The organism is Streptomyces sp. NPDC012888, from assembly GCF_042900645.1.
Classification (GTDB): domain Bacteria; phylum Actinomycetota; class Actinomycetes; order Streptomycetales; family Streptomycetaceae; genus Streptomyces.
The window spans coordinates 142,811-200,481 of the sequence record NZ_JBIBBM010000014.1 but is presented as its reverse complement, the minus strand read 5'-3'; the positions used below and the strand labels follow the sequence as shown (position 1 = coordinate 200,481).

The 57,671-nt window shown below is 76.6% G+C and carries 42 protein-coding genes (2 of these 42 running past the window's edge); 20 read left to right on the top strand and 22 right to left on the bottom strand.

All coding sequences use genetic code 11. The features are described from left to right. The 5 genes from ACFY61_RS24050 to ACFY61_RS24030 all read right to left on the bottom strand — a co-directional run. Nucleotides 1-1,061, bottom strand: partial view of a hypothetical protein gene (locus ACFY61_RS24050; protein ID WP_389474903.1) — the 5' portion only. 268 nt of this gene lie to the left of the window's left edge; only the first 1,061 of its 1,329 coding nucleotides appear in the window; its start codon is at nucleotides 1,059-1,061; its stop codon lies off the left edge, out of view. Nucleotides 1,062-1,127: 66 nt separating this feature from the next. Then, entirely contained in the window at nucleotides 1,128-2,153 is a 1,026-nt protein-coding gene (locus ACFY61_RS24045; protein WP_389474953.1) for a TolB family protein, read from the bottom strand. Between the two features lie 5 nt (nucleotides 2,154-2,158). Beyond that, nucleotides 2,159-3,487 (bottom strand): MFS transporter, encoded by a 1,329-nt coding sequence (locus ACFY61_RS24040; protein ID WP_389474901.1) that lies wholly within the window; start codon nucleotides 3,485-3,487, stop codon nucleotides 2,159-2,161. 22 nt (nucleotides 3,488-3,509) lie between these two features. Next, on the bottom strand, nucleotides 3,510-4,715 hold the full coding sequence (locus tag ACFY61_RS24035; RefSeq protein ID WP_389474899.1) for a putative Ig domain-containing protein: 1,206 nt from the start codon (nucleotides 4,713-4,715) through the stop codon (nucleotides 3,510-3,512). 508 nt (nucleotides 4,716-5,223) lie between these two features. Further along, nucleotides 5,224-6,117 (bottom strand): LysR family transcriptional regulator, encoded by an 894-nt coding sequence (locus tag ACFY61_RS24030; protein WP_389474897.1) that lies wholly within the window; start codon nucleotides 6,115-6,117, stop codon nucleotides 5,224-5,226. Nucleotides 6,118-6,601: 484 nt separating this feature from the next. Here ACFY61_RS24030 and ACFY61_RS24025 point away from each other — a divergent pair, with 484 nt between their 5' ends. From ACFY61_RS24025 to ACFY61_RS23990, 8 genes are read left to right on the top strand one after another with little or no spacing between them, the layout of a single operon-like run. After that, on the top strand, nucleotides 6,602-13,801 hold the full coding sequence (locus ACFY61_RS24025) for an SDR family NAD(P)-dependent oxidoreductase (protein ID WP_389474895.1): 7,200 nt from the start codon (nucleotides 6,602-6,604) through the stop codon (nucleotides 13,799-13,801). Continuing rightward, complete coding sequence (locus ACFY61_RS24020) at nucleotides 13,794-18,767, top strand: beta-ketoacyl synthase N-terminal-like domain-containing protein (RefSeq protein WP_389474893.1); 4,974 nt, start codon at nucleotides 13,794-13,796, stop codon at nucleotides 18,765-18,767. Before ACFY61_RS24025 ends, ACFY61_RS24020 begins: the two co-directional genes overlap by 8 nt. Beyond that, the gene (locus tag ACFY61_RS24015) at nucleotides 18,760-19,122 is read left to right on the top strand and encodes an acyl carrier protein (protein WP_389474891.1); all 363 of its coding nucleotides are present in this window, start codon (nucleotides 18,760-18,762) and stop codon (nucleotides 19,120-19,122) included. Before ACFY61_RS24020 ends, ACFY61_RS24015 begins: the two co-directional genes overlap by 8 nt. 11 nt (nucleotides 19,123-19,133) lie before the next feature. Continuing rightward, nucleotides 19,134-19,958, top strand: coding sequence for an alpha/beta fold hydrolase (locus ACFY61_RS24010; protein WP_389474889.1), 825 nt, complete (start codon nucleotides 19,134-19,136; stop codon nucleotides 19,956-19,958). Next, nucleotides 19,955-21,193, top strand: coding sequence for a glycosyltransferase (locus tag ACFY61_RS24005; RefSeq protein WP_389474887.1), 1,239 nt, complete (start codon nucleotides 19,955-19,957; stop codon nucleotides 21,191-21,193). The genes ACFY61_RS24010 and ACFY61_RS24005 overlap by 4 nt, the downstream gene beginning before the upstream one ends. Further along, the gene (locus ACFY61_RS24000; RefSeq protein WP_389474885.1) at nucleotides 21,190-23,157 is read left to right on the top strand and encodes a class I SAM-dependent methyltransferase; all 1,968 of its coding nucleotides are present in this window, start codon (nucleotides 21,190-21,192) and stop codon (nucleotides 23,155-23,157) included. Before ACFY61_RS24005 ends, ACFY61_RS24000 begins: the two co-directional genes overlap by 4 nt. Then, on the top strand, nucleotides 23,154-24,095 hold the full coding sequence (locus ACFY61_RS23995; RefSeq protein WP_389474883.1) for a galactokinase: 942 nt from the start codon (nucleotides 23,154-23,156) through the stop codon (nucleotides 24,093-24,095). The genes ACFY61_RS24000 and ACFY61_RS23995 overlap by 4 nt, the downstream gene beginning before the upstream one ends. 51 nt (nucleotides 24,096-24,146) lie before the next feature. Beyond that, on the top strand, nucleotides 24,147-25,334 hold the full coding sequence (locus ACFY61_RS23990) for an alkaline phosphatase family protein (RefSeq protein WP_389474881.1): 1,188 nt from the start codon (nucleotides 24,147-24,149) through the stop codon (nucleotides 25,332-25,334). 53 nt (nucleotides 25,335-25,387) lie between these two features. On the opposite strand, the gene ACFY61_RS23985 is transcribed toward ACFY61_RS23990, so the two are convergent. From ACFY61_RS23985 to ACFY61_RS23960, 6 genes are all read right to left on the bottom strand, one after another. Next, nucleotides 25,388-25,960, bottom strand: coding sequence for a GNAT family N-acetyltransferase (locus ACFY61_RS23985; protein WP_389474879.1), 573 nt, complete (start codon nucleotides 25,958-25,960; stop codon nucleotides 25,388-25,390). A gap of 12 nt (nucleotides 25,961-25,972) precedes the next feature. After that, nucleotides 25,973-26,509: a gluconokinase gene (locus ACFY61_RS23980; protein ID WP_389474877.1), complete on the bottom strand. Its 537-nt coding sequence runs from the start codon at nucleotides 26,507-26,509 to the stop codon at nucleotides 25,973-25,975. A 14-nt stretch (nucleotides 26,510-26,523) separates the two neighbouring features. Next, nucleotides 26,524-27,237 (bottom strand): DNA alkylation repair protein, encoded by a 714-nt coding sequence (locus ACFY61_RS23975; RefSeq protein ID WP_389474875.1) that lies wholly within the window; start codon nucleotides 27,235-27,237, stop codon nucleotides 26,524-26,526. Beyond that, the gene (locus ACFY61_RS23970; RefSeq protein ID WP_389474874.1) at nucleotides 27,230-27,418 is read right to left on the bottom strand and encodes a hypothetical protein; all 189 of its coding nucleotides are present in this window, start codon (nucleotides 27,416-27,418) and stop codon (nucleotides 27,230-27,232) included. Before ACFY61_RS23970 ends, ACFY61_RS23975 begins: the two co-directional genes overlap by 8 nt. A 69-nt stretch (nucleotides 27,419-27,487) precedes the next feature. Beyond that, nucleotides 27,488-27,700 carry a ferredoxin gene (locus ACFY61_RS23965; RefSeq protein ID WP_389474873.1) on the bottom strand — a complete coding sequence of 71 codons (213 nt, stop codon included), beginning with the start codon at nucleotides 27,698-27,700 and terminating at the stop codon, nucleotides 27,488-27,490. A gap of 5 nt (nucleotides 27,701-27,705) precedes the next feature. Next, nucleotides 27,706-28,875, bottom strand: coding sequence for a cytochrome P450 (locus ACFY61_RS23960; protein ID WP_389474872.1), 1,170 nt, complete (start codon nucleotides 28,873-28,875; stop codon nucleotides 27,706-27,708). Between the two features lie 226 nt (nucleotides 28,876-29,101). Between ACFY61_RS23960 and ACFY61_RS23955 the strand changes: the two genes are divergently transcribed. The 6 genes from ACFY61_RS23955 (at nucleotide 29,102) to ACFY61_RS23930 (ending at nucleotide 35,553) form a co-directional block, all read left to right on the top strand. Beyond that, nucleotides 29,102-30,931, top strand: coding sequence for a serine hydrolase (locus ACFY61_RS23955; protein WP_389474871.1), 1,830 nt, complete (start codon nucleotides 29,102-29,104; stop codon nucleotides 30,929-30,931). 111 nt (nucleotides 30,932-31,042) lie between these two features. After that, nucleotides 31,043-31,504 carry a hypothetical protein gene (locus tag ACFY61_RS23950; protein ID WP_389474870.1) on the top strand — a complete coding sequence of 154 codons (462 nt, stop codon included), beginning with the start codon at nucleotides 31,043-31,045 and terminating at the stop codon, nucleotides 31,502-31,504. Nucleotides 31,505-32,259: 755 nt separating this feature from the next. Next, nucleotides 32,260-32,958, top strand: coding sequence for a HemK2/MTQ2 family protein methyltransferase (locus ACFY61_RS23945; RefSeq protein ID WP_389474869.1), 699 nt, complete (start codon nucleotides 32,260-32,262; stop codon nucleotides 32,956-32,958). Then, nucleotides 32,942-33,319 (top strand): CDGSH iron-sulfur domain-containing protein, encoded by a 378-nt coding sequence (locus tag ACFY61_RS23940; protein WP_389474868.1) that lies wholly within the window; start codon nucleotides 32,942-32,944, stop codon nucleotides 33,317-33,319. Before ACFY61_RS23945 ends, ACFY61_RS23940 begins: the two co-directional genes overlap by 17 nt. Continuing rightward, nucleotides 33,316-34,428, top strand: a complete 1,113-nt coding sequence (locus ACFY61_RS23935; protein ID WP_389474867.1) for an iron-containing redox enzyme family protein — start codon at nucleotides 33,316-33,318, stop codon at nucleotides 34,426-34,428. The genes ACFY61_RS23940 and ACFY61_RS23935 overlap by 4 nt, the downstream gene beginning before the upstream one ends. A 3-nt stretch (nucleotides 34,429-34,431) precedes the next feature. Next, nucleotides 34,432-35,553, top strand: a complete 1,122-nt coding sequence (locus ACFY61_RS23930) for a glutamate--cysteine ligase (RefSeq protein ID WP_389474866.1) — start codon at nucleotides 34,432-34,434, stop codon at nucleotides 35,551-35,553. A gap of 144 nt (nucleotides 35,554-35,697) precedes the next feature. Here ACFY61_RS23930 and ACFY61_RS23925 read toward each other — a convergent pair whose 3' ends face one another. Together ACFY61_RS23925 and ACFY61_RS23920 are read right to left on the bottom strand one after the other, a co-directional pair. Beyond that, nucleotides 35,698-36,402 (bottom strand): 2OG-Fe dioxygenase family protein, encoded by a 705-nt coding sequence (locus ACFY61_RS23925; RefSeq protein ID WP_389474865.1) that lies wholly within the window; start codon nucleotides 36,400-36,402, stop codon nucleotides 35,698-35,700. A 52-nt stretch (nucleotides 36,403-36,454) separates the two neighbouring features. Beyond that, nucleotides 36,455-36,907, bottom strand: coding sequence for a DUF6098 family protein (locus tag ACFY61_RS23920; RefSeq protein WP_389474951.1), 453 nt, complete (start codon nucleotides 36,905-36,907; stop codon nucleotides 36,455-36,457). A gap of 253 nt (nucleotides 36,908-37,160) precedes the next feature. Here ACFY61_RS23920 and ACFY61_RS23915 point away from each other — a divergent pair, with 253 nt between their 5' ends. Continuing rightward, nucleotides 37,161-38,261: a glutamate--cysteine ligase gene (locus ACFY61_RS23915; protein ID WP_389474864.1), complete on the top strand. Its 1,101-nt coding sequence runs from the start codon at nucleotides 37,161-37,163 to the stop codon at nucleotides 38,259-38,261. A gap of 39 nt (nucleotides 38,262-38,300) precedes the next feature. Here the strand turns inward: ACFY61_RS23915 and ACFY61_RS23910 are convergent, their stop codons facing one another. Next, the gene (locus ACFY61_RS23910; protein ID WP_389474863.1) at nucleotides 38,301-39,836 is read right to left on the bottom strand and encodes an amino acid permease; all 1,536 of its coding nucleotides are present in this window, start codon (nucleotides 39,834-39,836) and stop codon (nucleotides 38,301-38,303) included. A 579-nt stretch (nucleotides 39,837-40,415) separates the two neighbouring features. Between ACFY61_RS23910 and ACFY61_RS23905 the strand changes: the two genes are divergently transcribed. Together ACFY61_RS23905 and ACFY61_RS23900 are read left to right on the top strand one after the other, a co-directional pair. Further along, complete coding sequence (locus ACFY61_RS23905) at nucleotides 40,416-41,207, top strand: crotonase/enoyl-CoA hydratase family protein (RefSeq protein ID WP_389474862.1); 792 nt, start codon at nucleotides 40,416-40,418, stop codon at nucleotides 41,205-41,207. A 145-nt stretch (nucleotides 41,208-41,352) separates the two neighbouring features. After that, nucleotides 41,353-41,796, top strand: coding sequence for a hypothetical protein (locus ACFY61_RS23900; RefSeq protein ID WP_389474861.1), 444 nt, complete (start codon nucleotides 41,353-41,355; stop codon nucleotides 41,794-41,796). An 80-nt stretch (nucleotides 41,797-41,876) separates the two neighbouring features. Here the strand turns inward: ACFY61_RS23900 and ACFY61_RS23895 are convergent, their stop codons facing one another. Further along, nucleotides 41,877-42,623, bottom strand: coding sequence for a ricin-type beta-trefoil lectin domain protein (locus ACFY61_RS23895; RefSeq protein WP_389474860.1), 747 nt, complete (start codon nucleotides 42,621-42,623; stop codon nucleotides 41,877-41,879). A gap of 245 nt (nucleotides 42,624-42,868) precedes the next feature. On the opposite strand from ACFY61_RS23895, the gene ACFY61_RS23890 reads away from it, so the two are divergent. Next, nucleotides 42,869-44,710, top strand: coding sequence for a hypothetical protein (locus ACFY61_RS23890; protein ID WP_389474859.1), 1,842 nt, complete (start codon nucleotides 42,869-42,871; stop codon nucleotides 44,708-44,710). A gap of 72 nt (nucleotides 44,711-44,782) precedes the next feature. Here ACFY61_RS23890 and ACFY61_RS23885 read toward each other — a convergent pair whose 3' ends face one another. From ACFY61_RS23885 to ACFY61_RS23870, 4 genes are all read right to left on the bottom strand, one after another. Beyond that, complete coding sequence (locus ACFY61_RS23885) at nucleotides 44,783-47,152, bottom strand: S9 family peptidase (protein WP_389474858.1); 2,370 nt, start codon at nucleotides 47,150-47,152, stop codon at nucleotides 44,783-44,785. Nucleotides 47,153-47,196: 44 nt separating this feature from the next. After that, entirely contained in the window at nucleotides 47,197-48,978 is a 1,782-nt protein-coding gene (locus tag ACFY61_RS23880; protein WP_389474857.1) for an N-acetylglutaminylglutamine amidotransferase, read from the bottom strand. Nucleotides 48,979-49,356: 378 nt separating this feature from the next. After that, the gene (locus ACFY61_RS23875) at nucleotides 49,357-49,701 is read right to left on the bottom strand and encodes a DUF1360 domain-containing protein (RefSeq protein WP_389474856.1); all 345 of its coding nucleotides are present in this window, start codon (nucleotides 49,699-49,701) and stop codon (nucleotides 49,357-49,359) included. A gap of 254 nt (nucleotides 49,702-49,955) precedes the next feature. Continuing rightward, nucleotides 49,956-50,396, bottom strand: a complete 441-nt coding sequence (locus ACFY61_RS23870; RefSeq protein ID WP_389474855.1) for a hypothetical protein — start codon at nucleotides 50,394-50,396, stop codon at nucleotides 49,956-49,958. 171 nt (nucleotides 50,397-50,567) lie between these two features. Between ACFY61_RS23870 and ctaD the strand changes: the two genes are divergently transcribed. Both ctaD and ACFY61_RS23860 read left to right on the top strand, forming a co-directional pair. Next, the gene (gene ctaD / locus ACFY61_RS23865) at nucleotides 50,568-52,304 is read left to right on the top strand and encodes a cytochrome c oxidase subunit I (protein WP_389474854.1); all 1,737 of its coding nucleotides are present in this window, start codon (nucleotides 50,568-50,570) and stop codon (nucleotides 52,302-52,304) included. Between the two features lie 9 nt (nucleotides 52,305-52,313). Then, the gene (locus tag ACFY61_RS23860) at nucleotides 52,314-52,646 is read left to right on the top strand and encodes a hypothetical protein (protein WP_389474853.1); all 333 of its coding nucleotides are present in this window, start codon (nucleotides 52,314-52,316) and stop codon (nucleotides 52,644-52,646) included. Nucleotides 52,647-53,497: 851 nt separating this feature from the next. Here ACFY61_RS23860 and ACFY61_RS23855 read toward each other — a convergent pair. From ACFY61_RS23855 to ACFY61_RS23845, 3 genes are all read right to left on the bottom strand, one after another. Next, nucleotides 53,498-54,958: an aminotransferase class I/II-fold pyridoxal phosphate-dependent enzyme gene (locus ACFY61_RS23855; RefSeq protein WP_389474852.1), complete on the bottom strand. Its 1,461-nt coding sequence runs from the start codon at nucleotides 54,956-54,958 to the stop codon at nucleotides 53,498-53,500. A 660-nt stretch (nucleotides 54,959-55,618) separates the two neighbouring features. Beyond that, nucleotides 55,619-57,532: a hypothetical protein gene (locus tag ACFY61_RS23850; protein WP_389474851.1), complete on the bottom strand. Its 1,914-nt coding sequence runs from the start codon at nucleotides 57,530-57,532 to the stop codon at nucleotides 55,619-55,621. Beyond that, nucleotides 57,529-57,671, bottom strand: the end of a protein-coding gene (locus ACFY61_RS23845) for a DUF5682 family protein (protein ID WP_389474850.1). The gene runs 4,231 nt beyond the window's last position; the window shows 143 of its 4,374 coding nt (coding positions 4,232-4,374); the start codon falls outside the window, past its right edge — the gene reads right to left on this strand; the stop codon is at nucleotides 57,529-57,531. The genes ACFY61_RS23850 and ACFY61_RS23845 overlap by 4 nt, the downstream gene beginning before the upstream one ends.

Here is a 57,671-nt window from a genome sequence, read left to right as displayed (position 1 = left end):
AGCGAGAGCGCGCGGCACTCCTCCACCAGCGCGGCCGCCTCGTCGGTGCGCTCCAGGCGGCGCAGCACCTCGGCGAGTTCGGCCGTGGCGTTGACCAGCCGGGTGGTCGCGCCGGTCCGGGCGAGGACCGTACGGGCCTGCCGGAGGTGGGCCTCCGCCTCCGCGAGGCGGCCCCGGCTGGCGGACAGGTAGCCCTGGGCGAAGCGGCACATGCCCACCTCGGTGGGCAGGCCCAGGTGTTCGTAGAGCGCGGTGGCCCGGACGATGGCCTGCTCCCCCTCCTCGTACCGGCCCTGCGCGGTCAGCACCCGGTTGAGGTGGTAGTAGCCCTGCGCCAGGACCTGGGGGTCGGTGACCTCGGGCGCCAGCTGGAGGGCGACGTCCGCGGCGGCGCCGGCCCGGGCGAGGTTTCCGCGCTCGACGTGCGCGAATCCGGTGGCGGCCTGGAGGGCGAACTCGGCCGCCGGTTCCACGCCGGCTCCGGCCCGCCGCAGCTGCTCCCAGGCGTAGGCGAGGGCGTCGACGACGGAGCCGCCGGCGAACAGGGACCACATGCGGCCCATCACGGCGGGCAGCCGGACCGACAGCGGTTGCCCGGCCAGCAGGGCGTCGGCCTCGGCGAACAGCTCCCCGGCCGCGGCGGCGTCGCCCCGGTGGCGGGCGACGAGCCCGAGCCCGCAGCGGCCGGCGGCCCGGAGCAGCGGGTCGTGGTGCCGCTGGGCCTCGGCCGCCACCGCCGCGTAGGCGGCCGCGGCCTCGTCGGGCTCGCCCCGCGAGAGCGTCGTGCGGGCGGCCGTGAGCTGCTTCTGCAGGGCGCGGCGGCGGCCCGGCTCGTAGCCGAAGCAGAGGTCCTCGAAGTCGGCGCCGAGCCGGGCCGCGAAGTGGGCGGTGGCGGCTGCCGACGGGGTGCGTTTGCCGCCCTCGATGGACGAGACGTAGGCCCGGGTGAACCTCTCCCCGGCGAGCTCCGTCTGCGTCAGCCCCTGGCGTACGCGCAGCAGCTGCATCTGGGCTCCGATCCCGGCGACGTCGGCACCGGGCGGGAACGCGGTCTCGGACATGGCGGCCACTGTATGACAGCGGCGCGGGCCGGCCGCCCCCTCCCCTCGTGGGCGGCCGTGACGGCGTCAGCCCAGGTAGGCGGGGGCGAGGGCGGAGCCGAGCAGGCGGGCCGGGGTTCCGCTTCCGTCGGCCGGTACGGAGTGGAGGTCGGCGCCGAAGTCGCCGGGGAGGGCGTAGAGGACGGTGTCCCGGTCCGTCCACACCACCTGGTCGTCGACGCTGCGGGTCTCGGCGAGCGGGGTTTCGGCGCCGGTGCGGAGGTCGAGGGCGTGCAGCCGCCAGGGGGCTTCGGCGGGCAGGCCGGGCAGCCGCTTCTTGTAGACGAGCCGGGTGCCGTCCGGGGAGAGGGAGGGGCATTCGGCGTTCTCGCGGAGGGTGGTGACGGTGCGGGCGGCGAGGTCGCCGCGGACCAGGTGGGTCCTCCCGGCGGTGCGGAGCGTCGCGTAGAAGGTGCGGTCGTCGGCGGCGAAGGTGACGCCCCAGAAGTTGACGTCCGCGGCCCGGTAGGGGTGTCCGTCGCGGGTGATGGCGAAGTCCTCCAGGGAGGCCTCCAGTCGGCCGGTGCGGGTGTCGAGTACGGAGGTGCGGGTGGAGAAGTCGGTGCCCGCGTAGCTGTCCCCGCCGACGAACACCGTCCAGGCGGCCAGTCTGCCGCTCGGCGAGACCCGTGCGCGGGTGGGGATGCCGGCCAGCGGGTGGCTGGCGGTGGGGGCGAGGCGGGCGTCGAGGACCACGGCGTGCTGGGCGTCGAGCGGGCCGGCCGCGGTGCGCAGGCAGATCCCGGTTCCGCCGGCCGCGTGGAAGCGGGCGCAGCGCACGCCGGAGACGGTACGGGGGCCGTTCGGGTCGGCGGCGGACACGCTCGCCAGGGCGTCCCGGTGGGGGCCCCAGGCCATGTTCCTGAAGACGATCCGCCGGCCGCCCGCGGGTGCCTCCAGGCTCACTTCGCCGGGGGCGGCCGGCGGGCCGCCGGCCCGGGCGCGGTCCTTCTCCGCCTCGCGGTCGGCGGCCCGCTGTACTGCGGTTCCGGCGATCCCGGCGAGTACGAGCACGGCGGTCAGCAGGACGAGCAGGCGGGCGCGCGGGGTCAGCGGGGTCATCGGTGGACGGGGCCCTTCGGGGTCGGCGCCGGCCGGCGTGGTGCGGGCCCGGCGGGGCGGAGGCGTACGCAGAGCACGGCGGCCGCGGCGAGGGCGACGGCCGCGCCGGCGAGGGCGGGTCCCTCGCCCCACGCGGTCCAGGCGGCGCCGAAGGCGAGGGAGCAGCAGAGGCGGGCGACGGCCTGGCCGGTCTGCACGAGGGCGAGTCCGCCGCCGCGCAGTTCCTCGGGCACCACCTCGGCGGCGGCGGCCATGAGCACGCCGTCGGTGGCGGCGTAGAAGGCGCCGTGGAGCAGGAGCACCAGCCAGGGCAGGGCCGGGCCGTGCCAGGGGCCGAGCAGCAGTCCGTAGGCGCACAGCAGGGCGGCGTGCCCGCCGAGGAAGACCGTCCAGCGGCCGGCCCGGTCGGCGAGCCGGCCCAGGGGCAGGGCGAGCAGCAGGAAGGCGGCGGCGGTGCCGAGCGGCAGCAGCGGGAACCAGCGGTCGGCCAGGCCGGTGGTGCGTTGCAGGACGAGGAAGAGGAAGGCGTCGCTGACGGTGCACAGGCCGAGGAGGGTGGCACCGGCGGTGATGCGGCGCAGCGGGCGGTGGCGCGCCAGGGCGGCGAGGGTGCGCGGTGCCGGCCGCGCGCGAGCGGGTCCCGCCGGGGCGGCGGGGGCTGGTCGGGCGGGTTGCTGCGGCGCGGGCCGGGCCGGTACGAACAGGAGCAGGAGGAGCACGCCCAGCGCGGCCGTGCAGGCGCTGACGGCGAACACCGCGTCGTAGCCGTCGGCGACCACGGCGAGGATCAGGAAGGCGGCGAGCGGGCCGAGGAGGGCTCCGGCGGTGTCCATGGCGCGGTGGACGCCGAACGCGCGGCCCTGGGCGGCAGTGGGCACGGACAGGGAGATCAGGGCGTCGCGCGGGGCGGTGCGCAGGCCCTTCCCGGTGCGGTCGAGGGCCAGTACGGCGCCGAGGGCGGCCACCGAACCGGCCAGCGGCAGCAGGGGTTTGGCGAGGGCAGAGAGCCCGTAGCCGACGGCGGCGACGGCCTTGTGGCGGCCTCCGCGGTCGCCGAGGTGGCCGCCGACAAGCCGGACCAGGGCACTGGCGCCGTTCTGGATGCCGTCGAGCAGGCCGAAACCGAGGGGTGAGAGCCCGAGTCCGGCGACGAGGTACAGCGGCAGCACGGCGGTGACCATCTCCGCGGAGACGTCGGTGACCAGGGAGACCGTGCCGAGGGCGAGGACGGTGGGGGCGAGGGCGGCCCGCCGCCCCGGGCCGGGCGCGGGGGGTGCCGGGGTGCCGGGGGGTGCGGGGGTGCCTCGGTTGTCCGCCAGGTACATGTCGGGTGTCCAGCTCCGGGGGTCAGAACCAGGTGAGGGTGAGGGGGAAGGTGGCGCTCGCGCTCGCTCCGGTGGAGTCGGTGGCGGTGGCGGTGATCTGGACCGTTCCGACGGCCCAGGGTTTGCCGGTGACGCGTCCGGTGGCGGGGTCGAGGGTCAGGCCCCAGGGCAGTCCGGTGGCGGTGTAACGGACGGGAGGTTTGCCGCCGGTGGCGGTGATCTGGACGGTGCAGCTCTGGCTGAACTTGCAGGTGGCGCCGGCGGGGACGACGACCTTCAGGTCGCCCGACGGCGGCGGCTCGGTGCCGTCGCAGCCCGGCGCGGCCTCCGGGGGCAGCGGGATCCGCCACACCTGGCTGTCGTTCTCGGACCCGGCCAGGAGGGTGGCGCAGTCGGCGTAGGTGACGGTCTCGCCCTGGGGCTGCTTCGGCAGCGGCACCTCGGCGAGCTTGGCGCCGGAGGTGGCGTACACGTGGGCGGTGTCGGTGCCGAGCGGGCCGCCGCTGCGGATGACGTAGGACTTCCCGGTGGGCGAGTACGCGCCGTCGGTGGCGTAGACGGGACCGGCGGCCACCGCGGTCAGCGTGTTGACCTGCCCGGTCACCGGCGGCAGCGGCGCCTGGTAGAGGCGGCCGGCGGCACCGATCAGCTTGCTCGCGACGTACAGCCGGCCGGTGACGGGGTCGGCGAGGAGGGATTCGGCGTCGTGCCGCCCGTCGGCATAGGCGAACCGGTAGGTGGTGGGGGTGACGGCGGCGTCGGCGAGGGTGTCCGGCTCGGGGAAGCCGTGGACCTGGATCTCGGAGCGGGAGCTGAGGTTGTCGCCGATGTCGCCGACGAGGACGGCCGGGCGGCCGGCGGCGTCGCGGCCGACGGCGAGTGCCTCCCAGTCGGTGTTGGCGGTGCCGGAGAGGGTGAAGGCGGCCAGCAGCCGGCCGGTGGTTCCGGAGCAGTCCACGGCGAGGACCTGGTTGGTGTTGCCGCTGTCGTTGAGGGCGTAGATCACGCCCGGGTGCCGGGTGCTGGCGGCCAGCCCGCTGAACTCGGCCAGCCCGGCGGGCAGGGTGCAGGCGCGCTCCGGCGCGAGAGCGGCGGCCCTTGCCCCCGGTCCGGCCGGGGCGGGCAGCGCGGCGGGCGCCGCGGCCAGGGTCAGCGCGAGGGCCGCGGTGGCCGCGGTGGCCGCGGTGGCCGCGGCGCCGGCGCGCGAGGGGGTGAGGAGTGGGGGCATGCGCACAATGTGACGGCGGCGCCGGCAAGGTCCAAGCGGTGGGGCCGCGCCGGCCCGGCATGGAGCCATGCCGAGCCGGCATACCCCGGCCGTGGCCCCGCCGGCAATCCAGCCCCGCCGGCGATTGAGGCGACCCTTCAGCCCCGCCGGCGATTGAGGCGCGGCGCACGAGGCGGAGCCCCGAGCGCTCGGCCGGAGCACCAGCCGCGCAGCCGCGGCTCCGCCCGGCCCCGCTCAAACGCCGCTCGGGCTGGATCGCCCGACCAGAGTGCCGCCCCGCGAGCCGGCTCCGGGGGCAAAACCAGCCCCGCCGGCGATTGAGGCGCGGCGCACGGGACGGAGCCCCGAGCGCTCGGGCGAAGCACCGGCCGCGCAGCCGCGGCTCCGCCCGGGCCCGCTCAAGCGCCGCTCGGGCTGGACGGCCCGACCGGCCGGTACACCCCGGCCGGGGCACCGCCGGCCGCCCCTGGCCCCGGCCGGGGCACCGCCGCGCCAGGGGCCGTACGGTTCAGCGACTGGGCTCGCGCACGGGCGAGTTGTGCCGTACGTGCGAGAGGAAGGCCCGCGCGGCGCGGCTCAGTGGGCGGCGCGCGTGGACCACCCCGACCGGGCGCAGCAGCGGCGGGGTGAAGGACCGGACCTCGGCCCGGCGGCCGAAGACCCGCAGCACCACGTCCCGGTACCAGAGCAGGGAGCCCCGGCCGCCGGTGACGCCCGTGACCCAGGCCAGCCGCTCGTCGGTCTCCAGGGCGGACACCGGTCTGACCCCGAGGCAGCTGAACATGGCCTCCAGTTCGGTGCGGCGTCCGGTGCCCGGGGTGGGCAGGACCATGTTCAGCCCGTCGAGGCTGCGGAAGGTCACCGGGTCGGGCAGCCGGGTGCCGGGCGGGGAGATCAGCACGACCTCGCGCTCCTGGATGTGGTGCACCGTCAGTTCGTTGTCCACCGGCAGGTCGACCAGCGCCAACTCCGCTCGAGATTCGGCGAGTTCCCGTAAGACGGCCTCGCGGCTGCCCTGCTGGCCGAGTCGCACCTCGATCCCCGGGTGCCGTTCGCCGAACCCCTCGACGAGCTCGGAGGCCAGGTCCAGGGCGAGGGTGGGCGTGGTCACCAGGTGCAGGGCGGCCCGGGAGTCGCCGGTGTGGCAGACCCCGATGTCCTCGATGGCCTCCACCGTGTCCAGCACGGTCCGGGCGAGCCGGACCACCCGGACGCCCTCGGCGGTGAGGTTCACGCCCCGGCCGGTGCGGGCCAGCAGCTCCACGCCGAGATCGCGTTCCATGGCCTGCACCGCCCGGGACAGGGCGGACTGGGCGACGAAGACCGACGCGGCCGCCCCGCTGATGGAACGGCAGTCCGCGACGGCGACGAGGTAACGAAGCTGCGCGAGTGTGAGGGTCATGACCGGACGGTAACCCCGCGCGGGTGCGACCGTAAGGCCCGCCCACCAGCCAACTGATGAACAGTCAGCGAAGTCATACCGGGTCGTCCGGAACCCATACCGGCCCGGCATGAATGGCGGCCCTCCGCCCCGCCCGCCGGCCAGGGGCGGGCGCACCGTGCCACGGGCAACGGCGCAGGCCGGAGCGGGCGGAGCCCGGCCGCGGCTGCGGATCCGGTGGCTCCGGCGGTGCCGTCAGCGGCCGGGCGGACCGTGCCGGACGTGCGTTGACACCGCGAGGCGCGGCCCGCACGATCTGCCCCCGGTCCGGAACGCGCCGCCACGCCTCCCGAGACCGCGACCGGCGGCCGCCCGCCGGCCGGCCCCGCGGCCGTCCGGGCGGGGACCCCCGCCGCGCCCCGGCCGCGCCCCGCCACGGCCGTACGGGGCGCCGGGTACCGCCTGCCGCACCCCACCACACGACGCACCCACCGAAGGAGCGCCCGTGACCCCCCAGCCGGACCAGTCCCCCGCCGCCCGCGACCTCGTCGTCGCCGTCGGCCCCTTCGAGGAACCGCACCCGGGCATCGTCGCCGCCGCCGAACGGGCCGGCTCGCTCGGCCTGCTGGACCTGGGCCGCGACCCCGCGGCGGCGCGGCGCGCCCTGTCCCGGCTGGCCGGGCTGGGACGCCCGTACGGGGTGCGGGTGCCGGCCGGCTGCCCGGTCGGTCCGGCCGGGCTGCCGCCGGAGGTGGACACGGTGCTGCTGGCCGACCCGGCCGCGCACCGGGACGCCCGCGCCTGGGCCGCGGACGGCGCCCGCCGGGTCTGGGCCGAGGTGGTCGACGCCGGGGAGGCCGCGGCCGCCGTCGCCGCGGGCGCCTCCGCGCTGGTCGCCAAGGGCCACGAGGCGGGCGGCCGGGTCGGCGGCACGACCACCTTCGTGCTGTTGCAGCAGCTGCTCGCCGGGCCCGCCGGCGGCGTCCCGGTGCTGGCGTACGGCGGGATCGGCCCGCACAGCGCGGCCGCCGCCGTCGCCGGCGGCGCGGCGGGCGTGCTGCTCGACGCCCAACTGGCCCTGACCACCGAGGGCGAGGAGGTGCTGCCGCGCGACGTGGCCGCCGCGCTGCGGGCGATGGACGGCAGCGAGACGGTGGTCGCCGACGGCCACCGCGTCTTCGACCGGCCGGACCTGGACCCGGACCGCCTCCGGCCGGGCATCGCCCACCGGCTCGGCGGCCGCGGCCTGCGCGCCCAGCCCCTGCCAGTGGGCCAGGACGGGGCGTTCGCCGCCCGGCTCGCCGCCCGGCACCGCACGACCGGGGCCGTGCTGCGGGCCGTACGCCGCTCCGTGGCCGAGCACCTGGACACCGCGGTGCGGGCGGGGGTTCTGCGCCCCCGCGACGGGGACCGGCACCTGCCGGTCGCCCAGGGCCCGATGACCCGGGTCAGCGACCGGGCCGCCTTCGCGGCCGCCGTCGCGGACTCCGGCGGCGTGCCCTACCTGGCGCTCGCCCTGACGAGCGGCGCCGGGGTCCGCCGGCTGCTGGCCGAGACCGCCCGGCTGCTCGGGGACCGGCCCTGGGGAGTGGGGCTGCTCGGGTTCGCGCCGCCCGCACTGCGCGCGGAGCAGCTCGCCGCGGTCGCCGGGGCGAGGCCGCCGTACGCGGTGATCGCCGGCGGGCACCCGGGCCAGGCGGCGCAGCTGGAGGCGGCCGGCACCCGCGCGTACCTGCACGTGCCCTCCCCGGGGCTGCTGGAGCGCTATCTCGCCGAAGGCGCACGGCGGTTCGTGTTCGAGGGGATGGAGTGCGGCGGGCACATCGGGCCGCGCGCCTCCTTCCCGCTCTGGGAGGAGCAGGTCGAACGGCTGCTGGCCCACGAGGACGCCGCCGGGCTGGACGTGCTCCTCGCCGGCGGCATCCACGACGCCCGGTCCGCGGCCATGGCCGCCGCGGCCGCCGCCCCGCTGGCCGGGCGCGGCGCCAGGATCGGCGTCCTCATGGGCACCGCCTACCTGTTCACCGAGGAGGCCGTGTCCGCCGGTGCCGTGCTCCCCGGCTTCCAGCGGGCGGCACTGGACTGCACCCGCACGGTGACGTTGCGCACCGCCCCCGGCCACGTCACCCGCTGTGCCGAGTCCCCGTACGCCTCGGCGTTCGCCGCCACCCGCCGGGCCCTGGAGGACGGCGGCGCCGACCCCCGCGAGGTGTGGGAGGAGCTGGAGCGGCTGAACCTCGGGCGGCTGCGGATCGCCGCCAAGGGCCTGCGCCACACCGCGAGCGGCCCGCCCGTGCCCGTAGCCGAGGACCAACAGGCGCGGGACGGGCTGTTCATGCTGGGCCAGGCCGCGGCCCTGCGGGACGCCCCGACCACCGTCGCCGCGTTGCACCGCGAGGTCACGGAAGGGGCGGCCGACCTGCTGGAACGGCGGGCCCGCGCACTGCGGCCCGCCCCCGCCGGGCCGGCCGCCGCCCCCGGACCGCTGGACGTCGCCGTCGTCGGGATGGCCTGCGCCTACCCGGGCGCCCCTGACCTGGCCGCGTTCTGGGCCCAGGTGCTCGCCGGCACGGACGCGGTCACCGAGGTCCCCGCCGAACGCTGGGACCCGGCCCTCCACTTCGACGCCGACCCGGCCCGGGCCGGGGAGCGCACCCCGTCGCGGTGGGGCGGCTTCCTGCCGGCCGTGCCCTTCGACGCCCTCGCCCACGGCATCCCGCCGGCCTCGCTGCCCGGCGTCGAACCGGTACAGCTGCTGGCGCTGGAGATCGCCTCCCGGGCCCTGTCGGACGCCGGTTACGGCCCGGGCCGCGCCTTCGACCGCTCGCGGACCTCGGTCGTCTTCGGCGCGGAGGCCGGCACCGAACTCGCCGGCGCCTACGGCTTCCGCGCCCTGTACCCGGGTTTCCTCGGCGAGCTCCCGCCCGCGCTGGACGCCCAGTTGCCCCGGCTGACCGAGGACTCCTTTCCCGGCGTCCTCGCCAACGTCATCGCGGGCCGGATCGCCAACCGGCTGGACCTGGGCGGGGCCAACTGCACGGTCGACGCGGCCTGCGCCTCCTCGCTGGCCGCGCTCGACCTCGCCTGCCGGCAACTCCGGGACGGTGACAGCGACATGGTGCTGTGCGGGGGTGCGGACCTGCACAACGGCATCAACGACTACCTGCTGTTCGCCTCCGTGCGGGCCCTGTCCCCCACCGGCCGCTGCCGGCCCTTCGACGCCGCCGCCGACGGGATCGCGCTGGGAGAGGGGGTCGCCGCCGTGGTGCTGAAGCGGCTGGAGGACGCCGAACGCGACGGAGACCGGGTGTACGCCGTGGTGAAGGCGGTCGGCGCGGCCAGCGACGGCCGTTCCCTCGGGCTGACCGCACCCCGGCCAGAGGGACAGCGCAGGGCCCTGGAGCGGGCGTACGCCAGGGCCGGTGTCGCCCCGGCCCAGGTGGGGCTGGTCGAGGCGCACGGAACCGGCACGGTGGTCGGGGACAGCACCGAACTGACCGTCCTGACCGAGCTGTTCGGCGAGGCGGGCCGGCCCGGATCCTGCGGGCTGGGCTCGGTGAAGTCGCAGATCGGGCACACCAAGTGCGCGGCCGGGCTGGCCGGGCTCATCAAGGCGGCCCGGGCGGTGCACTCCGGCGTGCGGCCGCCGACGCTGCACCTGGACCGGCCCAACCCGGCCTGGAAGGCGGAGAGCAGCCCGTTCTTCTTCGACTCCGAGGCCCGGCCATGGGCGGCGCCGGTGGAGCGGCGCGTCGCGGGGGTCAGCGCGTTCGGGTTCGGCGGCACCAACTACCACGCGGTGCTCGCCGGCCATCGGGGTGGCACCGAGCCCGCGCACGGGCTGGAGCTGTGGCCCGCCGAACTGTTCTGCTTCGCCGGCGCCGACCGGGAAGCGGCGTCGCGGGCCATGGCGCGGCTGGCGGCCCGCCTGGAGGAGAACGACGCGGTCGGCCGGCCCTGGGCGTTGCGGGACCTGGCGGCCGAGGTGGCCGAGGACGCCGCGATCGCCGCGGCGGGACCGGCTGGTGCGGCGGGTGCCGCGGGTGCGGCCGGGTCGGCGGGTACGGCGGGACCGGCGGGTGCGGCCCGGCCGGCAGATGGGGCCGGGCCGGCGGGTGCGGCAGCCGCCGCCGGCCCGGCACCCGTGCAGGTGGCGGTCGTCGCGGCGGACCTCGACGACCTGGCCGGCAAGCTGGAGCGGGCCCGCGCCTTCACGCCGGGCGAGGGCGTGCACGTACGGGCGGCGGGAGCGGACCCCGGCCAGGTGGCCTTCCTCTTCCCCGGCCAGGGCAGCCAGCGCCCGGGCATGCTGGGCGACCTGTTCATCGCCTTCCCCCGGCTGCGGGAGCTGCTCGACGGGGCTCCCGCGCCGGTGACGGCCGCGATGTTCCCGCCGGCGGCGTTCACTCCCGAGGAGCGGGCGGCCCGGCGGGCGGCCGTGACCGACACCCGGGTGGCACAGCCCGCGCTGGGACTGGCCGGGGCGGCGGCCCACCGGCTGCTGACCTCCCTGGGGGTCCGGCCGGACTGCACGGCCGGGCACTCCTACGGCGAGCTGACCGCGCTGTGGGCGGCCGGGGCCTTCGACACCGCGACCCTGCTGCGGCTCAGCGGCGTCCGCGCGGAGGCGATCCTCGCCGCGGCCGGCGACGACCCCGGAGCGATGGCCGCGGTCACCGCCGAACGCGACCGGGTGGAGGTGGTGGCGCGGCGCACCGGATGCGTGGTGGCCAACCACAACGCACCCCGGCAGTGCGTGCTGTCCGGTCCGGCCGCCGCCGTCGGGGCGGCGCTCGCGGCACTGCACGCGGAGGGGGTGTCCGCCGAACGGATCGAGGTGGCCTGCGCCTTCCACAGCGGGGTGGTCGCCGGGGCTGCCGGCCGCCTCGCCGAAGAGCTGGCCGGGACGGCGGTGGCGGGGTGCGCCGTCCCGGTCTGGTCCAACACCACCGCCCACCGCTACGGCGCCGACCCGGCGGAGACCAGGGAGCTGCTGGCCCGTCAGGTCGCCGAACCGGTGCGGTTCGTGGAACAGGTCGAGGCCATGTACGCGGCGGGCGTACGGACGTTCGTGGAGGCCGGGCCGGGCCGGGTGCTGACGGGCCTGGTCGGCCGGATCCTCGGTGACCGCCCGCACACCGCCGTGGCCTGTGACGTGCCGGGCGAGCCGGGACTGCGGCGACTGCTGACGGCCCTGGCGGAACTCGCCGTGGCCGGGGTGCCGGTGGACGTGGACCCCCTGTTCCGGGGGCGGGCCCGCGCGCTGCCGCGGCGGGCGCCCCGCCGGCCGGGATGGCTGGTCGACGGCCACCTGGTGCGCACCGCCGACGGCGTACCGGTGGCGGGCGGGCTGCGGCCCGTACGGCGGGTGGCGGTGCCCGCCGCCGGGGAGGCCGCCGGCTCCGGCGGCGGGGCGCGGGAGGAGGCGCTGCTGGAGTACCTGCGCGGGGCGCGGGAGCTGGTGGCGGCCCAACGGGACGTACTGCTGGGCTATCTGGGTACCGCTACGGCCCCGGCGTCCGGTGCCGGGCCCGAGGAGGCCGTGCGGGAGACCCCCGCCGTGGTGCCTCTGGAGCCGGTGGTGCCCGGCGCGTCGGGCCGGGATCCGGCGGCGGCGGTCGTGCCGGCGGCGGTGTCCGGTGCGCCCGGGGACGGGGGTCCGGACGGCCCCGGGCCGGGTCCGCTGGACGCCGCCCGACTCCTGGACGCGGTACTGGAGATCGTCCACACGCGCACCGGGTACCCCCGGGACATGCTGGATCCGGATCTGGACCTGGAGGCGGACCTCTCGGTGGACTCCATCAAGCGCGTGGAGATCATCGGCGCGCTGGCCGACCGGGTCGGCCTGCCGCAGGGCGACGGCGGGGACGCGGAGTCGGCGGTGGAGGAACTCTCCCGGATCAAGACCATCCGCGGGGTGGTCGAGTGGATCACGAGCCGCGCGCCCCGGAACCCGTCCGCCGCCGGGGTCACGGCGGCGTCAGGAGCCCTCGCGGCCGCCGGGACCACGGCGGCGTCAGGAACCCCCGCCGCGACCGGCATCCCCGCCGCGACCGGAACCCCCGCGGCGACCGCCGGGCCCCCCGAGGTGCTCACGGCCGCCCCCGCCCCGCCGCCCCTGCCGCTGCGGCGGTACGTGGTGGAGATCGCCCCGGCCGGCCCGACCGCCGCCGCCGACCCGGAACGCGCCCTGGACCAGGGCCTGTTCGGTGTGGTCGAGGACGGCCTCGGGGTGGCCGCCGCCCTCGGGGCGCTGCTGGAGCGGCACGGCGCCCGGGTCCGGACGCTCCGCCCCGAGCACCTGTCGGCCGCCGGCCCGGACCCCGTGGACGGGCCCGTCGGATCCGACGGATCCGACGGATCCGACGGATCCGACGGACCAGGCGGACCAGGCGGACCGGGCGGACTCGGCCGACTCGGCGCTCTCGACGGCCTCGACGGGCTGATCGACCTCTCCGCGCTGCGGACCGCGCCCGGCCCGGTGCTCCCGGGCACCTTCCCCGGGCTGCGCCGGGTCCTGGTCGCCGGGGCCCGCCGGCTGCTCCTCGTCACGGGTTCCGGAGGGTCCTTCGGCCGGGACACCGGCGGGAGTCCCGACCCGCTGCCCGGGGCCGGCCTGTACGGCTTCGCCCGGAGCGCGGCCCTGGAGTACCCGGGGAGCGTGGTGCGGGCCGTCGACACCGACCCCAAGGAACGCCCGGAGCGGATCGCCGCACACCTCCTGGCCGAGCTGTGCACCGCCGGCGGCCCCGCCGTCGTGGGCTACCGGGACGGTGTGCGCCGGGAACCTCGTGCGGTCGAGGCGCCGCTGCCGGCCGACGCGCCGGCCCGGATCCTGGAGCCCGGGGCGGTGGTCCTGCTGACGGGCGGGGCCCGCGGGATCACCGCCCGGGCAGCCCTGGTCCTGGCCCGGGCCACGGGCTGCCACATCGAACTGGTCGGCCGCACCCCGGAGCCGGCCGGGGAGGAGGACCCGGCGCTCGCCCACGCGGAGGACCGGGTGGCGCTGCGGGCCGCGCTGATCTCCCGCGGACTGCGCACCCCCGCCGAGATCGAGGCCGCCGCCTCCCGGGTACTGGCCGACCGCGAGGTGCGCGCGAGCCTGGCGGCGCTGGCGGGGGCGGCCGCGTCGGTCCGCTACCACTGCGCGGACGTCACCCGGGAGGAGTCCGTACGGAAGGTGGTCGCGGACGTGCGGGCCCGGCACGGCCGTCTCGACGGGATCGTGCACGGCGCCGGGATCCTGCGGGACGGGCTGCTCGCCGACAAGGACCCGGAGGCCTTCGCCGAGGTGTTCGCCACCAAGGTGGACGGCGCCCGGCACCTGGCCGCCGCGGCCGCCGAACACGGCGCGGGCCCAGCCCCCGGGTTCCTCGCCCTGTTCGGGAGCGTCGCCGGTGTCCACGGCAACCGCGGCCAGGCCGACTACGCCGCCGCCAACGACGCGCTGGACACCCTGGCCCACGCCTGGGCCGCGACGGGCTTCCCCGGCCGGGTCCTCGCCCTGGACTGGGGCCCGTGGGCCGCCGAGGCCGGCGGGATGGTCACCCCCGAGCTGGAACGCGCCTACGCCCGGCGCGGCATCCCGCTGATCCACCCCGAGGCCGGCACCGCCGCCTTCCTCGCCGAACTCGAACACGGCCGGGACACCCAGGTGCTGCTGCTGGCCCCCGGCGGCGAGGAGGGGGTCCGGGCCGATGGCTGAGCTCCGGAACGGGCCGCGCCCCACGGACGCGGCGATCGTGGGCATGGGCGCCGTGTTCCCGGGTGCCCCGGACCTCGCCGCGTACCGGCGGAACCTGCTGGCCGGTGCCGACGCCATCGGCGAGGTGCCGCCCGGCCGCTGGGAGCCGGAGGTGTACTACGACCCGGGGGGCGCGGCCGGACCCGCGCGCAGCGACCGGTTCTACTGCCGGCGCGGCGGGTTCGTGGACGGGGCCGCCGGCTTCGACCCGACCCGGTTCGGGATCATGCCGAGCGCCGTGGAGGGGGCCGAACCCGACCAGCTCCTCGCCCTGCACGCCACCGCCGAGGCGGTGGGCGACGCCGGCGGAGCGGACCGGCTGCCGGCGGACCGGTCCCGGATCGGGGTGGTCCTGGGCCGCGGCGGGTTCATGGGGGTGGCCACCGCCCGCCTCGACCAGCGGGTGCGTACGGCCCACCAACTCGCCCTCACGCTGCGGGAGATCGCGCCCGAACTGCCCGCGGAGCGGATCGCCGCGGTCCGGGAGGCGTTCCAGGGCGCCCTGGGGCCCGAACGCCCGGACGCCTCGATCGGGCTGGTGCCCAGCTTCACCGCCGCCCGGATCGCCAACCGGCTCGACTTCCACGGGCCCGCCTACACCCTCGACGCGGCCTGCGCCTCCTCGCTGCTCGCCGTCGACCAGGCGGTGGCCCTGCTGGGGTCGGGGCGCTGCGACCTGGTCGTCGCCGGGGCCGTGCACCACTGCCACATCGCCACGCTGTGGAGCGTGTTCACCCAGCTGCGGGCGCTCAGCCCGAGCGAACGGATCCGCCCCTTCGACCGGCGTGCCGACGGGACCCTGCTGTCGGAGGGGACGGGCGTGGTGCTGCTGAAACGCCTGGCGGACGCCGAACGGGACGGCGACCGCGTCTACGCGGTGGTCCGGGGGGTCGGCGTGGCCGGCGACGGCCGGGCCGCGAGCCTGATGAGTCCGCTGGTCGACGGTCAGGTGCGGGCGCTGGAATCGGCCTGGCGGGACGCCGGCCTGGACCCGCGGCAGCCCGGCGCGCTGGGGCTGCTGGAGGCGCACGGCACCGGCACGCCGGTCGGTGACGCGGTCGAACTCGCCACCCTGGGCCGCGTGTTCGGCCCGGACGCGGGCTCCTCGGGGCGGGTGGCGCTGGGCTCGGTGAAGTCCATGGTGGGGCACACCATGCAGGCGTCCGGGATGGCCGGGCTGATCAAGGCGGCGCTCGCCGTGCACGAGGGGGTGCTGCCACCGACCCTGCACCTGGAGGAACCGCACGCGGACTTCGCCCGTACCCGCATGCGGCCCGTGACGGAGACCGAGCCGTGGGAGCGGGGGCCGGGGGGCGGGCCGCGCCGGGCCGGGGTCAACGCCTTCGGCTTCGGCGGGATCAACGCGCACGTGGTCCTGGAGGAGGCACCCGCGGCCCGGGCCCCGGCCGCGGCCGGGGCCGGGGCCGGGGCCGCGGCCGGGGCCGGGGCCGGGGCCGCGGCCGGGGCCGGGGCCGCGGCCGGGGCCGGGGCCGCGGCCGGGGCCGGGGCCGGGGCCGGGGCCGCGGCCGGGGCCGGGGCCGGGGCCGCGGCCGGGGCCGGGGCCGGGGCCGGGGCCGGCGTACCGGTCCGGCCGGTCCGGCGGCCGGCACCCGCGCCCGCGGCCCGCACGGCCCCGGGGCGCGCGGAAGGCCCCGTCCGCGGCGGCACCGCACCCCGGCCGGAGACGGTGCTGCTGCTCGCCGGGAACAGCCCGGAGGAGCTCGCCCGGCGGCTGGAACGGTCGCCGGCGGACGGCCCGTACGACGGCACCGATCCGGTCGGCGGCCGGCCGGACGGCGGCGGCCCGGAAGGTCCCTGCCGGCTGGCCCTGGCCGGACCCACCCCTCAGCGGCGCGCGCTGGCCCTGCGGGTCCTGGAGCGCGGCCGGGCCTGGCGCGGGCGGGGCGACGTCTGGTTCACCCCGCGCCCGTTGCTCGGCCCGTACGCCGAGCGGCCCGGCGGCGGCCGGGTGGCGCTGCTCTTCCCCGGCCTGGAACCGGAGTTCGCCCCGGACACCGGCGACGTCGCGGAGCGGCTGGGACTTCCCCGGCCCGTGCTCGGCGGCAGCGGCGAGCTGATCGGGCGCGCCCTCGACGCGATCGCCGCCGGCCGGTTCTTCGCCCGCGCGCTGCCGCTGATCGGCGTCGAGGCCGACGTGCTGGCGGGGCACAGCCTCGGCGAGTGGGCGGCGATGGTCGTGGCCGGGATGTACCCGCAGGAGGCCGTCGACACCTTCCTCGGGTCGCTGCGGCCCGGCGCGCTGCGGGTCCCCGACCTGGTGTACGCGGCGGTGGGCTGCGGGGCCGGGCGGGCGGCCGCCGCCCTCCACGGCCTGGACCGGGTGGTGGTCAGTCACGACAACTGCCCGCACCAGTCGGTGGTGTGCGGGGCGCCGGAGCAGGTCGCGGCCGTGCTGGACCGGCTCCGCGCGGAGGGGGTCCTCGGGCAGGAACTGCCGTTCCGGTCCGGGTTCCACACCCCGATGTGGGAGCCGTACCTGGGGCAGGTGCGGGCCGCGTTCGAGCGGCTGCCGCTGCGCGCGCCCCGGCTGCCGGTGTGGTCCGCCACCACCGGCCGCCCCTACCCCGCGGACCCGGGCGAGGTCCGCGAGCTGGTCGTCCGCCACCTCCTGGAGCCGGTGGACTTCCGGGGCCTGGTGCTGCGGCTGTACGAGGAGGCCGGCGTACGGGCCTTCGTCTCGGCGGGTCCGGGCAGCCTGGCCGGGTTCGTGGAGGACACCCTGCGCGGCCGTGACCACGTGGCGGTGAGCGCCTCCGCGCCGCGGCTCGGCGGACTGGCCGGCCTGCGCCGGCTGGCGGCGGCCCTGTGGGCCGAGGGGCTCTCGCCGTCCTGGCCGCTCCTGCTGGACGCGCCCACCCCGGCCTCCGCCCCCACGCCGGCCTCCACGCCCGCCCCGGCCTCCGCCCCCACGCCGGCCTCCACGCCCGCCCCGGCTGCCGCGCCCACGCCCGCCCCGGCGCCCGGACCCGCGACAGCCCCGGCCCCGGCCCCTGCCCCCGCCCCGCCGGCGCCCCGTACGGGCGGCCCTGCCCTCCTCGACCTGGGGTCGCCGCTGGTGCGGCTCGGGGCGGCGGCACGGCAGCTGGGCGTACCGGCGTCGGGCGGCGCCGCGAAACCGCCGGGCGAGTCCGCGGTGACGGCCGGCGGAGGGGCACCGCCCCGCGTGCTGACGGCGCTGGACGCCGTCCTGGCCGAGACGCGCGCCGCCACGGCCGCCGTCACCGGTGCCTGGACCCGCGCCCCCGCCCCGGGACCGGCCGCCCCCGGACCGGCTCGCCCCGGCCCGCGGGACCCCGCCGGGGCCCGCCCGTACGAGGAGACGCGCGTCCTGTCGACCGGCACCGTGCCGTACGTCCTCGACCACTGCGTGTACCTCCAGTCCGAGGACTGGCCGCACGACTCCGACCGGTTCCCCGTGGTGCCCATGACCACCATGCTGGAGCTGGCCGCCGGGGCCGCCCTGCGGACCCTCCCGCCCGGGGCCTCCGCGGTCGTCACGGGCTACTCGGAGGTCCGGGCGCTGCGCTGGCTGCCCGTCGCACCCGCCGCCGAGGTCCGGATCACCGCGCACCCCGCCGGCGACGGCCGGGTACGGGTGCGCGTCGGGGACTGCGCGAGCGTCACCGTGCTGCTGGAGGCCCGGCACCCGGCGCCGCCCCCGGGCCGCGGTCCGGTGCCGCTGACGGCGGAGCGGCCGGCGCCCGTCAGCGCCGCGGCGCTGTACCGCGACCGGTGGATGTTCCACGGCCCCCGGTTCGCGGGCGTGCACGAGGTGACCGCCGTCGCCGAGGACGGCATCCGCGGGGTCCTGCGCGCGCTGCCCTCCCCGGGGGCGCTGCTCGACGCGGCAGGTCAGCTCCTGGGGCACTGGATGCAGCTGCGGCTCGACCGCGACCGGCTGGTGTTCCCGGCCGCCCTGGAACGGATCACCCTGTACGGTCCGCCGCCGCCCGACGGGACGCTGCTGGCCGCGACCGCCCGGATCCGTGAGGTCCGCGCCGGGTCCGTCCGCGGGGACGTCGAACTGCGGACCCCCGACGGCGCGCCGTGGGCCCGCCTGGAGGACTGGACGTACCGCAGGTTCGCGGCCGACGAGCGGGTGTGGCCGATGAAGTTCACCCCGGAGGTGTGCGGGATCGGCGAACCGCAGCCCGGCGGCTGGTGCGCGGCCGCCCGGCGGTGGACCGATCCCGCCTCCCAGGAGCTGGTGATGCGCCGTTACCTGGGTGCGCCGGAGCGGGCCGCGTACGAGCGGCTGGGTCCGCGGGCCCGCTCCGGCTGGCTGCTCGGGCGGATCGCCGCCAAGGACGCGCTGCGCCGGCTGCTGTGGGACGGAGGGGCGGGGCCGGTGTTCCCCGCCGAGGTGACCGTCGGGAACGACGCGTCGGGCCGGCCGGTGCCCGGCGGCCTGGCCGCCGGCCTGCGGCTCTCCCTGGCGCACAAGGAGCTCCTGGCGGTGGCCGTCGCCCACACGGGCGCGGACGTCGGCATCGACGTGGAGGTGGTGACCGGGGACCCCGGCGCGCTCCGCCGGATCGCCCTCACCCCGGACGAGGTCCTGCTCGCCGAGGAGCTCGCGGCCCGGGACGGGACCGGCCTGCCCGCGGCGCTGACCGGCCTGTGGTCGGCGAAGGAGGCCGCCGCCAAGGCGGAGGGCACGGGCCTGGCGGGCCGCCCCCGCCAGTGGGCCGTGACCCGCGGGCCCGGCGGCGGGCTGTACGTCACCTCCCCCGCCGGGCGCCGGCACCTCGTCCGGACCGCCGTCCACGAGGTGGCGCCCCGCCCCGCTGCCGCGCCGGTGCCCCACGTGGTCGCCTGCACGGCCGTGCCCGCCGTTCCCCTCGCACGTACCGCCCCGACCGATCCACCCGCCCTCACGACCACCACGGAGACCAGCCATGGCTGACGAAGCGGCACAGGAAACGGCGTCCGGCGCGGCGTCCGCAGGCGAGGCGGCCGCGCTCGCCGAGATCACCCGCATGCTCGTCGGGATCGTCGGCGACGAGTTCCTCCTCGCCGACGAGGTGACGATGAAGACGACCTTCAACGAGGACCTGGCCCTGGAGAGCATCGAGTTCGTCGCCCTCGCCGACCTCCTGCACCGGCGGTACGGCCGCGAGGTGGACCTCATGGGCTTCCTCGCCGAGAAGGACATGGAGGAGATCCTCGCCATGTCCGTGGGCGACCTGGTGCGGCACATCGACCGGGTCACCCGGACCGCCCTCGCCGCGCGCGGCGCCAGCCCCGCCTCCGCGGCCTGACGGCGCCCGCGATGGCCGAGGTCCTCGTCGACTCGCTGCGCTTCCACGTCCAGCGGCTGCCCGTCCCCGACACGGGCGGGGAGCCCCCCGGACCGGCCGTGGTCTTCCTCCACGGGCTGGTCGTCGACAACCTGTCCAGCTTCTACTGCCCGCTCGCGGTCCCCGCCGCCCGGGCCGGCCACGAGGTCGTCCTGCACGACCTGCGCGGCCACGGCATGAGCGAGCGCCCGCGGACCGGGTACGACAGCCGGACCGCCGTGGCCGACCTCGTGGGGCTGCTCCGCGCCCTGGGCCTCGCGGGGCGGCCGGTGCACCTGGTCGGCAACAGCTACGGCGCCACGCTCGCCCTGCACACGGCTCTGGCCAGGCCCGGCCTGGTCGCCGGACTGACCCTGCTGGAACCACCGTCGAGCGGACCGTGGGTGGAGAACATGGTGGACACGCTGTCGGTGGCCGCGCTCAGTCTGGAGGACAGCCCGGTGCCCGCCGAGCTGTCCTCCCTGCGGCTGCGGAAGGCGGCCCGGCTGACCGCCATCGCCGACTCGCTGCTCAACCACACCTCCCTGATCGACGACATCGCCTCGGGCCGTGCCTTCGGCCCGGCGGACTACGCGCGGCTGCGCTGCCCGGTGCTGGTCGTGTGCGGGGAGCACTCGGAACTCGTGCCGGGCGCCCGGGAGCTGGCCCGGTACGCGCCCGAGTGCACCCTGCGGATCCTGCCCGGCCTCGGCCACGACGTGCTCAAGGAGAGCAGCGGGGTGCTGCGGGAGTCGGTGCTCGCCCACCTGGCGGCAGTGGCCGGCCGCACCGCCCGTGAGGGGGTGCCGGTCCGGTGAGGTTCCTGTTCGCGGTACCGCCGCTGGCGGGACACGTCAACCCGACCCTCGCCGTGGCCGCCGAACTGGCCGCCCGGGGGCACGACACCGCATGGACCGGGCCGCCCGAGGTGCTCGCCGGTCTGCTGCCCGCGCACGCCCGGCTGTTCCCCTCCGGTTCGGCGGCGGAAGCGGCGGAAGCGGCGGAAGCGGCCGCGCGGGCGGCCGGGCCCGGCCCGTCCCCGGTCGCGGGCGGCTACGAGGCGCTGCACGGCCGCTGGCGGGACCTGCGGGGCGTCGCGGCCCTGCGGTTCCTGTGGAGCCAGGCGCTGCTGCCGCTGGCCCGGGCCATGGTTCCGGGGGTGGAGCGGGCCGTACGGGCCTACCGGCCCGACGTCGTGGTCGCCGACCAGCAGGCGCTGGCGGGGCCGCTGGCGGCCCGGCGGCTCGGCGTGCCCTGGGTCACCTCCGCCACCACCTCCGCCGAGTTCACCCGGCCGTTCGCCGACTTCCCGAAGGTCGGCGAGTGGGTGGCGGACCAGGTCGCCGCCCTGGTCGCGGAGTACGGGCCGCCGGACCAGGTTCCGGGTGGCCGGGGCTTCGACCCGCGGTTCTCCGACCGGCTGGTGCTCGTGTTCTCCACCCCCCAACTCGTGGGCGCCGACGAGGAGTTCCCGGCGCACTTCGCGTTCGTCGGGCCGGCCCTGGGGTCCCGGCCGCCGGGCGGCGAGTTCCCCTGGTCCCGGCTGGACCCGGACCGCCGGCGGGTGCTGGTCTCCCTGGGCACCCTCAACCAGGAGGCGGGCAGCAGGTTCTACGCCCGGGTCCTGGAGGCCGCCGACCGGCTCGCGGACGACGTCCAGCTGGTGCTGGCCGCGCCGGCCGCGCTGACCGGACCGGTCCCGGAGCACGTCGTGCTCCGGGACACCGTGCCCCAGCTCGACCTGCTGCCGCACCTCGACGCCGTCGTCAGTCACGGCGGCCACAACACGGTCTGCGAGGCGCTCGCCCACGGGCTGCCGCTGGTCGTCGCCCCGATCCGGGACGACCAGCCCATCGTCGCCCGGCAGGTGGCCGCAGCCGGTGCCGGGGTGCGGCTGCGGTTCGGCCGGGTCCGCGCCGAGGACCTGACCGGGGCGCTCGCCTCGGTGCTCGACGATCCCCGGTACCGCCGCGCGGCTCGGCGGATCCAGACCTCCTTCGCCGCGGCGGGTGGTGCCGCCGCCGCGGCCGACCGGTTGGAGAAGCTGACATGACCCCCGTCCCGCACGGCCGCTGGGTGTCCGGCGCCGCGTTCCTCGCCCTGGCCGCCGGTACGGCACGGGCCCGCCGCAGGCTGCACGCGCTGGCGGTGCTGCCCGCCCCGCCGGCCGGCGGGCCCGCGGAGGACTCCGGCCGGTACCGGCTGGTCGCCGCCGAGGGGGTGCTCGCCGGCCCGGACGTGCTGCGGGCCGCCCGCGCCCACGCGGAACGCGAGGGCCTGGAGGTGCTGGAGCTGCTGCCGGAGGACCTCGACGCGGAGCGGGCGCTGGGGCTGCTGCGCCTGCTGGACCCCGCGGCCTACCGCCGGGACCGGCTGGCCTGCGGGAGGGGGGCGGGAACGGCGTTGCTGGCCACCGCCGAGGTCCTGGCCCGGGCCGGGATCGACCCCGACGGCCGCCGCGGGGCCCCGGAACTCCTGGGACTGACCCGCCGTCTGAAGGAGTACGCCGCCGGCACCACCGACCTGGCCGTCGCCCCCGGCCTGCGCGCGCCCGCGCCCGGCCCCGGCGCGGACGGCGGGCTGGAGGAGCTGTACGCCCAGGGCCTGCCGCCGGGCCCGCTGGCCGCCGCCCGGCTGGCCGGCCTGGCGCTGCTGGCGGCCGGCGCGGTCCGGCACGGCCGCTGGGGCCTGGCCGCCGCCGCGCTGTACTGGGCGCAGCCCTGGCTGGTGCTCGGCCCCGGCGGGCCGCTGCGGCCGGCCGGACTGGGCCGGGCGACGGCCGCCCGGCCCGTGCGCTCCCTGCACGGGGCGCTGCGTACGGCCGTGGCGGCGCGCGCCGTGGCCGCGGCGCGGCGTTCGGCCGGACCGGACGCCGTCCGCGCGGCCTGGTACGCGGCGGAACTCGCCGCCGGCACCGACCGGTTCTTCGAGCCGCGCCGGGCCGACTGCCCCTGGTGCGGGGCGGGCGGCCTGCGCGTACGGGTACGGGTGCCGGACCTGCTCCAGGGCAAGCCCGGCCGGTTCGTCCTGGAGGAGTGCGAGGCCTGTGGGCACGTCTTCCAGAACCCCCGGCTGACCCCGGCCGGCCTGGACTTCTACTACCGCGACTTCTACGACGGGCGCGGCGGCGAGGGGGCCGGGGCGGTGTTCGGGCGGCTCGGCGGGCACTACCGGGCCCGCGCCGCGATGCTCGCCCCCCACGCCACGCCGTCCTCCTGGCTGGACGTCGGCACGGGCCACGGCCACTTCTGCGCGGCCGCCCGCGACGTGTGGCCGGAGACCCGGTTCGACGGGCTCGACATGGGCGACGGGGTGGAGGAGGCGGAGCGGCGGGGCTGGGTGCGGGCCGGCTACCGGGGGCAGTTCCCGGAGCTGGCTGCGAAGCTGGCCGGACAGTACGACGCGGTCAGCATGTACCACTACCTGGAGCACACACGTGATCCGCGCGCCGAGCTCAGGGCGGCCGCCGAGGTGCTGGTGCCGGGCGGTCACCTGCTGGTGGAACTGCCCGACCCGCAGTCGCGGACGGCACGGCTGCTGGGCCCGCACTGGCTGCCGTGGTTCCAGCCCCAGCACCAGCACCTGGTCCCGGCCGCCAACCTGCGGGAGGCGCTGGCCGAGTGCGGCTTCACGGTGCTGGCGGAGGAGCACGGCCCGGCCCACCAGCACAACGACTTCGTGGGGGCGCTCGTCCTGACCGTCAACCGGCTCGCCCCCGACCCCGACAGCCCGTGGGCCGCCGCGACGGGCCCGGCCGTACGCGCGGTCCGGCAGGCGGTACGGGCCGCGGCGCTGCCCTGCTTCCCGGTGGCGGCGGCCCTGGACGTGCTGCGCACCGCGGCGGCCCGCGCCACCGACGGCGGCAACGCCTACCGTCTTCTGGCCCGCAGGGAACCGGACGGCCCGGACCGGCCGCACCGGACCGCACGGCCGGACGCACGGGACCTGCCGTCCCGGCGGCCACGGAGGCCACGGAGGCCACGGCAGCCCCGGAAGGACGGAGGGCCCCGGCCGTGACACCCCTGCCCGCCACCACCGGCCCGTCCCCCCACCCGGCACCACTGCCCCTCCCCGACCCGTCCGCACTGGCCCGGCGGGCCACCGCCGATCCGCTGTTCCGGCTGGTGGCGTACGCCCTGGAGACCGCCCACGGCCGCCCTCCGGCCGCGGTCTGGAGCGCCCCGCACGCCTTCCACCTGGGCTCCCCCGGCCTGGTGGCGGCGGCCGGCTGGCCGGTGGCGGCGGCGGCCGCCCCCCGCGCGGACGGACTGGTGCGGCTCAGCTCCCTGGCCCACCCCGCGCAGAGCTGCACCCTGCCGCTGGCCGGGGCCCGGCCGGCGGACGTGCCCCCGTGGGCGGAACGGCCGTACGCCGTGCTGCGGGCCCTGGCCGGCGCCGGACACGGGCGTTCCGGCACCGACCTGCACGTGCACGGCACGCTCACCGCGTCCTCCGGCCTCTCCCTGACCGAGCCCGCCGACTGCGCCGTGGCGCTCGCGGTGGCCGACGCGCACGCCGCCGGCGGGGAGCCGCCGTCCCGGGAGCGCCTCGCCGAGGTCCTGCGTACGGTGGCGCCGCCCGGCGACGAGGCGCTGCGCAGCGCGGTGCTGTACGCCTGGCCGGGGAGCGCGCTGCTGCTCGGCGGCGGCCGCCCCCGCCACGTCCCGTTCGACCCGGCCGCCACCGGCACGCGGCTGGTGCTGATGGCCGCCCGCGGCGGCCCGCTGGACCGGGCCGCCCACCTGCGGGCGGCCGTGGACTGCGCCCGGCGGGCGGGGGCGCTCAGCGCGTGGCCGCCGGGCGAACGGACCCCGCACAGCGTGCTGATGCTGCTGCCGCGGGAACGCGGGACCGCCGTACGCGCCGCGGTCGCCGGGGAGTTCCACGCCCGGCGGCGGCCCGTACCGCGGTTCCTGAACGTCGCCGTGGCCGGCGCGGCCCGGCGCGAGAACTGAACCCGTACCGGAACAGGAAGGAACACCGGCCATGCAGAAGGGAAGACAGCCATGAGTTCCCCCCGCTCCAGGCGGACGAGGACGGTCGGCGGGATCCTCGCCGCCCTCGGCCTGATCACCGCCGCCACCCTGACCGCCTCCGAGGCGTCACAAGCCCTGCCCTCCGCCGCCGCGTCCTCCACCGCCGCGGCCCTGCCCGCCTACGACCACGTCGTCGTCGTGGTCTTCGAGAACAAGCAGTACGGGGAGATCATCGGCAGCGCCAACGCCCCGTACGTCAACCAGCTCGCGGCCGGCGGCGCCAGCCTGACCGGCATGAAGGCGCTCACCCACCCCAGCCAGCCCAACTACTTCAACCTGTTCTCCGGCTCCACGCAGGGGATCACCGGCGACGGCTGCTACGCCCCGCAGTCCATGACCGCGCCCAACCTCGGCCAGGAACTGATCGCCGCGGGCAAGACCTTCGCCACCTACAACGAGGACCTCCCCTCCGAGGGCTCCACGGTGTGCACCAGCGGCCAGTACGCGCAGAAGCACAACCCGTGGTTCGCGTTCAAGAACCTGCCGCTGAACACCGGCAAGACCTGGGCGCAGTTCCCGAAGAACGACTTCGGCGCGCTGCCGCACCTGTCGTTCGTGGTCCCGAACCAGTGCAACGACATGCACTCCTGCCCGGTGAGCACCGGCGACACCTGGCTGAAGAACAACCTGGACGCCTACGCGCAGTGGGCGAAGGCCAACCGGAGCCTGCTGGTGGTGACCTGGGACGAGGACAACTTCCTCGGCTCCAACCAGATCGCCACGGTGTTCTACGGCGCGGACGTCAAGCCGGGCCGGTACGCCACCGCCTACAACCACTACAACCTGCTGCGCACCATGGAGGACCTGTTCGGCACCGGGCACGCCGGGAACGCCGCGACCGCCGTCCCGATCTCGGAGGTGTTCGGGTCCGGCGGTGAGGAGCCGCCGCCGTCGGGCGACCTGAAGGTCGTCGTCCCCGCCGGCGCCACCTGCAAGTTCAACCAGAGCTGCACCGTCCAGATCACCGCCACCGGCGGCAAACCTCCCGTCCGTTACACCGCCACCGGACTGCCCTGGGGCCTGACCCTCGACCCCGCCACCGGACGCGTCACCGGCAAACCCTGGGCCGTCGGAACGGTCCAGATCACCGCCACCGCCACCGACTCCACCGGAGCGAGCGCGAGCGCCACCTTCCCCCTCACCCTCACCTGGTTCTGACCCACCCGGCCGCCCGGCCTCCCCGGCCCCCGTTTCCCCGGGGGCCGGCGGGGTCAGCGCAGGTCGAGCCGCATCAGTACGCGGGGGTGCCCGGCGAGCACCGAGGTGGTGTCCGCGACGTGCACGAACCCGGCGCGTTCGAAGTTGGCGCGGAGTCCCGCGTAGGCCATCGTCAGGTCGACCCGGGCTCCGCGGTTGTCCAGCGGGTACGCCTCGACGACGGGCGCGCCGTGGGAGCGGGCGAAGTCGACGGCGCCCGCGATGAGGGCGTGCGAGACGCCCTTCTTGCGGTGCCCGGGGCGGACGCGGACGCACCACAGGGACCAGACCGGCAGGTCGTCGACGTGCGGGATCGTGCGGCTGCGGGCGAACGAGGTGTCCGAGCGGGGCGCGACCGCGGCCCAGCCGGCCGGCTCCCCGTCCTCGTAGGCGAGCACGCCCGGAGGCGTCCCGGCGCGGCACAGCTCCGCGACGAACTCGCCCCGCTCGGGCCCCCGGAGCCCGTTGTTGACCCCGGACGGGATCCGGTAGCTCAGGCACCAGCACACGGTGGCGCCGGGGGACTTCGGCCCGAGCACGGCACGGACGTCCTCGAACACGGATGCCGGGCGGACCTCGATGCTCATGGCACCAGCCTCTCACGCCGGCGGCGCCCCGCCGGATCCCTCCTCCGCCAGGGCGTGCAGCCCGTCCAGGGCCCGCCGTGCGGTCTCCGCGGGGCTCCCGTCGACGGGCACGGCGAACCCCCGCTCGTCCGGTCGCAGCGGTTCCAGGGCGGCGTACTGGGAGTCCAGCAGCGTGACCGGCATGAAGTGCCCGGTGCGCGCGGCCATGCGGCGGGCGACGAGGTCCCGGTCGCCGGTCAGGTGGACGAACACCGCCCCGGGCGCGGCGGCCCGCAGCCGGTCCCGGTAGGCCCGTTTCAGCGCGGACGCGGCCACCACCCCGCCGCGGCCGGCCCGCTCGCGGGCCCACGCACCGACGGCGTCCAGCCAGGGCCACCGGTCGGCGTCGTCCAGCGGGATGCCGGCGGACATCCTCTCCACGTTCCGCGCCGGGTGGAAGTCGTCCCCCTCCGCGTAGGGGACTCCGAGGCCTTCGGCGAGGAGCCGGCCGACCGTGGTCTTGCCCGTCCCCGACACGCCCATCACGACGACCACAGGTTCCGCGTCCATGCCCCCACCCAACCTCATCGGGTGTCGAGGCGCCGAACGGCCTCCCGGCGGGTGAGGGGGGCGACGCGGCTGCCGTGCCGGTCCAGCCAGTCGGTGACGAACCGCGGGTCGCGGACGGAGGTCTCGCGCAGCACCCAGCCGAGCGCCTTGCGGACGAAGAACTCACGTTCGCCGACGAGCGCGTCCGCGTACCGGGTGAGCCGGCCGGTGTCGGGCCGGCCGGCGCGGATCCCCGGCAGCAGGGCCAGGAGGGCCGAGCGGCGGAGCCAGAAGTCGGGATCGGCGCACCACCGGTCCAGCACGGGGCCGGCGGCCGGGTCGCGCAGGGCGACCGCGCCGGCGCAGTGGACGGCCAGCGGGTCCACCAGCGCCCAGGTCCGGCACTCCCGCAGGAGTCCCTCCACCGGCCCGAGCGCGGTCGCGTCCAGTGCCCGCGCGTACTGCACCAGCAGTTCGACGGCCGCCCAGCGGTACTCGTACACGGGGCCGCCGCCCGGCCCGGGCGCGGCCCACAGGTCCGCGGCGAGGGCGAGGACCTCGGGCGCGGGCCGGGCACCCAGCGTGCGCCGGATACGGGTGACGCAGCCCCGCAGCTCCGGAACGGTCACCCCGAGGTGGTGCAGCCCGCTGCGCAGGTAGGCGCGCTGCCGTCCGGCGCGGGAAGGGTCGGCCAGTGCCCGCACCTCGGCCCGCAGCGCCCCGGCCGCTTCCGGCGGCGGTTCAGTCACCGCCGCCCCCGCCACCGCACGAGGACCCCCCTCCACAACCGGACCCGCCGCCGCAGGAGGACCCGCCGCTCCAGGAACCCCGCTTGCGGCGGCGCGACGCCTGCCGGTCCGTCAGTACCCCGACACCCACCACGACGACACCGAAGACGATCATCAGGAAGATCTCCACAGCGGTCCCCACCTCCTGCTCCCTCCGCGTGCGAGCATGAGGCCCCCGCGCGGCGGCGGCCCGGACACCGCTTGAGCAACTTCAGAGCTTCGGGACCGCGCGGACCGCGATGGCGGCCACCGGACAGGTCCGCGCCGCCTCCCTCGCCAGCTCCGGGTCGGCCCGGGACGCGGCGCCGGGGAGCAGCGTGCTCAGCCCCTCGTCGTCCTGGGTGAAGACGTCCGGGTCGGTCCGCACGCACTGCCCGGAGCCGATGCACCGGCTCCGGTCGATCGCGATGCGGACCGCGTCCACGGCACTCACCACGCGACCGGCAGCTCGATCATGCCCTGGATGGTGTCGCCCGGTTTGAACGGGATCTCCTCGGGCGGCGCGTCGAGACGCAGTCCGGGAAGCCGGCGCAGCAGCGTGCCGAGGGCGATCTCCAGCTCGGCGCGGGCCAGGTTCTGCCCCAGGCACTGGTGGATGCCGAAGCCGAACGCCACGTGGTGGCGGGCGGAACGGTGCCAGTCGAGGGTGTCGGGGTGCGCGTAGACGGTGTCGTCGCGGTTGATGACCGAGGTGGGGAAGACGACGCCGTCGTCCTTGCGGATGACGGTGCCGGCCACCTCGATGTCGTCCACGGCGACCCGGAGCATGCCGTCGGCGATCGACAGGAAGCGCATCAGCTCCTCGACGGCGGCGGGCAGCAGCGCCGGGTCGGCGCGCAGCTGGGCCAGCTGCTCGGGGTGCCGGAGCAGCGTGAACACACCGAGGGAGATCATGTTGGCGGTGGTCTCGTGCCCGGCGACCAGCAGGATCAGGCCGAGCTCCGCGATCTCGTCGACGTCCGGCCGGCCGTCGCCGGCCAGCTCGGCGAGCAGTCCGGGCTTCCCGCGCCCGGCCTCGATCAGCTCCCGCAGGTAGGCGACCAACCGCTCACGGGCCTCCAGCACGTCATCGGCCCGCGGCCCGCGCAGCAGCCGCCTGGACAACCCCTCGAAGTACTCGTGGTCGTCATAGGGAACGCCGAGCAGCTCGCAGATGACGCGGGACGGCACGGGCAGGGCGAAGGCGCCGACGAGTTCGGCGCGGTCGCCGCGCGCGACCATGTCGTCGATGAGCCCGTCGACGATCGCCTGGATCCGCGGTCGCATGGCGGTGGCCCGCTTGACGGTGAAGCTGGGGATGAGCATGCGGCGCTGCACGTTGTGCTCGGGGTCGTCCACGCCGAGCAGGGGCGTACGGCGGCGCGGTACGTCCCGGAACAGGGCGGTGGGAATCGGGAACGCCTCGTTCTCGACGTCGGTGGACAGGCGCGGGTCGGCGAGCAGGGCCCTGGCCTCGGCGTGCCCGGACACCATCCAGACGGACCGGCCGTCGAAGAGGGTGGTCCGGGTGAGCGGGCGTTCGTCCCGGAAGCGCTGGTAGGCGGCGGGCGGGTGGTAGGGACAGCTGCGGCTGCCGGGAAAGGCGACGGCTTCGGTCATGAGAACACCTCGTCGTGCTCGGATACCCCCATTAGATGCTGGGGGCACCTACGCGTACACCCGATTTCCGGCCGATCACCCCATCGGGCCCGGATCCGCCCATCCGCCCAGGTACCCGCCCCGGTGTATGACCGAACAGTCACAGAACCAGACCACGCGAAACCCCCGCCCGCCGGAACCGCTCTGCACCGTCGACGGCAACGGACACGGAACGAGCAGAGCGAACATGACCACGACACCGGGGCAGCCCACCGACGACACCGGCGCGATCCCCCACCCCGCCCCGGACCCGACCCCCGCACCAGACCCGGAGACCGCCCCGGACCCGACCCCGGCACCCACCCCGGTACCCGAGCGGAAGACCGACCCGGAACCCGAACCGGCACCCGAGCCGGAGAACAACCCGGAACCCGAACCGGAGACCGCCCCGGAATCCGAGCCGGAACCCACCCCCGCACCCAAGCCGGACACCAACCCGGAACCCGCCCCCACCCCCGAAACCGAGCCCGCGCCCGCCCCCACCCGCACACCCAAGTGGGCGACCACCACAACCGAATCGGCACGCACCCCTGAGCCGGCCCCCCGACCCGACGCCGAACCGGAACCCGCACCCGCACCGGCACCGGCACCCACACCCACACCCACACCCACACCCACACCCACAGCGGTACCCGGACCGTCGGCAGGGGCAACGGACCAGATCACCGCAGAACAGCCGGCACCACTGACTCCACCGGCCGCACCGGCCGCACCGGCACCACTGGACCTACTCGCCCAGCTGACCAACACCCCTCCCCCGCCGCCGACCCTTCGGCGCACGGCGGCCCGGCGCCTGAAGATCTGGACCCTTCCCCTCCTCGCGCTCCTCGGCCTGGGCGCAACCGCGCAACTGCTCCGTCCGCTGCCCCCCGTCGCCCTGTCCGGCACCGACCCCACCCACACCGTGGCCGGCACGCTCTCCTTCCCCTGGCCGGACAAGGGCCAAGGCGCCGTCCGCATCGTCGGCTCCGGCGACGCCGCAACGTTCGGCGGCCAGAAGCCGGTACCGACCGCCAGCGTCGCCAAGGTGATGACCGCCTACGTCATCCTCAAGGGCCACCCGCTCAAGAAGAACGAGCCCGGCCCCCGCATCCGCGTGGACGCGAAGGCGGTGGCCGACGGCACCTCCGAGAGCGAGTCACGCATCACGGGCCTGCGCACCGGCCAGGAGTTCACCCTCCAGGACATGCTGAAGATGCTCATGATCCCGTCGGGCAACAACGTCGCCCGGCTCCTCGCCCGTTGGGACACCGGCACCACCGACGAGGCCGCCTTCGTCGCGAAGATGAACGAGGCCGCCCGTGAACTCGGCATGGCGGACACCGTCTACACCGACCCCAGCGGGCTGGACGCCAAGACCGTGAGCACCGCGGCCGACCAGTTGAAGCTGGGGGAGGCGGTGATGCGGTCCGAGGCGTTCCGCGCCATCGTCGCCATGCCGAACGCGACCATCCCGGGGCTGCCCCAGCCGATCAACAACAACAACGACGACCTGCTGCTGGCCGGCCTCAGCATCCGGGGCATCAAGACGGGTTCGAGTTCGGCGGCCGGCGGGGCGCTGCTGTGGGCGACGTACAAGAGCGTCGGGGACGGCGAACCCACGCTGGTCGTCGGCGCGTTGATGGACCAGCACGCGCCGCCGCCGGACCCGGACGCGCTGAACAGCCTCGCCCTGGTGAAGACGAACAGCAAGAAGATCATCGAAGCGGTCCGCGAAGGGATGACATCGGCGCCCGTGGTCCGCAAGGGGCAGGTCGTCGGACACGTCACCGACGGGCTCGGCGCACGGGTCGAGGTCGTGGCCGTCCGCGACTGCGAGGTCGTCTCACTGCCCGGCCAGCGGATCGCCCTGGAGCTCCGGCCGCGGCAGGGCGGCCTGCCGCGGGAAGCCGCCGCGGGCACCGAGGTCGGCACGCTGACCGTGGGCTCCGGGCCGGACGCGAGGTCGGTCCCGGTGGCCCTCCGGGGGAACCTGGCGGAACCGTCCCTCACCACCCGCCTGCTGCGGACGCGCTGACCCGGGTCCCGTGGGACTGATCCCCTGTCACATGCGACCTTCCCGGTCGGCCGGAGGCATGGAAACCCCCTGGCGGGGGCGGGCGCGCGGTCCTGTGAGGCGGTGGATGGCATGAGAACGGAACCAGCCGGTCTGCCCTCCTCCGGGCTCCTTCCGGAGCCCGAGGAACTCCTGGAGGTCGCCTACGAGGTCGGCGGCGACTACCCGCGGTGGCGGGCCCGGCTGGCGGAGCCCGAGGGCGAGGGCAGCTGGGTCCGGCTGCTGCGGGACGGGCGGCTCGGCGTGTGGGCGATCGCCTGGGACCGGATGCCGCCGGGCACCGCGTTCCTCGACCACGAGCGGATCCGCGGCGCGGTGTTCGTCGCGCGCGGGGCGCTCGTGCACGAGCGGGCCCGCCTCGGCGATCCGCCGCACGTCGACGAGGTCGGCGCGGGGAACGGCTTCTGCTTCGGCGAGACGCTGTACCACCGGATGCACCCCGTCGGGGAGGCGGGGCCGACCGTCACCGTGCACGTGTTCGCCGCGGACTCCGCGGGCGGCTCCGTTCCGGCGCTTCGGCTGGGGCTGCCCTGACGGCCGTGCCGCCCGCCGGGGGACGGGGGCGGAGGGCTGGGGTGTCCGGGACGTGAAGCGTGATTTGCGGCGCGACCCCCGCCCCACCGCCAAGCCCCTCGCGGGCGCCGTAAATCATGCAGTCCCGGACACCCCTGCCCGCAGCCCCCGGCCTCCGGCCCCCGCGCGCCCCTCCGGCGTACCCCGGCGGGCCCGCTTGGCTGTGCCCGGGCTGCGGTGCCCCGCTCCAGCCTGGCCGCCGGGCCGGCGCCCTCCGTCCCCGGGCGGCGCCCTCGCCGGGCCCGCTCAAACGCCGCTCCGGCTTCGGGGGTACGCCCCGGCTCGGGAGCGAAGGCGGGCCACTCCCCCGAGGGCATCCGGCGGGCCCCGGCACCACCAGCCTCGCCGGCGATTGAGGCGCGGGGCGTGGAGCGGCACCCCGCGGCCGGGCGGAGCCTCCGCCGGGCCCGCTCAAACGCCGCTCGGGCTTCGGGGGTACGCCCCGGCTGGGGAGCGAAGGCGGGCCACTCCCCCGAGGGCATCCGGCGGGCCCCGGCACCACCAGCCTCGCCGGCGATTGAGGCGCGGGGTGTGGGGCAGCGCCCCACGTGCCCTGGCCAAGCCCCCGCCGAGCCCGCTCAAACGCCGCTCGGGCTGGTGGGGCGCGGAGCGGCCGCCGCTAGGACTGGCCCCCGGCACACGGAATCGCGGCCGTGACGGATGAGTCCCCCGCGCTTGGGTAGCCGCAGCGAAACGACCGAGCCAGAGGAGGCAATATGAACGCGGTCGGTTTGGCCGGCTCGCGGGCGGCGCGGGGCGGTGACGGGCGTCTGATCTGCCTGCCCGGGGTCTACCGGCCCCAGGAGGACACCCGTCTGCTGGAGGCCGCCCTCGACGACGAGCGCGTCGGCCCGGGCCGGGAGGTGCTGGAGATAGGCACCGGCTCCGGCGCGGTCGCCCTGCGGGCCGCCGAGGCCGGCGCGCGCGTGACCGCCGTCGACGCCGCCTGGCCGGCCGTCCTGGCCGCCCGGCTGAACGCCTGGCGCCGCCGCGTCCCGCTGAACGTGCTGCACGGCGACTTCGCCACCCGCAGCGCCGGCCGCCGCTACGACCTGGTGCTCGCCAACCCCCCGTACGTCCCCTCGCCCGACGCGAGGCCGCCCGCCCGCGGGCAGGCCCGGGCGTGGGACGCCGGCCACGACGGCCGCGCCGTCATCGACCGCATCTGCCAGGCGGCCCCCGCCCTGCTGCGCCCCGGCGGCGTCCTTCTGCTCGTCCATTCCGGGATGTGCGGCAGTGACCGCACCCTCGACCTCCTCGGCCGGAACGGCCTCACGGCCACGGTGACCGCCCGGCACCGCGTCGCCTGGGGCCCGGTCCTGCGTTCGCGCCGCGCCTGGCTGCAGGAGCGGGGGTTCGCCGCGCCCGGCGAGCAGTGGGAGGAACTGGTGGTGATCCGTGCCCACAACGCCTGACACCCCCGACGTCACCGACGCCACCGACGCCACCGGCACGACCGACGCCACCGACGCCACCGGCACGACCGACGCAACCGGCGCGACCGGCGGCCGCCGCCCCCGCAGGATGCGCCTGGAGGCCGGCGGGCCGATGCTCGTGGAAGGACCCGTGGAAGTCCTCCTGGAGGACGGCACCACCGCCACCTCGGACCGCTTCGTCGTCGCCCTGTGCACCTGCCGCAGGACCCGCACCCCGCCGTGGTGCGACACCAGCCACCGCCCGCGCCGCCGCGACCCCGCCGGCCGCGCCCCCGACCCGCAACACAGCACCCCGACCCCCGCCCCCGGCCCCCGCCCGAGTGAGGAGCCCACCCGATGAGCTCGCCCGCCTCCGTCACGGGCCTCCCCGCCATGGACCGCCCCGCCACGGACCGCCCCGCCACGGACCGCCCCGCCGCCGGCGCCCCCGGCCCGCTGCCGCCGGGCCCGCCGCTGCCCGCGCCCCGCGGCCCGCTGTCCGAGGCGGTGCTCGCCGCGCTCCGTGACCCCGGCCCGGAGGCCGGCCCCGACCCCGCCGGGTTCGTCCGGCTGGCCGGAGCCGCCGACCCGTGGGGCGAGGACCTGCAGCTCGCGCTGTACGTCCTGTACGAGCTGCACTACCGCGGCTTCGACGGCGTGCCCGACGAACGCGAGTGGGACCCGCTGCTGCTGGCGCTGCGCGGCCGCCTGGAGGCCCGTATGACGTCGGCCCTCCGCGAGGAGCTCGCCGGCGTGCCCACCACCGTCGACGAGGCCTTCGGCCCGCTGCTGGAGGAGCCCGTCGACCTCTCCGGAAGCCTGAGCCACTTCCTGGAGACCGAGGGCGAGCTGTGGCAGCTCCGCGAGTACGCGGCGCTGCGTTCGCTGTACCACCTGAAGGAGGCCGACCCGCACCTGTGGGTGATCCCCCGGCTCACGGGCCGGGCGAAGGCCGCGATGGTCGCCGTCGAGTACGACGAGTTCGGCGCGGGCCGGGCCGAACGCGTCCACGCCCGGCTGTTCGCCGAGCTCATGGTGGACCTCGGCCTGGACCCGTCGTACGGGCGCTACCTGGAGTGCGCCCCCGCCGAGGTCCTCGCCACCGTCAACCTGATGTCCCTGTTCGGGCTGCACCGGGCCATGCGCGGCCGGCTGGTCGGCCACTTCGCGTACGTGGAGACCACCTCGTCCCCCGGCTCGCGGCGCCTGGCCCGGGCGATGCGCCGCTGCGGGGCCGGCCCGGCGGCCGAGCACTTCTACGCGGAGCACGTCGAGGCGGACGCCGTGCACGAGCAGGTCGTACGGCACGACGTGATCGGCGGGCTGCTCGCCGACGAACCCGCCCTGGAGCCGGACGTCGCCCTCGGCTGCGCCGCGACCGCCCTGCTTGAGGACCGGCTCGCCGACCTGCTCCGCAGCCGGTGGACGGCCGGCGAATCGGCCCTGCGGACCCCGTTGCCCGGGCCGTGAACCATGGACGGGCCGCTGCCCACCGTCGGGGTGGAGGAGGAGTACTTCCTGGTGGATCCCGCCACCGGGTGGATCGTCCCCGCCGCGGCCGGGGCGGTCGCCGCGGCCGCGGCCGCGGGCCACGGCGAGACGATCGGCAGCGAGTTCACCCTGTACCAGATCGAGAGCCGTACCCGGCCCTGCACCGGCCTGGCGGAGCTCCGCTCCGACTTGGAGGCGGTACGGGGGGCCGCCACGGAGGCGGCCCACGCGGTGGGCACCCGGTTGTGCGCCTCGGGCACCCCGGTGCTCGGCCGGGTCGCGCCGGACACCCTCGCCGACCACCCGCGCTACCGGGCGGGCCGGGAGCAGTTCCGGGGGATGAGCGCCGACTTCGCCATCTCGGCGCAGCACGTGCACGTGCACTGCCCCGACCGTGAGGCCGCGCTGCTGATCGGCAACCACCTGCGGCCCTGGCTGCCCACCCTGGTGGCGCTGAGCGCGAACTCCCCGTTCCACGAGGGCGGCGACACCGGCTACGCGAGCTGGCGGTCGGTGATCCGGCTGCGTTTCCCCTGTCTGGGGCCACCCCCGTACGCCGCTTCCCTCGGCGACGCGGAGCGCATCGCGCGGACGGTGGCGGCCGCGGGGGCGATGCTCGACCCGGCGATGCCGTTCTGGGACGTGCGGCCCAATCCGCGACTGCCCACGGTGGAGGTCCGCTGCATGGACGTGGTGGCCGAACTGGACGACGCGGTGGCGCTGACCGCGCTGGTGCGGGGCCTGGTCCGGGTGGCGGCGGAGGCGGTGCGGAGCGGCGATCCGGGGCCGCGGACGGGCGCGGAGGTGGTTCGTGCCGCGTACTGGAACGCCGCCCGCGACGGCACCGCCGGGACCGCGGTCGACCTGCGCGACTTCCGGCTCCGCCCGGCACGCGACCTGGTCGGGGCCCTGCTGGAGCACGTAAGGGAGCCACTGGAGGACGCCGGTGAGCTGGCGTTCGTGACCGCCCGGCTGACCGCCCTGGCCGGAAGCCCGGCGAACGCCGGCGCCACGGGCGCGGCGGTCCAGCGGGCCGCCGCTGCGGGCCCGGAAGGCCTGCGCGGAGCGGTGGCACGGCTGGTCCGCACCACGGAAGGTGAGTAGGCCCGCCTTGAGCGACGGAAGGTGAGTAGGCCCGGCCTTGAGCTCCCCCTCGGGGGACGACCCCTCGGCGGCGGCAGCTCCGCCGGCCGGCCATGTGACGTGCCCCCTGGCGCCCCCGTGGCGCCCCCGGGGTGCCCGCAGGGCTCAGGGCGCCGCGAACGTGACGACCAGGACGTCCCGGTACGCCGGCCGCCCCGGGTCGAGGGGGGTGACCGGTGACACCCCGTGCAGGGTGCGCCGGTCGTCCCCGAGCAGCAGGGTGCCCGGCTCATCCAGCACCGTGCTGAGGACGGGCGTGCCCTCGCCGTCGTAGACGGTGCTCTCGCCGCCGGCCGCGTTGCCGCGTGCCACGAGGAGCGAGGACACCAGGGTGACGCCGTCGCGGTGCACGCCCTCGGGCGTGGGGAGGCCGGCCCGGCCGCCGTCGGCGACGACTCTGAAGGGGTGGACCTTCACGGTCCACTCCGGCGGGTCGGCGAGCAACCCGGCCGCCTCGGCGAGCAGCCCCAGCACCGCCGCGAACAGCGGGTCGGCGGCGAAGTCCGGGGTCAGCGGCTCGAAGTGGCGTTCCTGGTCGAGGTACAGCGGGTTGCTGGCCTCGGGCTGCAGGAAGCCCTCGTGGGGCCTGGCCGCCGTCTCGCCTGTGGGCCGCATCCCGAAGTGGCCGTAGCGCCGGAGGCGCACCACTCCGGCCGTCTCGACGTACGGGTCGGGCACGAGGTCGTCCCAGTGTCGGTCGAACTTCGCCCACCGGTCGGGGTCTGCGTCCAGGCGGCGGCCCGTCTCCTCGGGGCGGAGCAGGCAGTAGCCGGATCCGGTCAGGTTCCGCAGGGCAGGGGTGTCGGTCATGGCGGGGCGTGTGCCCATGTCGCGCCCGGGCATGCCGGACGAGCCCGGCCGGCTACGCGGGGTGCTCGCGGTCCTCCCGTGGGCTGCGGTCGAGCGGGCCCCACCGGCCGCGCTGCCGGCCGATCTCCCGGGTCGCCTCGTCGATCACGGCTCGGTCGATCCAACCGACGGGTTCGACTTCGCCGACGAGAGGTTCGTTGTCGGGGCCGCGCCCGTTCTCCTCGCCGGTCAGCAGCCAAGGGCGGACCCGTGGGTCCTTGACGTGCGGGAGGTGGGCGTAGTCGTAGAGCCGGCGGGCGGCCCAGAGCCGCAGCGGTCGGCCGCCCCACCAGGGCTCGACGTCCAGGGAGCTCGCGGAGAGGCCCGGCAGGCAGACGCCGGTCAGGTCGTCGCGGCTGGCAACCGCGGGGAGGTCGGCCTCGGGCCCCAGCGACCAGCGGACGTAGAGACCCTTCCGGTCGGCCATGAGGCCGGCCAGCTCGTCGAGCGACCTGATCGCGGACATGCGCGCCGTACGCGTGGGATGGTCCTTGTCGTACACCTCCGCCGCATACCCGCCCGGCGCCGCGTCACGCGGGACGGAAGGGACAACGGTGAGCAAGGCAGCGCGCAACGGCCGGGCGGGCCGGGAGGCCGGCACCACGGGGGGCTGCGACCGCCGGAGCACGGCGCCGTCGGCCCGGCCGGCGTCCCCGCGGGGTTTCCCGACGGGCCGCCCGGGCAGGTGCCGGGCACCTGAGCAGAGCCGAGGACCGTCGATGAACGTGCTTTCCATGGGGGTGGAAGAGGAACTCCTGCTGGTGGACCGCAGCAGCAGACGTCCTGTCGACCGCGCACCGGCAGTGGTGGCGACCGCGGCTGCCGCCCTCCGCGACCAGGTACGGACGAGGTTCTTCGCGGCCCAGCTGGAGCTGTGCACCAAGCCGGTCGGCGACGCCGCCGCGCTGCGGGCCGAGCTGACACGACTGCGGCGCGGGGCCGCCACGGCCGCGGCGGAGTACGGGTGCCGGTTGGTGGCGACGGGGACGCCGGTGGTACCGCCGTCCCGGCCGTTCACCGTGACGGCCTCGGACCGGTACCGCCGGATGGCCCGGAAGTTCGCGGCGATCGTCGGCCGGTACGACGGGCTGGTGTGCGGGTGTCACGTCCACGTCGGCACCGCGGACCGGGCCGCGGCCCTGTCCCTGTCGAACCACATGCGGCCGTGGCTGCCGGGACTGCAGTCGCTCACCGGCAACTCGCCGTTCTACCTCGGCCGGGACACCGGTTTCGAGAGCTGGCGGTTCAAGGAGTTCGCCCGCTGGCCGACGGTGGGGCCGGCCCCGGTGCTGCACGAGGCCCAGTACGAGGCGTACGTGGGGGCGCTGGTGGAGGACCGGATCCTGCTGGACCGGCGGATGGTGTACTGGTACGCGCGGCCGTCCGAGCGGGTCCCGACCCTGTCGGTACGGGTGCCCGACGTGAACGCCGACCTGGACACGGTGGTGCTGGTGGCGGCGCTGGTGCGGGGTCTGGCGGCGAGCCTGACGGCCGACGTCGAAGCCGGCCGGCCGCCGCCCCGGGTTCCGGAGCACCTGCTGCGCGCCGCCCACGAGCTGGCGGCGGCCGAGGGGCTCGCCGGGCAGGGGCTCGATCCCCTCACCGGGGAGCGGCTGCCGGCGCGGGCGCTGGTGGAGCGGTTGGTGGCGCGGGCCGCGCCGGGGCTGGAGGCGGCCGGGGAGCTGGGGCTGGTCGAGGAGTCGCTGCGGCGGCTGTGGGGCGAGGGCAGCGGGGCGTCGCGGCAGCGGGCGGTGCTGCGCCGGCACGGGCGGCTCACGGCCGTGGTGGACGCCCTGGCCGCGGCCACGTCGGCGGCCTGACCCGGCCGGACGGGCCACCCGGCCGCGGGGCCGACCGGCCTACGGCGCGGGGCGGTCGCCGGAACCGGAACCGGAGCCGGAGCCGGAGCCGGAGCCGGAGCCGGAGCCGGGGCCGGGGCCCGGGCCCGTGCCCGCCGCCCCCGTACCCGCCGCCCCCGGGCCGCGCCCCGGGGCCAGCTTGGAGTGCCGGTAGGAGTAGCCGAAGTAGATGACCAGGCCGATCAGGAACCAGAGCGCGAAGCGGAGCCACGTCTCGGCGCTCAGGTAGGTGATGAGCCAGATCGACGCGATCACGCCGATGGCGGGGGTGAACGGCATCAGCGGGGTGCGGAAGGTGCGGGGCAGTTCGGGGCGGCGGTAGCGGAGCACGATGACGGCGGTGCACACGACGGCGAAGGCGAGCAGGATGCCGATGTTGGTCAGCTCCGCCGCCTCGCCGATGGGTACGAAACCGGCGATGGCGGCCGAGGCCACGCCGACGATCCAGGTGACGCGGGTGGGCACGTGCCGGGTGGGGTGGGTCTTGGCGAACCAGTGCGGCAGCAGGCCGTCACGGCTCATGGAGAACCACACGCGGGTCACGCCCAGCATGAAGGTGAACATGACGGTGAGGATGCCGATGATCGCGCCGACCGCGATGATGTCGGCGACCACGGGGAGCCCCACCGACTTGAAGGCGGTGGAGAAGCCGCTCTCCGGGTCGATCTCCGTGTACTCCTGCATGCCCGTCAGGACCAGGCAGGCGAGCACGTACAGCACCATGGAGATGCCGAGCGAGTACAGGATCGCCTTGGGCATGTGCCGCTGGGCGTCCTTGGACTCCTCCGCCGCCGTGCTCATCGCGTCGTAGCCGAACACCGCGAAGAACACGGTGGCCGCGCCGGTGATGGCGCCGCTGACGCCGAACGGGAAGAAGGGCGTGTAGTTGTCGGCGCTGACGTGGAAGAAGCCGACGACGATGACGAGCAGCACCACCGCGACCTTGAGGACGACGACGACCGTCTCGAAACGGGCGGCGCTCTTGATGCCCCGGTTGAGCAGGTAGGCGGTGAACAGGCAGAGGATGGCGGCGATGAGGTCGAACCGGTGTCCCTCGCCGGTGCCGGGGGCTCCGAGCATCCAGGTGGGGAGGGCCGTGCCGGTCTCCTCCAGGAGGAAGTTGAAGTACCCGGAGATGCCGATGGCGACCACCGCGACGATGGCGGTGTACTCCAGCAGCAGGTCCCATCCGATGAACCAGCCGGCGAGTTCACCGAGGACGGCGTAGCCGTAGGTGTAGGCGGAGCCGGCCTTCGGGATGAGTCCGGCGAACTCGGCGTACGAGAACGCGGCGGCGGCGCTGGCCACGCCGGCGATGAGGAAGGAGATCAGCACCGCCGGGCCGGCGACGCCGTTGGCGACGGTGCCGGCGAGGGTGAAGATGCCGGCGCCGATGATGCCGCCGACACCGATGGCGGTGAGCTGCCAGAGGCCGAGGGTGCGGGTGAGCTGCTCGGCGGCCGTGCCTTCGGGTTCCTCGATGTGTTCGATCGGCTTGCGGCGCAGCACGCCCTGCCCCGGCGGCGGCTTCTCCATGTCCTGTTCCCTTTCGGCCGGGGGTGACGGGCCCTCATCATCGCGGCGGGACCGGAGCTGCGGAACTAGGCGCTCCGGGGAGTGCCGCAGAAGGGGTGCGTGCCGGTGGCCCGGCGCCACGGGCCCGACCGGCATCGCGCCGGGGTACGGCCCCGGGCCCGGGCGGAGCCGCCGCCGGCGATCGAGGCGAGGGCAACGCCCCACGTGCCCGGACCGAGCCCCCGCCGAGCCCGCTCAAACGCCGCTCGGGCTGGAGCTGCGCCCGCCGGAACTCGCCTGCGAGCCTCCGCTCACCTCGCCCCGCAGGCCGGCACCGAGCGCAGAATCCAGCCCCGCCGGCGATTGAGGCGCGGGGTGTGGGGCAGCGCCCCACGAGCCCAGGCGGAGCCCCAGCCGGACCCGCTCACCGCCGCTCGGGCTCGGGGTGCGCCCGCGCAGAACTCGCCCTGCGGGCCGACACCGAGCGCAGAATCCAGCCCCGCCGGCGATTGAGGCGCGGGGTGTGGGGCAGCGCCCCACGGGCCCGGGCGGAGCCCCCGCGGGCTACCCCACGGGCGGCCGCCGCGTGAGAATGCCACCATGACCGACGCCCCCGCCCCGCCCGCCTCCGTCCGCGTGGAACGTTCCGGGCCGGTCACGACCGTGGTGCTGTCCCGGCCCGAGGCCCGCAACGCCGTGGACGGCCCGACGGCCCGTCGGCTCGCCGACGCCTTCCGCGCCTTCGAGGCCGACGAGGACGCTTCCGTCGCCGTGCTGTGGGGCGAGGGCGGGACCTTCTGCGCGGGCGCCGACCTGAAGGCCGTCGGGACCGCCCGCGGCAACCGCGTGGAGCCGGACGGCGACGGCCCGATGGGACCGACCCGGCTGCGCCTGACCAAGCCGGTCATCGCGGCCGTCTCCGGGCACGCCGTCGCCGGGGGGCTGGAGCTGGCGCTCTGGTGTGACCTGCGCGTCGCCGAGGAGGACGCCGTCTTCGGGGTGTTCTGCCGCCGCTGGGGAGTGCCGCTGATCGACGGCGGTACGGTCCGGCTGCCCCGGCTGATCGGTGAGAGCCGCGCCATGGACCTGATCCTGACCGGGCGCCCGGTCCCGGCGGCCGAGGCCCACGCGATCGGGCTCGCCAACCGCCTCGTCCCACCCGGCCGGGCCCGCGAGGCGGCGGAGGAGCTGGCCCGGCAGATCGCCGCGTTCCCCCAGCTGTGCCTGCGCCATGACCGGCTCTCGGCGCGCGAGCAGCACGGACTGCCGGAGCCGGAGGCGCTGGCCGCCGAGTTGCGGCACGGGCTGGTTCCCCTGGCGGCGGGTGAGACCCTCGCGGGCGCCGCGCGCTTCGCCTCGGGGGCGGGCCGGCACGGCTCCTTCACCGGCTGACCGGCCCGGCCGCCGGGACCCGGGCGGCACCCTCACCCCCGGCCACTTCTCGACGGATGTCGCTTTTCGCCCGTATGGCCCAGAATCACTAGTGTCAGGACGCAGTCTGCGCTCTCACTCCGGTGGGGGCCGGGAGGTGGGCTCGATGTCTGTTCCCATACGCCTGCGGAGGGTGACCGTGGCGGTCGCCGCCGCCGGTGTGCTGACCGCCGGGACCGCGCTGGGGGCCGCCGCGCCCGCCGTGGCGCAGCCAATCCGGGGAGCGCCGGCTTCCGCCACCGCCGTGGAGGACCCGGGCAGGTACAAGTGCGAGTGGGAGAGGGGCCATTGGCAGAAGCAGTGGGTCAAGGGCCACTGGGAGAAGAAGTGGGTCGGGACCCACCACGGAAAGTGGGTCGCCCACGACCGCGACGGCCGCTACGGCTACGACGGCCGCTACGGCCACGACCGCCACGACGACCGGGACCGGGACCACGACCACTCCTGGGGCGACCGCCGGGGCCACTGGAAGTGGGTCCACGTCCCGGGGCACTGGGAGAAGCACTGGGTGAAGGGCCACTGGGACTGCGGCTGGAAGAGCCGCTGGTGACGTCCCGTCACGCACGCGGGTGAGGGGCCAGGGACCGACCGTTCCCGGGCCCCTCGGTCATCGGTGCCGCGCCGCGCCGCTCAGGTGCCGAGCGGGGCGCCGCGCCACTGCTGGTTGGTGTGGTGCGGGGTGCAGTCCCAGATGCCCAGCCGGGCGCCGTTCCCCGTCTGCCAGCCCAGTGCGTCGAGGCACTTCCCGGAGTGGACGCTGCGCAGCAGGCCGCCGGGCAGCAGCTCCCACTTCTGGTTCAGGCCCTGGTGGCAGGAGTTGAGGCCCAGGAGGGAGCCGTTCTCGGTCTTGGCGTACTGGACGTCCATGCACCGGCCCAGCGCGCGCAGGGTGCCGTCGCCCTCGAGCCGCCACGCCTGCGCGTCGCTGCCGTTGCAGTCGTAGAGCTGGATCGGGGCGCCGTCCTTGGTGCTCGCGCCCTTGACGTCCACGCACTTGCCGGAGTGGACGCCGACGATCTGGCCGGAGCCCGGGGGCGGCGGCGGGGTGCAGTAGATCTCCAGGACGACCTGGTAGTAGCCGGTGCCGATCGGGCTGGCGACCGGGCCGGCGCTGCGGGCGCACCGGTTGGCCGTGTAGCCCTCGTTGACGGCCTGGGCGTAGGCGGTGTTCCAGGCGGCATCCGTGGCGATGTTCAGGGGTCCGTACCCGGTGCCGACGAAGTACTTCGGCGCGGTGGGCGCGAGGGCCGCTGCGGGTGCCGCCGGGGCGGCTGCCGGGACGACGGCCTGGGCGGCGGCCGCGGCCGGGGCGGCGGAGAGGGTCGCGGCGGCGAAGAGGGACGCGGCTGCCACGGACAGCCATCGGGCCAGTTTCACGCCAGTTCCTTTCAGCAGGGGGGTTGTCGTACCGGTACCGCACCGATGCACGGAGGTGTCGATGTGCCGATGTGCCGATGTGCCGGTGTGCCGGTGTCGTTCCTGTGTGCCGCCGGGCCCGCGGTGCCACCGACACTAGCCGCGCGACGGGCCGCCGGAGTCTCACCGAGGTATCAACTCCGGCCAGACAACGGCTGGTTGCCGTCTGACCTGGGTGGATTCGGTGTGGGTATGGTCCGTGGACCGTGGAGAGAACCGAGGAGCTCGCGGCGTTGCGGTCGGCCCTGGCGCGCGGCGGGCCCGTGAACCTGACCGGCGGGCTCGGCAGCGGGAAGTCCGTGCTGGCCCGGACCCTGCCGGTGGCGGTGGCGGTCGACGCGGCCGGGCTGAGCCCGGCCGGGACCGCCGAGCGGCTGCACGCCGCCCTGGCCGCCGCGCCGGACGGCGGCACGCTGCTGGTCGACGGGCTGGACGGGCCCGGGCAGGCCGCGGCCGTCGCCACCGCCCTCGCGGCCGCCGGACGGCCGGCCCGGCCGGTGTTGCTGCTCAGCCGCCGCCCGCTGCGGGCCGAGCCCGGCTGGGCGGAGCTCGGGCCGGCCACCGTACGGCTCGGCGCGCTCCCCGACGACACCGTGCGGAGCTGGCTGCGGGCCCAGGGTCTGGCCGATCCGGCGGCGCTTGAACTGGCGGTGCGCCTGGCCGGCGGGCTGCCGCTGGCCGCCGAGCACGCCTGCCGGGCGCTGCTGGCCGGCACCCCCGCCGACGCCCCCGGGGCGGTGGCCGACGCGGTGGCCGAGGAGATCCGGCACCGGCTGCTGCGCGAACACCCCGGCGGGGGCGCCCGCCGCTGGCACGCGCTGCGCCTGCTGGCGACCGTACGCGCCGGGGACGAGCAGCTGCTGGCGGGCGGGCCGGACCTGTTCGCCGCCCTGGCCCGGCTGAGCCTGGTCCGCCGCGAGCGGCTCGGCCTCGCGGTCCGCGAGCCGTACCGGGCCCTGCTCGAACTGGCCTACCAGTGGCGCAAGCCGCCGGCGCACGAGCGGGTCCGGGCCCGGGCGGCCGCCTACCGGCGCGCCCAGCTGGCCGGGCGTTCGGCGCCCGAGCAGCAGGCGGGGCTGGTGGAGCAGGGGCTGTTCCTGTCCGGGGACCCGGTGCTGCGGGCCTCACTGTTCCCGCCCGCTGAGGAATCCGCGCTGGTCGGCCCCGCCCGGGCCGCGGAGGCCGACCACATCGGGCGGCTGATGCACGGCTGGGCGGTGCGCAGCGGTTTCGACGTGCGCCGTTCGGAACGCGTCACCGAGCGCTGGCTGGCCTCGGGGGCGTCCTCGTTCCACCTGGCCCGCGACCCCGACGGCCGGCCGGTCGCGCTGGCCGCGCTGGTGCCCGTCGGCCCGGGCACCTCCGCCGGGATCGAGCCGCTGCTCCAGCAGCACGCCGCGGAGCTACTCGCCCCGCCGGGCGGCCGGAGCGGGCTGTTCTTGGGCGCCGCGTACGGCACCGACCCGGTCGCGCACGCGCAGATCCTGCGGCACATCCTGGGCCAGGCCGTACGGGCCGGGCACCTGGTGGTGTCCACGGCCAGCCCGGACTACCAGGCGCTGCTGGGCGCCCTGGGCTTCCGTACGCACGGCGGGATCCGGGACGACGTCTACCGCTGCGGCCGCCCGCCGGAGGTGTTCAGCAACGACCTGACCCCGGCCGGGCTCGCCCGGTGGATGCGGGCGCTGGCTCCGGGGGCGGGCCCGGGCGCGCCGGGTCCGGCGGAGGACGCCCCGGCGCTGGTGGCGGCGGCCCTGGCGCGGCTGCGCGACCCGCGGGCCCTGGAGCGGAGCCCGCTGACGGGCCGGCCGGGCCTGGGGACGGCGGAGGCGCTGCGCGACTGGCTGCACGGCGCGGTGCTCGAGCTGGCCCTGGCGGACCGGGCGGCCGACGCGGAGGCGGGCGCGATCCTGCGGGCGTACTACCTGGACCGGCCCCGCACCCACCAGCAGGTGGCCCGGCGCCTGCACCTGAGCCGGGCCACGTACTTCCGCCGCCTCCGCCACGGCCTGACCACCCTGGCCACCCGCCTCCCGCCCGAGCCCTGACGCCCGACCGGGAGACCCCGGCCCCGTGGCCGGGGCCGGCGGAACCGGGGCCGGGGACGGGGCGCGCGGGTGTCACCGGCCCGGGATGTCCGGCAGGAGGTGGCGCTGGAGCCAGTCCGCCGCGGCGCGGCGGTAGAGGCGGCGGTTGTCGGCGCGGAGGAAGTCGTGGCCTTCGTCGCGGAGGGTGAGCAGTTCGGCGGGCACGCCCTGGGCGCGGGCGGCGCGTACGAACTGTTCCGACTCGGTCGGCGGGACGTTGGTGTCGTGTTCGCCGTGGACGGCGAGGACGGGCGCCCGCAGCCGGTCGACGCGGCTCATCGGGGACAGGGCCCGCAGCAGCTCCCGGTCGTGCTCGGGGTGGCCGTACTTGGCCGCGGCGGACTGGGCGATCCACGGCTCGGTGCCGGCGAAGAAGGTGGCGAAGTCGGACATGCCGCAGACGGCGACGCCGGTGCGGAACAGCTCGGGGTGCCAGACCAGCGAGGCCATCGTGAGGTAGCCGCCGTACGAGCGGCCCATCACGGCGAGCCGGAGGGGGTCGGCGTACCCGCGGGCGACCATGAGGGCGGCGCAGTCCGCGACGTCGTCGATGGCGGCGAAGCGGCCGGTGCCGAGGTCGGCGTCGACGAAGGAGCGGCCCCAGCCGGAGGAACCGCGGACGTCGGGGGCGTACACGTCCATGCCGCGGCCGAGGATCTCGTGGTAGAGCGGGCTGAACACGGGCCGTTCCTGCTCCTCGGGGCCGCCGTGGAGGTGGATCACGCAGGGGCCCGGCCGGCCCGGGTCGCGTCCGGGGGCCCGGTAGTACCAGCCGCCGAGCATCAGCCCGTCGCGGGCGCGGCAGCGCAGCGGTACCGGGCGTACGGGGGGACGTCCGGGCGGGGCGGCGTCCTCGTCGCGGGCGGTCCAGGCGGTGCGCACGGGCGCGAAGTCGCCGGTCACCTCCCAGATGCCGGGCCGGCGGCGGGAGCCGGAGAGCGCGGCGAACAGTCCGCCGCGGGCGACCGCCGCCATGCGGGTGACGACCTCGTGGGGCAGGGCGGACCGGTGGTGGGGGCCGACGCCGTCGTCGGTGTGGCCGGTGGGCAGGCCGAGGCCCTCCAGTTCGCTGGCCCCGTGGACGTTCCAGGACAGCAGCGCCCAGCGGCCGTGGTCGGGCAGGGTGAGCAGGTCGAGCGGGGTTTCCTCGCGTTCCGCGGCGACGGAGAGCTGCTCCAGGGCGCCGTCGGCGTCCAGCCGGGCCCGGAAGAGCGCGGCGAACTCGCGGCCGGCGTCGCTGCGCAGCCACAGGCTCCGCGAGTCCGGTGAGAGCCGGCCGATCCAGGGGTCGCCGTCGGCGACGTGCAGCCGGAAGGTGACGCGGCCGGTGGTGCGGTCCAGGAGCAGGGCCTCGCGGCGTCCGCGCGGTCCGCGGCGCAGGAGGGCGAAGCGGCCGTCGGCGCCGATGTCGCACACGCGCAGCGAGGCGGCGCCCGGTTCGGCGAACAGGAGGTCGGGGGCCCGGGTGCCGTCGGGGTCGACGAGGTAGGCGGCGAGTCCGCCGCCGGCGTGGGCCGTCCCGGGCGCGGCCGCCCCGGCCGCGGCCGCCCTGGCCGCGGCTGCCCCGGCTGCTGCCGTTCCCGCGCCGTCCGCCGTGCCTGCCGCGCCGACCGTGCCTGCCGCACCGGCGGGTGCCCCGGCTCCCGACGGCAGCACGGCGGACGGCGCCGTGGTGTGCGCCGGGACCGGGGTGAGCCGCGGAGGGCCGGTTCCCGGCACGGGTGCGGGGTGGCCGTCGACGGTCCGGACGGGCGGGCCGAGGAGGGTGGCGGGGCCGTCGCGTCCGGCCCACCCGGCGGGCAGGGAACCGCCGGCGGGGACCGGGTCGGCGTCCTCCGGCAGGTGGCCGGCTCCGCTGTGGGCGCCGGCGGCGGCCGGCATGGCGACGGTGACGGCCAGTGCCGATCCGTCGCGGGTCCAGCAGCCGAGGTGGGCGGAGGCGCCCGGCTCGGCGCCGGCGAGGACCTGCCGTCCGGTGCCGTCGGGGCGGACGGCCAGGACGTGGGTGTGTTCGCCGCCGCCCGGCGCCGAGGTGTACGCGATCCAGCGGCCGTCGGGCGACCACGACACCTCGGTGACGGGGTCCGGGTCGGCGTCGAGGATGTGTGCCTCGCCGCCGTGGGCGGGCCCGCTCCAGAGCTGGGGCACGCCAGCCCGGTCGCAGATGTACGCGACGTGGGCGCCGGTGGGGTCGGCGGACGGGTACCAGCAGCCGTGGACGGTCAGCGCCGTGGGCGGGTCCACCGCGCCGGTGTCCGCCAGGGGGACGGGGACGGGGGCCGGTGACGGGCCCGGCCGGAGGGCCCGCGGCGGCGCCGGCGCCGGTTCCGGCGTCGGTTCCGGCGCCGCCGCGGCCTCGGCCGTCCGGGGAGGGCGTGGGGTTTCCGTGCGGTCCAGGGGCATGCCTGCCTCTTCGAGGGCTACGGGGGGACTCTCACCGTTCAGTGTCAGCCGATGCCCTGGGTCTGCAACCAGATCTCCAGGGAGGCCACCTGCCACAGGGTGCTGGCGCCGCGTCTCGTGCGGTGGCCGGCGGGGTCGGCGAGCAGCTCGGCCACGCGGGCCTGGTCGAACAGGCCGCGGCGCCGGGCCTCGGGCGCGGTCAGCGCCTCGCGGACCCGGTTCAGCACCGGCTCGGCCATGTGGCGGACCGCCGGTACGGGGAAGTAGCCCTTGGGCCGGTCGACGACCTCGGTGGGCAGGATCCGCCGGCCGATGTCCTTGAGGACGCCCTTGCCGCCCTGGGCCAGCTTGAGCTGCGGCGGGCAGGCCGCGGCGAGCTCCACGAGGTCCTGGTCGAGGAACGGCACGCGGGCCTCCAGGCCCCACGCCATGGTCATGTTGTCGACCCGTTTGACGGGGTCGTCCGCCATGAGGAGGTGGACGTCCAGGCGCAGGGTCGCGTCGAGGGCGCTCTGCGCGCCGGGCTCCGCCATGTGGGCGCGTATGAGCTGCCGTGAGACGTCGTGGCGGGGGGCGAGGCCCGGGTGGAGCAGGGCCGCGACCTCCTCGTGGGTGCGGTCGGTGTACGTGTCCGCGTACGCGTCGGGGGCGTCGGCGCGGTCGGCCGCGGCGATCGGCGGGTACCAGTGGTAGCCCGCGAAGACCTCGTCGGCCCCCTGCCCGCAGAGGACCACCTTGGCGTCCTTGGTGACCTGCTCGGCGAGCAGGTGGAAGGCGACGGCGTCGTGACTGACCATGGGTTCGTTCATGGCGCCGATGGCCGACTCCAGCGCGGCGGGCAGCCGGTCGGAGGGGATCATGAACTGGTGGTGGTCGGTGGAGAACCTGCGTGCCACCAGGTCGGAGTAGTGGAACTCGTCGCCGTCCTCGCCGCTCTCCGCTTCGAAGCCCATGGCGAAGGTCATGAGGTCGGTCTGGCCCTCCTCGGCGAGCAGCGCCACGATCAGGCTGGAGTCCAGACCGCCGGAGAGCAGGACGCCCACCGGGACGTCCGCGACCATGCGGCGCCGTACGGCGGTGCGCAGGGCCTGCTGGAGGGCGTCCCGCCACAGCTCCGGGTCGTCGCCGAGCTCCGGGCGGCGGGTGTAGGAGGGCTGCCAGTACCGGGTGTCGTGCTCGGTGCCGTCGCGCTCGATGACGCGGACGGTGCCCTGGGGGAGTTTGCGTACGCCGGCCAGGACGGTCCGGGGTGCCACCACGGTGCCGTGCCAGCTCAGGTACTGGTGGACGGCCACCGGGTCGAGGGAGGTGTCCACCCCGCCGGCCGCGAGCAGGGCGGGCAGCGAGGAGGCGAAGCGGAGCCGCTCACCGTCCCGGGTCAGGTAGAGCGGCTTGATGCCGAGGCGGTCGCGGCCGAGGACCACGCGTCCGGTGTGGTGCTCGGCCACCGCGAAGGCGAACATGCCGACCAGCAGCTCGACGCAGCCGGGTCCCCACTGGGCGTACGCCTTGAGGAGGACCTCGGTGTCGGACTCGGAGAAGAAGCGGTGCCCGAGGCCTTCGAGCCGGTGCCGTAGCTCGCGGTAGTTGTAGACGCAGCCGTTGAACACGGCCGTGATCCCGAGCTGCGGGTCGGTCATGGGCTGGGCGCCGCACTCCGACAGGTCGATGATCTTCAGTCGGCGGTGGCCCAGGGCAACCGCGCCCTGGCACCAGACGCCTCTTCCGTCGGGCCCCCGTTCCTCCATCGAATCGGTCATCCGTTCGACCGCGGCCAGGTCGGGCCGTCCGCCGTCGAAGCGCACCTCTCCGCTCAGGCCGCACATATCGCACCCCCAGGACAGCTCGCGCTTCGCGATCGCCGCGTCACCGCGGCCACCCCTCCACCGGGGGCTGGGGCCATCACCATGGATGCTCACTCCCATGCCTGCCGGACCGTGCGCCACGCGACGCCGTCCGGACAGGCCGTCGACTGCCTGCGCGTCTGCCCGCGGCGGCGGATCTTAAGCCGGTGAACCGGAACACGATGATCCGGATGCGGGCCCGCCGTGGCGGACGGGGGTGCGCGGAGCCGCCGGGCGGGCGGGCCACCGGGAGCGTCCGAACGACGGCGCGGGCCGGCGTCCGGCGTCCGTCGTTCGGCGCGGTGGGGGGCGGAGGGAGGGCGGGGAGGCGGGGGCGCCGCGGCCCTCCGGCGTCAGCGGTCAGTGGCCAGCCGTCCTCTCGCACCAGGAGGTCAGCCCCGCGTAGGCGAGCTGGGCCGCGTCCGCGCCGGCGACGACGGTGAACACGGAGGTCACCGACCGGGTCGCCCGCGGCCAGAGGGCATACGCCCCGGCGAGGGTGGACGCCACCCACACGCCGGTGCAGAAGGAGCAGGTCACCAGCGTGCCGACGGGGGCCCGGAGGCCGTCGCCGCGCGCCTCCTCGGTCACCTCGGCGGGGCCGGAGGCCTCCTCGTACCGGGTGAAGGGTGCCCGCAGCGGGCTCGTGACCGCACCTTTGCTCACCAGTCTGCTCAGCCGGAACGTCGCGACGGAGGCGAGCACGAGGCCTCCGGCCCCGGGGCGTCCGCCGGCCGGCGGCCGCGACGGCGTACGGCGACCGCCCACGCCGCGCCGTACAGGGCTGCTCCACGAGGCGGACGCGGTGCGGCCGCCGCTCGGTTCCGTCCATGGCGGACGGCCGTGGAGAGGCTGCCGCATCTGCTCGAACCTTGGTCCTCGCACCGCCCGACGCCAAGGCCGTGCCACGCGAGCGGCCGCTCCCGGCTCACCCCAGCAGCCCCGCTCCCCGCCGGCCCTCACCGGCGGACGACGGCGCGCTCCTCCTCGCCCCGGGCGCGCCGGTCCCGCCGCAGGACCAGCAGCGATATCGCCGCGAGCGCCACGAGCACGCAGCCGACGGCGATGTCGAGGACCCGGGTCCCGTTGTCCACGGCCGTGTTCTGCAGGCCGAGGAGGAACGGCGAGACGATCATCCACAGCCCTCCGAGACCTATCACGACGTCGGAGCGCACCCCGCCGCCCCGGTACAACCGTCGCCCGGCGACGTACATGAGGACGAGACCGACCAAGGCCTCGTTGACCTGGGCGTCCTTGGGGCCGTCCTGGGTGATCATGGGGAACAGCACCAGGGCGGTGGCGGCCACCAGCATGAGGAACCCCAGGATCTCGTCGTGGAGCCCCTGCCTCAGCTCGTGCGCGCGGTCCCGCGGGGCCGCCTGGTGGTGGTGGACGGACATGACACCCTCCTAGGTCACGACGCGCGACTTGCCCGTCCCGCCTACCCGGCGCGCACACGCTCACCCACCTGCCGGAACGTCGGAGTGGCGGCCCCCGACGCCGGGGGAGTACACAGGTCACGGTGGGAAACGGAGACGCCACCCACGGTCACTTCGGCGTGAGGGATCCGCATGGCAATGACATCGACCGAGCCGGTCGCCCCCGTTCCGACCCCGGGGCGCTCGCCGGGCCAAGTGATGGTGACCTGGCTGTCCACGACCGACCACAAGAAGATCGGGCACCTGTACCTGATCACCTCCTTCCTGTTCTTCCTCGCAGGAGGCGTGCTGGCGCTGGTCATCCGCGCCGAGCTGGCCCAGCCGGGAACCCAGATCATCTCCAACGAGCAGTACAACCAGGCGTTCACCCTGCACGGCACGGTGATGCTGCTCCTGTTCGCCACGCCCACGTTCGCCGGTTTCGCCAACGCGATCATGCCCTTGCAGATCGGCGCGCCCGACGTCGCGTTCCCCCGGCTGAACATGCTGTCGTACTGGTTGTTCCTGTTCGGCGGCCTGATCGCGTTCGCCGGCATCCTCACCCCGCAGGGCACCGCGGACTTCGGCTGGACCGCCTACACCCCGCTCAGCAACGTGGAACGCAGTCCCAGCATCGGCTCCGACATGTGGATCATGGGGCTGGCGCTGGGCGGCTTCGGCACCATCCTCGGCTCCGTCAACTTCGCGGCCACGATCATCTGCATGCGCGCCCCGGGCATGACGATGTTCCGGATGCCGATCTTCACCTGGAACGTCCTGCTGACCTCGGTCCTGGTGCTCTTCGCGTTCCCCGTGCTGGCCGCGGCCCTGCTGGTGCTGGAGTCGGACCGGCGGTTCGGCTCCCACGTCTTCAGCCCGGCCAACGGCGGTGCGCTGCTCTGGCAGCACCTCTTCTGGTTCTTCGGTCACCCCGAGGTCTACATCATCGCCCTGCCGTTCTTCGGCATCATCACCGAGATCCTGCCGGTGTTCTCACGGAAGCCGATCTTCGGCTACATCGGGCTGATCGGTGCGACGGTCGCGATCGCCGGGCTGTCGCTGACCGTGTGGGCCCACCACATGTTCGCCACCGGGGCGGTGCTGCTGCCGTTCTTCTCCTTCATGACCTTCCTGATCGCCGTCCCGACCGGGGTGAAGTTCTTCAACTGGATCGGCACCATGTGGAAGGGATCACTATCGTTCGAGTCACCCATGCTGTGGTCCATCGGCTTCCTGGTCACCTTCCTGTTCGGCGGGCTGACCGGCATCATCCTCGCCTCGCCACCGATGGACTTCCACGTCACCGACACCTACTTCGTCGTCGCGCACTTCCACTACGTGGTCTTCGGCACGGTCGTCTTCGCCACCTTCGCGGGCTTCTACTTCTGGTGGCCGAAGTTCACCGGCACGATGCTCGACGAACGCCTCGGCAAGATCCACTTCTGGACCCTCTTCGTCGGCTTCCACGGCACGTTCCTCGTCCAGCACTGGCTGGGCGCGGAGGGCATGCCCCGCCGGTACGCCGACTACCTGGCGGCCGACGGGTTCACCGCCCTGAACACGGTCTCCACGATCGGCTCGTTCCTGCTGGGCCTGTCGACGCTGCCGTTCTTCTACAACGTGTGGAAGACCGCCAAGGTGGCACCCCGGGTCGAGGTCGACGACCCGTGGGGCTTCGGGCGGTCCCTCGAATGGGCCACCTCCTGCCCTCCGCCCCGGCACAACTTCACCACCCTGCCCCGCATCCGCTCGGAGTCCCCGGCCTTCGACCTCCACTACCCGGAGATCGCCGCGCTGGAGTGGACGGACGACCACGGCAGGCGCGACGTCCTCGACGACGCCGGAGCGCGCAAGCTCCCCGGAACCGGCCAGGGCCCGGCTCCGCGGTAGGGGATCCCCATGGACCGGGAGGAAACCGCGGCCGGCATCGCCCGCCTGGAGGGGTACCTGATGAGCCAGGCCGCCCAGCAGGAAGCGGCGGCGGCGGGCGAGTCCTTCGCCGGTCGGCTCTCCTGGCTGGGCCCCGGCGAGCGGGAGGAGATCGCGCGCCGGTTCGCCGACCACCACCTCGCCCTCCGCAAGCAGATGCTGGGCGCGGTGGCCGAACGGGCGCAGGAACTGCGCGACGAGTACGGCCACCGCTACGCCGTACTGCGCCGCCGCACCGTCGCCGCGGCCCTGGGCGCCGTGGTCGCCGCGGGGGCCTCGGTGGGCCTCGTCGTCCTCCGCTGAACGCGCGCGGGGGCCGCGCCGCGGGGCCGGGGCCGGCCGGCCGTGGCCCCGCTGTCGCCACGCGGGCACCGATGGCCCGCGGTCCTCACGCCGTCGCCGCACGGTTCCGGTCGGCAGTGCCGGCCGGCCGGGGGCTCACGCGGGGCCCACGGGCCGGGTCGGGCGGACACCACGCGGGCGCCGCCGCCGCACGGTCGCTGAACCTTCCCCGTCAGCGGTGTCGGCGCCGGGGCCCCGCCCGTTGCTCGCGGGGCCGCGTCCGGCGGACAACACGCGGTCTCCGGGTGCGAACGCCGCGCGCTTCCCGTCGGCGGTACCGGCCGGGGCTCGTGTCCGCGGGCCGGGGCCGCTGGTCGACGCGCGGACGCCGTCGGCGCGGGGTGCTCACGCCGTCGCCGCGCGAGCCTCGCGCCGTCTCCGCCGGCGGTGCCGGCCGGGTCCGGCGGGAGCCGGACCTTCCCGGCGGCCTCCCTGCCCGGTGGGCCCCTCGGCGCGCTCCGGCGCGGCGTCTGCCGGGCCCGACCGGGCGCTCACCACACCGTGCGGGCCACGCGGCCGTCGGCGGCTGAGCGGGACCGGGTTCTGCCGGGCCGCCGGTCGGCGAGCGGCGCGGCGGTCACGCGCGGACGGGACGCCGCCCGGCAGCCGCCCCTCGCGCGGACTCCGCATGCTCGGAATTCCGCCCCTCGGGCGGGCGCCGCCCCGAGGCGGACAGGAGGGACGGCCGGCCGCGGGAGACGAGCGGCGCCCCGCGGTCTCCGGTCGGCCCCGGCATGCTGCCGGCCAGGCCCCTCCCGCGCGGCGGCGGGGGCGCTGCGACCGGACCCGGGCTGCCGCGCTCCCCCGGACGGTCATGCCGCGACGACGCGCAGGGTGCGCAGGGTCGGGTCGGCGGCGTCCGGCACCAGCATTCCGGCGGCCACACCGCTGCGCAGGTAGTCCACGGCCTCGGCCGTGACCACCTCGCCGGGGGCGAGGACGGGCACACCGGGCGGGTAGGGGCTGAGCAGCTCAGCCGCGATCCGGCCGGCGGCCCGCTCCGCGGGCACGTGCTCGGCCGGGGCGAAGAACGCGTCGCGCGGCAGCATCGCCTGCTCCGGTTCCAGCACCGAGGGGGCGGGCAGGTCCACGGGCGGCCGCGGCTCGAGGGAGTCCGCCGCCTCGACCAGGGCCCGCAGGGCCGCCAGCAGCGTCTCCTCCGTCCGGTCGTCGTCCGCGTGCGTGACGGAGGCGCTGATCCGGCAGGTGTCCGAGCCGCCGAGGTCGACGTGCCGGTGGGCGCGCAGCCATTCGGAGGCCTGCATGCCGCTGATGCCGAGCCCGCGCACGTCGATCACGATCTTCAGCGGGTCCAGGTCGGCGGCGAGGCCCGCCCGCACCACCTCGCGGTCCATCAGCCGCAGCCCGGGCATGTCCCGGACGGCCGCGCGGATGCGCCCCGCGCGCCGCAGTGCCGCTTCGAGCAGTTCGCGGCCGTGCTCGGCCATCTGGCGGCGCCAGCCGTCGAGAGTGGCGTAGACGAGGGTGGAGGCGCTGGTGGTGGCCAGCAGGTCCTCCCGCTGCTTCAGCACCTCGGGCGAGATGCGGTCGTACTGGAGGTGGAAGACCGAGCTCTGCTCGATCGCCCCGCCCATCTTGTGGACGCTGGTGACGACCAGGTCCGCCTCGTGGTCCATGCCCCAGGCCGGCAGGTCCGGATGGAACGGGAGGTGGGCGCCCCATGCCTCGTCGACGACGAGCGGGACGTCCGCCTCGTGGCAGGCACGGGCCACCCCGCGGACGTCGGCGCAGGTGCCCCAGTCGGTGGGCGTGATCAGCAGCATGCCCTTGGCGTCGGGGTGCTCCTTCAGGCCCCGGCGCACGTCGTCCGGCTCGGGCGGATGGGCGAGGTGCCGTTCGGCGTCGAACTTCGGGTGCACCCACACCGGCTCGACGCCGTTGATCACCACGGCGGAGATGACCGACTTGTGGGCGTTGCGGGACAGCAGCAGCTTCTCGCCGGGGCCGGCGACGGCCAGCATGGCCGTCTTGATCGACAGGGAACTGCCGCAGGTGGAGAAGAAGGCGCGCTCCGCGCCCACGGCGTCGGCCATCAGCTCCTGCGCGTGGTCGAGCACGCCGTGGGACTCGCGGCGGTCGTCGAGCCCGTTCAGGAGCAGGACGTCGGAGCGAAACACGTCGGCGCCGACCACGTCCACCACCCGCGGGTCGGCACCGCGGCCCTGCTTGTGGCCGGGCGGCCCGTACGCGACGTCGGCCCGCCGCCGGAACTCCTGCAGGGCCTCCAGCACCGGGGCGCGTGAGTGGTCCATCGTTCCTCCTAGACCGGGTGGGGCCGCCCCGTGCCGGGCGGCCCGCGCTCCGGCGCGTGTTGCCCGGCGGGGCCGCGGGAAACGCCCCTGGCCATCAGCCGGAGCACCGCCCGTCCGCGCCGGGCCGGTTCACGCGGAGCGCCGCCCACACCTCGCGCCTCAATCGCCGGCGAGGCTGAAGGCGCCGGGCAACAGCCCGAAGCAGAGCCGCACTTCCAGCCCGAGCTGGGGGGCCTCCCAGCGGTAGCCGGGGGACGATCGAGCGAGCCCAGCCGGAGCTCCGCCCGAACACGCGGGGCTCCGCCCCACACCCCGCGCCTCAAACGCCGGCGAGGCTGGATAGTGCGGCACCGCTTGCCCGCCGGGCGGGATGCCGCGCAGCGGCACTCCAAGCCCGAGCTGGGGGAACCTCCCAGCGGTAGCTGGGGGACGATCGAGCGAGCCCAGCCAGGACCCCGGCCGAACACGCGGGGCTCCGCCCCACACCCTCCCCCAGACTCCGTCCAGGGGGACCCCCACGCCTCGAACGACGGCGAGGCTGGAGTGGCGCGGCACCGCACGAAGCTGGGCCGCACCCTCCAAGCCCGAGCTGGGGGACGGTTCGAGCGGGCCCGGCCGGGGCTCCGCCGGGCGTGTGGCGCGCGCGGCTTCGGCCCCGGTTCACGACCACGACGCCGCCACCAGCGACCGCTCCGCCGCCGCCAAGTGCACCGCCGACGCCAGCCACGCCCTCGCGTACGCGTCCGCGGACGGGTCGGTGAGCCGGCCGAACGCGTCCCGGGGGCGGCGGTCCGCCTCCGCCGCCAGCGCCACCGCCAGGTCCGCCGCCCCGCCCAGCCCGGCCCGGCGCAGGGGGACGGCGAACGCCGCCGCGCCCTCGCCGCGCGCGGCCTCGGCCACGGCCCGCCGGCCGCCCGCCACCCCGCACTCCAGCAGCCTCCGCACCCGCCACAGCGGCGCGTCCGCCAGCGGGTCGGTAACGTCCGCCGGTGCGGCGGGCACCGGCCCGGGCGCGCCGCCGGGGAAGTTGGCGCCCTGCAGCCGGTCGTAGCCGAGGTCCGCCCGGCCGAGCCACTCCTCCGGCAGCCGCAGCGTGTGCGCCGCGCCGGGCACCGGCCCCACCGCCAGGGGCCGCAGCGTCGCCGCCCGGTCGAGGTCGGGCCGGCCCAGGACGCGCAGCACCAGCCCCGGGTGCGCCGCGATCCGGCGGAGGTTCTCGGTGTGCGGGAGCTCCGGGTGCGGGTGCGCCGGACGCAGCCGCAGCAGCGGACCGCCGTCGGCGACCCGGACCACCACGTGCTCCCCCGCCGCGCCGACCACCTCGACCGTGCAGCCCAGCAGGGGCGGGGACGGCTCCCCGTCCTCCGCCGGGCCGTCCGGGCCGTTCGCGCCGGCCAGCAGCCCGGCCACCACCTCGCCCACCGGCCGGGCGAACAACGCGGCCGCGGGTTCCGCCGCCCAGTCGGCCCCGGGCAGCGGGGTGGCCCGTACGCCCCTGCCCGCACCGAGCCTCCCGTCTGCCGACACCGTCGCGCCGACGATCCGCAGGCCGCCGCGGGCCAGCCCGGCGTGGTCCAGTACGCCTCCGCCGAGGGCCACCGACGCGGTGCCGGCGCCCCTGGCACGGGCCAGGCCGCCCGGCCGCACGTCGGACACCGAGTAGGCGGTGCCGTCCGGGCCGAGGAGGTGGGTGACCACTCCCCCGTAGCCGGAAGCCGTCAGTACCGGTTCCCGGCACAGGCCGTGCACCCGCAGACTGCCCCCGTCCCCGTACGCGCGGCGGGCCCCGCCAGCGGCGGCGGCCCCGGGGCCGGCCGAACCGGCGGCCACCAGGGCGGCCCCCGCCAGGAGTTCGCGGAACGAAGCCGTCAGGTCCGACAGCCGCTGCCCGGGGCTGCGGTCCCGGGCGGCCCGCAGGCCGCGCACGACGCGCAGCGCGGCCGCCTCGGCCCGGTTCAGCCCGGCCAGCCGTGCGGTGTGCGCCGCGCGCAGCAGCTCGGCCTGTACGACGGCCCCGCCGGCCGTGACCCCGGCGGCGAGCGCCCCCGCCGCCGCCTCCCAGAGCGCGCCCGCGGCCCGTACCTGCGCGGGGGTGGGTCCGGCCGGGGCCGGGTCGGGCGCGCTCGCCGCGGCGGGCGGTTCCGCCACCGAACCCCCCGGGCCGGCCTCCGCTGCGCCGGCCGCCGCCGAATCCGCATCGGTGGCCGCCGACCCGTCATCGGCCGCCCCCGGCTCGGCATCCGCGTCTGCCGCCGCCGGCTCCGGCTCCGCGAGCGGCGCCGCGCCCAGGACGGCCGCCCGGTGCAGGCAGCGCGGGGCCAGCAGGCAGCTGCACTCGGCCTGCGGGGCCGTGGTCACCGCCCCCGAAGGACCCGGCCGCAGGGTCACCACCGTGTCCTCGCCGAAGGCGAACGTGACGCCACCGCCGCCGGGCAGCGCGGTGCCCGGCGGGCAGTCCGCCACGGCGGCGTCCAGCTTCTTCCGCAGGCGGGCGCTGAGCTGCTCCACCGCCTCGGCCACCACTTCCGGTGCCACGGGCGGGAGTTGGGTGCGCGGGCTGCTCGGATCGGTCAACGGGGTTCTCCACGGAGACGGTCGCCCACCCAGCGGGCGAGGGCGAGCGGACTGAGGGCGGCGACCGGCATGCCGGCCGCGACGAGCTGCCGGGCCACCGGGACCGAGTAGCGGGGGCTGCCCGAGTCGTCGAGCGCGG

Coding starts and splice junctions, on each gene's coding strand:
- ACFY61_RS23860 (WP_389474853.1), top strand. CDS start 52,314: ATGGACCGGGAGGAAACCGCGGCCGGCATCGCCCGCCTGGAGGGGTAC.
- ACFY61_RS23955 (WP_389474871.1), top strand. CDS start 29,102: ATGACCACGACACCGGGGCAGCCCACCGACGACACCGGCGCGATCCCC.
- ACFY61_RS23960 (WP_389474872.1), bottom strand. CDS start 28,875: ATGACCGAAGCCGTCGCCTTTCCCGGCAGCCGCAGCTGTCCCTACCAC.
- ACFY61_RS23930 (WP_389474866.1), top strand. CDS start 34,432: ATGGACGGGCCGCTGCCCACCGTCGGGGTGGAGGAGGAGTACTTCCTG.
- ACFY61_RS23880 (WP_389474857.1), bottom strand. CDS start 48,978: ATGTGCGGCCTGAGCGGAGAGGTGCGCTTCGACGGCGGACGGCCCGAC.
- ACFY61_RS24040 (WP_389474901.1), bottom strand. CDS start 3,487: ATGTACCTGGCGGACAACCGAGGCACCCCCGCACCCCCCGGCACCCCG.
- ACFY61_RS23915 (WP_389474864.1), top strand. CDS start 37,161: ATGAACGTGCTTTCCATGGGGGTGGAAGAGGAACTCCTGCTGGTGGAC.
- ACFY61_RS23885 (WP_389474858.1), bottom strand. CDS start 47,152: ATGCCCCTGGACCGCACGGAAACCCCACGCCCTCCCCGGACGGCCGAG.
- ACFY61_RS23870 (WP_389474855.1), bottom strand. CDS start 50,396: ATGTCCGTCCACCACCACCAGGCGGCCCCGCGGGACCGCGCGCACGAG.
- ACFY61_RS23920 (WP_389474951.1), bottom strand. CDS start 36,907: ATGTCCGCGATCAGGTCGCTCGACGAGCTGGCCGGCCTCATGGCCGAC.
- ACFY61_RS24015 (WP_389474891.1), top strand. CDS start 18,760: ATGGCTGACGAAGCGGCACAGGAAACGGCGTCCGGCGCGGCGTCCGCA.
- ctaD (WP_389474854.1), top strand. CDS start 50,568: ATGGCAATGACATCGACCGAGCCGGTCGCCCCCGTTCCGACCCCGGGG.
- ACFY61_RS24035 (WP_389474899.1), bottom strand. CDS start 4,715: ATGCCCCCACTCCTCACCCCCTCGCGCGCCGGCGCCGCGGCCACCGCG.
- ACFY61_RS23945 (WP_389474869.1), top strand. CDS start 32,260: ATGAACGCGGTCGGTTTGGCCGGCTCGCGGGCGGCGCGGGGCGGTGAC.
- ACFY61_RS23855 (WP_389474852.1), bottom strand. CDS start 54,958: ATGGACCACTCACGCGCCCCGGTGCTGGAGGCCCTGCAGGAGTTCCGG.
- ACFY61_RS24030 (WP_389474897.1), bottom strand. CDS start 6,117: ATGACCCTCACACTCGCGCAGCTTCGTTACCTCGTCGCCGTCGCGGAC.
- ACFY61_RS23910 (WP_389474863.1), bottom strand. CDS start 39,836: ATGGAGAAGCCGCCGCCGGGGCAGGGCGTGCTGCGCCGCAAGCCGATC.
- ACFY61_RS23950 (WP_389474870.1), top strand. CDS start 31,043: ATGAGAACGGAACCAGCCGGTCTGCCCTCCTCCGGGCTCCTTCCGGAG.
- ACFY61_RS23985 (WP_389474879.1), bottom strand. CDS start 25,960: ATGAGCATCGAGGTCCGCCCGGCATCCGTGTTCGAGGACGTCCGTGCC.
- ACFY61_RS23925 (WP_389474865.1), bottom strand. CDS start 36,402: ATGACCGACACCCCTGCCCTGCGGAACCTGACCGGATCCGGCTACTGC.
- ACFY61_RS23905 (WP_389474862.1), top strand. CDS start 40,416: ATGACCGACGCCCCCGCCCCGCCCGCCTCCGTCCGCGTGGAACGTTCC.
- ACFY61_RS24000 (WP_389474885.1), top strand. CDS start 21,190: ATGACCCCCGTCCCGCACGGCCGCTGGGTGTCCGGCGCCGCGTTCCTC.
- ACFY61_RS24010 (WP_389474889.1), top strand. CDS start 19,134: ATGGCCGAGGTCCTCGTCGACTCGCTGCGCTTCCACGTCCAGCGGCTG.
- ACFY61_RS23935 (WP_389474867.1), top strand. CDS start 33,316: ATGAGCTCGCCCGCCTCCGTCACGGGCCTCCCCGCCATGGACCGCCCC.
- ACFY61_RS23990 (WP_389474881.1), top strand. CDS start 24,147: ATGAGTTCCCCCCGCTCCAGGCGGACGAGGACGGTCGGCGGGATCCTC.
- ACFY61_RS24020 (WP_389474893.1), top strand. CDS start 13,794: ATGGCTGAGCTCCGGAACGGGCCGCGCCCCACGGACGCGGCGATCGTG.
- ACFY61_RS23900 (WP_389474861.1), top strand. CDS start 41,353: ATGTCTGTTCCCATACGCCTGCGGAGGGTGACCGTGGCGGTCGCCGCC.
- ACFY61_RS23980 (WP_389474877.1), bottom strand. CDS start 26,509: ATGGACGCGGAACCTGTGGTCGTCGTGATGGGCGTGTCGGGGACGGGC.